Below are 57,671 nucleotides of genomic sequence, written 5' to 3'. Positions count from 1 at the left end.
AAATAAGCCGAAGAATCCAAAAATAGTTTCTTCTATCTTTAGATTCTTCGGCCAATATTTTGCTAGAGGTGAATACTTCAACACCTTTTATTCGTTTCTTGAATCAGTTTCAGTTCATCACTAATTCCATTCAAGTTTTGCTGAGTGGCTCTTTTTTTTATTATAAACGATATAGAGAACTGTACAGATCAAAGGAATGATACCAGAAACAATGTATAATCCTCTAAATGACGTATAAGATTTCAATATTCCCATCAAGTAGGGGCCAACACCTAGACCTAGATCTAATCCGATGAAGTAAGTTGAAAGAGCGATACTGATACGGTGTTCTTTGACGATTTTCAAACAAACTGCTTGTCCGTTTGACATGAAAGTCCCGTAACCTAAACCAACGAGTGCGCCTGAAATAAGTAAGGTGATGCTGTTCGTTGTCGCACTTAGTAGAAACAAGCCAGCAGTCAAGAACAAATAGCTAGGATACATGACATACTGTTCGCCTTTAGCATCAAAAATACGTCCCGTCAATGGGCGAGTGAAGGTGATGACTAACGCATAGACCACAAAGAAAAAGGAGCCTGCAGCGACTAAATGAATGACTTTCGTATAAGAAGACAAGAAGGACAAAACACTTGAATAAGAAAGACCCATTAAAAAGGTGATTCCTGTAATGAACAATGCTTTTTTCTCAATGAATCCATGGATACTCCAAGATTGTAGTGATTTTCTTTGAGTATCAGATAAATCAATGTTTTTGACTGGGAACATCAGACAGGCAATCGTTACAAGAAAAACTAAAACGATAGAAAACCAAATAATAAAATGAAAATCAGTCAGATTAAGCAAGATCATTCCTAAAAAGGGTCCGATAGCAGCAGCTAAACTAGTACTTAAACCATAATAATTGATCCCTTCTCCTTTTTTTGATTCAGGAATATAGGCAGTGACGATCGCATTGGTTGCTGTCGAAACGGTCCCGTAGCCAAACCCATTTAAAAAACGTACCAGATATAATACGCCGATCGTTGGGGTGAAAAGATAGGCTAAAGTAGAGAGTAAATAAAAAATCGCTCCACCACGCAAAGTAAACTTGCGCCCAAATAATTCAAGTTGTTTACCCATAAATAAACGAGCCAATAGTGTACCTATGATGTAGATACCAGAAGCAAAACCTGCTTGGCTCATACTAGCATGTAAATCATCTTGAGCAATAACGGCAATAATGACCATCAGTAAATAATAAATTAAATAGACAATGAAATTAATAAGAGTGATTCCGATAAAATGTTTATTGAATAATTTTTTTTCCATTTGCTTTGTGTTTACCCCTTAATCTGAATAAGCTTTTAATTTTTGGATTTGTACTTCAACATCGTGGTAATTTGATGGGTAGCGATCGACCAATTGACGAATGAACAAGTCTCGAGTCGTCATAAATAATTCTAAAAATTCTTCTAATTCATTCGATGGTTTTTCATCGACTGCTTTGATCAATTCAATCGAATTTTGGTAAGCATCATTTAAGAAAACCAAAGAAGCTTTCATGTCAAATCTTGTTTGATAAGCTGTTTCAAGTCGATTAATAATTGTTTTCATCCAGTAGTTCATATTTTTTTCCTCAATTCTTTCATTTTTTTTTACATTCGCAGTATAACGAAACGAAAAGAAGAAAAAAATCACAGACATAATTTAAAATGGTACTTAACAAATGTTAATATCATTAGTAAAATACCTTTGGGCTTTAAAATACTTAGAAATCTTGTATTATTTTTTTAGATAAATGTTTGGATGGGGGAGCATGATTGGACAGCAGAGTGCTAAAGGAATATTTAGAGAAAAATCAATTTCCAATTGTACGAAAAAGATATCATAAGTATCTAACTTTTGAAGGAGTGGAGGATTGTTACACGTATATTTTAAAAGAAGGCACGGTCAAAGCAAGTGTCATCTCAAATGATGGTCGTGAGTTCAACTTGAGGTATATTAAAGATCTAGAGATTGTTTCACTTTTAAAAGATGAATATTCGCAGTTTATTGATTCGCCGTACAATATTCGGATTGAATCTGAATATGCAGAATTTTATCGAATCAATCGAGTGAAATTTTGGGAACATATCAATGAAGATCCAAAGATGCAACATTATGTAAAAGAGTACTATCGTTATCGTTTACTGTATTCCATGAAAAAAATGCAACAAATGCTTTTAAATGGGAAATTAGGTGCCGTATGTACGCAACTTTACGAGTTATATGATTTATTTGGGGTTCGGACAGAGGAAGGCATGATGATCGATTTTGTGATCACTAATGAAGAAATCGCCAAGTTTTGCGGAATCTCTACCGCTAGTAGTGTGAGTAGGATCTTAAAACAACTGAAGGAAAATGGGATAATCACCGTTAAAGATCATCGGATCATTATCACCAATATGGATTTATTGGAAGACAATATTATCTTTTAAACAGGATCAGTGGAAAACATAAGATGCTTCCTTCATGTAGTTGTATCAGCTTTAGCTGACGACAATGCATGAAGGAAGCATCTTAATTTATGGATGATTGTTCCTATTGTGGTGCTTTAAAAGCTTCGACCACCACCACCGAAAGTCCCGCCACCGCTGGAATGAGTCGTACTTCCGCCACCGCCGCTGCCAGGAGGTGGGCTTTTTGGAATCCTGCGTGTAGTGACAAAGGAGTTGGTTAAGCGATCTGTTTTATCCGTTAATTTTACGTTTGATTTTTCTCTAAATGGGTATTTATAAGTTCCTGATTTCAACTGATACCTCGAAACTGTTACAAAGTAGAATACGAGGCTCAATGCCAGGGCTAAGATGATAGAAATCACTATTTCAGTCGTCGTCAACACTTTATACCGCGTGATCTTACCAGTCTCTTCATCAATTTGATAATGTCCTCCAGGAACTCCAGCTTCTACATATTCTGAAGTTTTAGTCAAATAGGCTTGAGCTGCTGCAAAATAAGCCGAATTCGTCATTTGGTCGTAGACATCATCTAACGTGTCATTGATCCGAGCATCATCAAGATAATCGATCATATTACCAGAAGTTGAAATGTAAATCTCACGTTGTCCCATATCTAACAACAGAACAGCCCCATTTTGATCATTACCGATCGCATTTCTTAAGTAATCATCTGCAAACGTTCGAGGTTCTTCTGAGTTGGAAGTCGTCGTTACGATAAAGATTTGTCCTTTGATCTTCTCATTGATAGGCTGGATTTGTTGCTCTAAAGATTGGATCTGCTCTTGCGTAAACAAACCAGCTTCATCGTTCACTGCGGGTGTAGCAGCGTCAACGGAAGAACTCCAAAAGAAACCGAATAGGACTAGAAAGAAAAGTAAAATTCTTTTTTTCATATCAAGTATCCTCCAATCATAAAGAGGATCGCCAATACAGCAAAGATTCCAAAAGCCGTCAAGCCCAGTTTTTTATGACTGATGGGTAAAACACCGCTGACTTTACCTGTTTGACCATTCATGGCGTAATAATAGACTTTCTTATTGGCATCACTACTGCGATAAGTGACTAACCATACCGGTAAAAGAACATATTCATTATTCTCACTAGTGATATCTGTCGAAGTCCGAACATTGGTCAATGTGGTATAACCATTTGCGGTGTCACGTAACAATTTCTCGGAGTAATCTTGCAGTTCATCTTGCACTTGTGATTTGATTGCTTCATATTCGATATCTCGTTTTTCTGCTTGAAACCCTGCCAGATACTGACTTTTGAAGTCAATTGCCTTGTTCAAAGGAAACGGTTGGACTGCTTCCACCATTTTTTGTTGGGTATTCTTGGACAACGCATTTTTTACTAGTTCTTTAAAGGAAAGTGAGCCTTCTCGATGAACAGCAAACTGTTTGGTTTCTGTATACTCGATGTCACCCACTCGCCAAATACGAATCACTGTTCCGGTCGCTTGCATAGAGCCGTCAACGGTTGCATCCGTTGTCCAATAAGGAAAATAAACGCCAGTTAGTTTGTCGATTTGGTCTTTGTTGAAAAATTCTTTGGGTACAAACCATTTTTTCTTTGTCCAAGCTAAGAATTTTTCGACCGCCTCTTCTTTTTCGACTGCAAATGGTAAGACTTTATTTGGCAGTAATTTTCCACTTAACCGTCCGGATAAAACAACTGGATTGTGACAATAGTAGCAGTAAGTAGCAGCCGTTGTTGCATCGGTCACGATCTCTGCCCCACAGCTTGGACAAAGAAATAGTTCCATCGTTGCTTCTGTTTCTTCTTCCACTGATTCAGTTGGTGTTGCTTGATCGCTAGGATCAGAAAAACCACCAGCTTCTTCAAACGCTTTTCGTTCTGCTTCATCCATCTGCTCCAACTGTTCATCTGCAGTAAAAGTAAAATCTTTTTCAGAATCTTGTTGGGAAGGCGGTTGATCTTCTGAGTGAATCCCTCGGGCTGCTTTTTGTTCTTGTTCGTACTGACTGACTTCTTCCTCAGTGTAAACATTTAAACAATAGTCACAGTGGAATTTTTGATCTTTTGGATCAAACGTGAGAGGACCCCCACAGTTTGGGCATTTATGTGTAAGAACGTCCATTCTATCCACACCTTTCTAAAACTTAGTCGAGTGGGATTCCTTTGAATGGTTTTCCACAATTTGGACAAAACTTAGGGATACCATTTGAAAGATCGACCACTTCGTTACATTCACTACATTTCATTTGTAACTTTGGTTGGACATTTGCAACTGGCTTGGCTGCCCCACAGTTAGAACAGAATTTTCCCGTATTTTCAGTTCCGCAGACTGGACATGTCCAAGTATCATTGCTCCCTTGAGCGGTTTGTTGGTTTTGTTTTTCAGCTTGTTGTTTGATTTGTTCCTGGTTATTTTGTGCTGCTTGTGAAAGGTAAGAACCATTAGCATTCATTCCCATTCCCATGCCCATGCCCATAAAGCCAGTCATCGCACCGGCATCATTTTTACCAGCAGCTTCCATCCCACGAGCAATCGAACCTTGAACATAGCCTTCACGAACACTTGGATCTCCCAACATCGCACCTTCATTACGCATATTGATCAATTTCACTGAATCATCTGTGTAAGAAATACTTGCTACTGCGACAGAAACGATTTCCATACCACGTAATTCATTCCAAGATTCATCTAAAACATTGCCCATGTATTTACTTAATTCTAAGCTTTTTGATGGAACATAAGAAATGCGCTGACCATCAGCAGACATTTGGTTGATTGCAGCTTGAAGAGCTGTTAAAAATTCTGCCAGATACTGCTCATTAATATCTGAGATTTCTACTTGCGTTTTGTTTTTAGGAATAGCGTTGGTATAAAACAAAATTGGATCAGTAATATGGATCGAATAAGTACCATGAGCTCGTAAGAACAATTCAGCATTGTAAAAATTGTCAAAATAGTTCAGTGGCGCACTGGTACCAAACTTGATTCCTTTGATTTCTTGAAGATTGATATAAAAGACTTGTTGCTTTTGAGGTGTCACGCCACCGAATTTAAAACGTTCAAAAGTTTCTGCGATCGCACCTTTCAATGAACCATTGAACATGGAAGGAGCAGAGTCATTTTTGATCGTGTAGTAGCCTTCTTCAGCAGTATAATCAATGATTTTACCACCATCTACAAGGAGCATCATCATATTCGGATAGACATGGACAACGGTTCCGTCAGTTAGAACATCCTCTGTTCCTTTACGATTGGAGCCACGTTTATCATCTTTACGTACTTTCACACCTTTTGTCATAACTGTTGTATCGCTCATATCCGCTGGTTCGATTACTTCGATCCATTGATCTGCTAATCCACCGCCGATCATGCTTGTTGCTGCTTTGATAAGACCCATAAAAAATTCCTCCCTTTATGAATGTTGATTGTTAAATGAATGACTCTATTATACCATAGGAGCAATGAAAAACTCTCAGGCGGAAGATGGATATTAGCTGTTTAGCTGATTTTCTTTCAGTTGCAAAAAACAAGGAAGATCGAGAAAGCTGTTTGTGAGTATTTATTTGAAAGAATCGGGGAATACACAAGTAACTACAAACGACAAATCATGATTCTTCTCATAACTATAGTAGTTTTTTTTAGTAAAATCACGTATAATAAAAGATAGTGAATTTTTCAAAAAAGGGGGATCTTCATGGCATATCAAGCACTCTATCGTGTCTGGCGTTCACAGCGTTTCGAAGACATTGTCGGGCAAAAAGCGGTGACACAGACGTTGAAAAATGCTATCGTTTCCCATAAAACTTCTCATGCTTATCTATTTACAGGACCACGAGGAACTGGTAAAACGAGTGCAGCTAAAATTTTTGCAAAAGCTATCAACTGTCCGAATAGTCAAGATGGAGAACCTTGTAATCATTGTGAAATGTGTCAGTCGATTACAGCGGGAACACAAGAAGACGTGATTGAAATCGACGCAGCAAGTAATAACGGAGTCGAAGAAATACGTTTTATTCGAGATCGAGCGAACTACGCACCGACAAAAGCAACTTATAAAATCTATATCATAGATGAAGTGCATATGCTTTCTACCGGAGCGTTCAATGCATTGTTGAAAACTTTAGAAGAACCTAAAGAAAATGTTATTTTTATTTTAGCAACAACCGAGCCACATAAGATACCAGCAACGATCATTTCCAGAACACAACGCTTTGATTTCAAACGAATCAATGCAGCAGATATCGTTGAGCATTTGGCATACATTTTAAAGCAATCAGACGTACAATATGAAGAACCAGCACTAGGGGTTATTGCTCGAGCAGCAGAAGGCGGGATGCGTGATGCGCTAAGTATCATGGACCAAGCGATTTCTTTTAGTAATGGGATCGTAACTGTGGATGATGCGATGCAAGTTACCGGTAGTCTAACCAACGAGATGATGGATGAATTTTTAGGCGCTTGTGTGAATAATGAAGTGCCCAAAGCGTTAGAATCATTAACAGATATCTTAGCTGCTGGTAAGGAAGCACGGCGCTTTTTAGAAGATCTTTTACAGTATTGTCGTGACTTACTGATGTACCAACAAGCACCAAATCTCGTAGCAGAACGAACAACTTCACTTCGAGAACCATTTGTCGAACTAGCAAAAGAAGTACCTGCACCTCGACTTTTTCAGATGATCCATATTTTGAGTGAAACACAAAATGAGATTCGTTTTACTAATAGTGCTACGATCTATCTGGAAGTAGCAACCGTCAAGCTAGCTCAAGCTTCTGGTTCAGCTGCTCCTTCAAGTAGTAACCAAGCAAGTGAAGTAGACAGTCAGTTAATTAATCAGCTACAAGCAGAGATCAAAGAGCTGAAAAAAGCGATCAACGAGATCAAAACGAATGGGGGAACCCCTTCAACTACTGCCAAGCAAACACAAGCGCCTGTTCAAAAGAAACAAGCAAGTACGTATCGGATACCAACTGAACGAGTGTATCAGGTTCTAAGAGAAGCGACCAGAAAGCATTTGAATGAAGTCAAAGAAGTCTGGGACGATTTGTTGATGAGTTTGTCTGTGACACAACGAGCGATGCTTAAAGCAAGTGAACCAGTTGCAGCTAGTCCTACTGGGTTAGTCATTGCGTTTGATTACGAGATCGTTTGTCAACGAGCTGCTAACGACGAAGAATTACAGTTGGCGATCCATAATAATTTAAGTCGAATGATCAAAGACTATGCACCAGATTCAGTCTATATCACGAGAGAAAGCTGGCCAACGATCCGCAAAGACTATTTAGTCCAAGCAAAAGACGGGAGTAATGATGATTCTTTTGCTCCGGAAGATTCAGATGAAGAGATCGAACTGATCCCTCAACAAGCACCAAGTGAAGAAACGATCGTCACGAAAGCCGAAGAAATCTTTGGCACAGATGTTGTGACAATCATTGATGATTAAATAAAAAAAGGAGAATGATCAATTATGATGCGCGGAATGGGAAACATGCAAGGGATGATGAAACAAGTCCAAAAAATGCAAAAAGAGATGGTTCAAGCACAAGAACAATTGAACGAAACAGAATTTACTGGTGTAGCAACCAATGAGTTAGTGAAAGTTATTTTTACAGGTGATCGTCGGATGAAAGACATCCAAATCAGTGAAGGTGTCGTGGATCCTGAAGATACAGAAATGTTGCAAGACCTGTTGATGATGGCTGTCAATGATGCTTTGACAAAAATCGATGCAGAATCTGAAAAAACAATGGGAAAATACACTAAGGGGTTACCCTTCTAATTTTTCCTAAAGGGGTAATGAAAATGCAATATCCAGAACCAATTGCTAAATTGATCGATAGTTACATGAGACTGCCAGGGATCGGTCAGAAAACAGCCACAAGATTAGCTTTCTACACGATCGATATGAAAGATGAAATCGTGAATGAATTTGCTAAATCGTTGTTAAGTGTCAAACGAGATCTTCATTTTTGTAGTGTTTGCGGCAACATCACAGAAGAAGACCCATGTGAGATTTGTAAAGATCCTTCAAGAGATCGGGGGGTTATCTTAGTTGTCGAAGAACCAAAAGACGTGATGGCGTTAGAAAAAATGCGGGAATATCGTGGGCTTTATCATGTTCTACATGGGGTTCTTTCTCCAATGGAAGGGACTGGACCTGAAGATATCAACATTTCTTCGTTACTTGAACGCCTACATGATGATCAAGTGAAAGAAGTGATCATTGCAACAAATGCAACCACTGAAGGAGAAGCTACTGCCATGTATCTTTCACGATTGATCAAACCGGCTGGTATCAAAGTCACTCGATTGGCCCACGGCTTATCCGTTGGTTCGGATATCGAATACGCTGATGAAGTGACCCTGTTAAAAGCGGTAGAAGGCAGACGCGAGTTATAAATTTTCTATAAAAAAGAATTTCGGCTACAATAAAGAAGTAACGCAAGAGATGGGGGCAAAAATGTGAACGGACTATTTATTACGATCGAGGGACCAGATGGAGCTGGGAAAACCAGTATTCTAAATGAGTTATTCCCTCTTTTGAAAAAAGTAGCAAAAACAAAGATCATTCAAACAAGAGAACCAGGTGGGATCCCGATTGCCGAAGAGATTCGGGCAGTTATCCTTGATCCTAAAAATGATCGGATGGATGAACGGACAGAAGCTTTGCTATATGCTGCGGCTAGAAGACAGCATTTGGTCGAGAAAGTCCTACCTGCTTTATCAGAAGGAAGCATTGTTTTATGTGATCGATTTGTAGACAGCTCATTGGCTTATCAAGGGGCGGGACGTAGAATTGGTGTTTCTGAGATTGCCCGCTTGAATGAATTTGCTACAGAAGGTACGACACCTGACTTTACCCTTTATCTCGATATTGATTCAGATACTGGATTGCATCGCATTAAAGAGAACCGAAGAGGTCAAATCGATCGATTAGATTCAGAAGGATTGGAATTTCATCAACGAGTACGTCATGCGTATTTAAAAATAGCTGAAGAGAATCCTGAACGTATTTATAAAATTGATGCAAGAAAGAGCTTTGAAGAGGTACTTCAAATAAGTTACAGAGCCATTGTTGAACAATACCCACAATTTTTTGAAAACTAGGAAGGTGACTGTATATGAAAATTATTTTAGCAATTATTCAAGACAAAGACAGTAATCGTTTATCCAATGAATTGATTGATGCCAATATCCGTGCAACAAAATTATCTTCAACTGGTGGCTTTTTGAAAGCTGGCAACAGTACATTTATTGTTGGGATTGAAGACGAACGTGTAGAAGAAGCATTAGAAATCATCAAAAAAACTTGTGAATCAAGAAAACAATTTGTTTCAACACCTGTCACGTTGGATATCTCTATGGACGGTGGAGTTCCTTATCCAGTAGAAGTTGAAGTCGGTGGAGCAACCGTCTTTGTGTTACCAGTTGAAGGATTTCATCAATTTTAGGAGGCGCCATGGATCAAGAATTTACGCTGGATCAAATGCAACCTATCGTGTATCAACAGCTTCAACGAAGTTTTGAGCATGGGCGCCTCGCTCATGCTTATCTTTTTGAAGGCGAAAAAGGAACGGGAAAACACGAAATGGGGATTTGGTTAGCACAACACCTGTTTTGTACGAATCTGCAGGAACAACTTCCTTGTGGAGTATGCAATAATTGTCAACGAATCCAAAACCAAGAACATCCAGACGTTTTAACGATCGTACCAGAAGGGCAAACGATCAAAGTCGATCAAATTAGACGTTTGCAAACCGAATTTAGTCGTAGTGGTTATGAATCTCGGAAGAAAGTCTTCCTTATTCAAGAAGCAGAAAAGATGAATGCAAGTGCAGCAAATAGTTTGCTTAAGTTTTTAGAAGAACCACCAGGCGATTTTCTAGCGATCTTAGAAACAGATTCGATTGGGCGAATCCTACCAACGATTCAATCACGCTGCCAAATCTTGCATTTTCAGGAGCTGGCTAAAGATGCGTTGATTTATAAATTACAACAAGCACAGATTCCTTTAGAAAAAGCGAAACTTTTGACTTTCTTGACGAACAGTTTCACAAAAGCAGTTGAAATATCGCAAAATGAATGGTTTAATGATGCTAAGGATTCGATTCAACAGTGGTTTGTGTATTTGCAAAAAAATGATACACAAGCATTCATTTATGTTCAAAAAAAGTTAATAAAGACTTTTAAAGAAAAATCGCAACAATTTACTGGTTTATCAATCTTAATGTTTTATTATCAAGAAGCTTTACAACAAGCTTTAATAGCAGAAAATCTTAGAAAAGTAACACGTATTAATCAGACGATTGAGCGTATTTTATTAGCGGAACAGAAATTAAGAAGCAATGTCAGCTTCCAAGCAGTAGCGGAACAGTTTGTTTTACAAACAATTACTGGCTGAGACAGCAGGAAAAATGAGGGTCAAGGGGGATGGAAATGGTCGAAGTAGTAGGTGTCCGTTATAAAGAAGCAGGTCCTATCTATTATTTTAAACCTGGTCAATTAACGTATGAATACAACGAGAAAGTAATCGTTGAAACTCAAAAAAACTTACATATTGCAACTGTCGCCATTCCTAAAGCAGAACTTGATCCGGAAGAATTGCCTGAGCAAATCAGTTCAATTTTGCATAAAGCGACACAAGCAGAACTCGAAAAAGAACAAAAAAATAAAGAAGATGCAGAACAAGCCAGGCTGATTGCGAAAGAAAAAGTCAAAAAACATGGGTTAGAAATGAAGATCATTCATGTAGAATATACGTTAGATCGTAGTAAACTCATTTTTTCATTCACAGCAGATGGACGAATTGATTTTCGGGAATTAGTCAAAGACTTAGCTGCCGTGTTTCGCACTAGGATTGAACTTCAACAAATCGGAGTACGAGATGAAGCAAAATTGCTAGGTGGGATTGGTCCATGTGGACGGCCTTTATGCTGTGCTTCTTTTTTAGGAGATTTTGTTCCAGTTTCAATCAAAATGGCAAAAAATCAAAATTTGTCCTTAAACCCGACTAAGATATCTGGGTTGTGTGGACGTTTGATGTGTTGCTTGCAATATGAAAATGAAGAATATGAATTAGCAAAAAAAGCACTTCCAGATTTTGGAACAGTGGTTAACACTCCTGATGGTAAAGGGAAAGTTGTCGGCTTGAACTTACTTAATCGACTAGTAAATGTTCGATTAACAGGTCGGGAAAATCCAATCGAATATGAATGGGATGAATTGAAAAACTTCATCCAGGTAGGTGAGATAAATGGATAAGAGATCATTATATGATGGCTTGAACCAATTAGAATCAGAGCTAAGAAATACATTAACTGAATTGGTGGAAATGAAGCAAGCATTACATGAGATCGTTGAAAAAAATACAACGTTGGAAATGGAAAATCAACGTTTAAGAGAGCATTTACGGGAATTAAATCAAGTACAAACACCAGCAGATAATGTGAAACAAGAACTTTCAAAATCTCGTATGAACTTAGAAAAGATTTATGAAGAAGGCTTTCATGTTTGTTATGATCTCTATGGCTCAAGACGTGAGAATGACGAACCTTGTGCCTTTTGTTTAGAAGTCATCTATCGAGAAAGCGGACGGTAAACAAAGAGATTTGAAACAAGCCTGATATTGCTTATTTTTAGCGATTAATAAACGGCACTCACAGTATCACTTCTACGGAATTAAGTCCGAAAATAAAAAATAAGAAATGCTATTTTTCAATGTTTCGCCCTTAATTCTTAAAGGAGGCCGTGTTGTTCACGACCTCTTATATGGCGTTCAAAGCATTGCTTCTGCGGAATTAAGCTCAAAAAATTAAAAATATGAAAAGCTATTTTCAATTTTTCGTTCTTAATTCTTGAAGCAGCCCATGCTTTTCACGACCTCTTACACAGGAGAATAAATCATGCTTAATCAAAAAAGTTTTAAAGGACATCATGAAACTGGCTCGCTTTATTTAGTACCGACTCCGATTGGCAATTTAGAAGATATGACTTATCGTAGTGTACGGATATTACAAGAAGTAGACTTGATCGCCAGTGAGGATACACGAAATACCCAAAAATTACTGAATCATTTTGAGATTCAGACACCGCAAAAAAGTTTACATGAACACAACTATAAGGAACGAATTCCGCAATTGATCGCTGAGTTGATGTCTGGTCGCTCGATTGCACAGGTAAGTGATGCTGGGATGCCTTCTATTAGCGATCCAGGACATGAGCTGGTACTTGCTTGCATCCAAGCGGGGATTCCGGTAATCGCTATTCCAGGACCAACTGCTGGGATGACTGCGTTGATTGCTTCAGGCTTGTTACCTCAGCCATTTTTATTTTATGGTTTTTTAGGAAGAAAGAAAAAAGAACAACAAACAACGTTAGAAACATTGAAAGAATACTCAGCTACATTGATTTTTTACGAATCTCCTTATCGGATCAGTGCAACTTTAACGAATATGTTGACTGTTTTTGGTAACCGTCAAGTTGTTTTGTGTCGAGAATTAACAAAAATCCATGAAGAATATTTACGTGGAAGTATTGAAGAGTTATTAGACTACATTGAAGAACACCCTGTAAAGGGAGAATGCTGTTTATTGGTTGAAGGAAATACTGGAAGTGAAGAGCCACAAACACAAATTGAAGGATCATTGAAAGAACAAGTCGAACAGTTGATTGCTCTTGGGGAAAAAACAAATGCAGCTATTAAAGCTGTTGCTGTAAAAAACGGACTCAAAAAGCAAGAAGTATATCGACAATTTCACGACTTGGACTAGTTGTATCGAAAAAGATATTTTTTGAAGGAAAGTTATGTCCGAATTGCATAGGAAAGAACGTTTCTTTCTTGGTAATGACCATTTGATTTCAATGAAAATTTAACTGATTTGAGACTTTTTCTAACGATTATCGAGGTGATCAATGTGAAAACATATGTAGGTTTACTTGATAAGATCAGAGTGATAAAGACGCAACCATTGCTTGTTCGGTTTACATTGGAAACCATTCATCAGCCACTTAATTGTATTGTTGCAAATGTCGAGATTGCGGATAAGTTGATGATGATGGAAGAAAGAAAATATAACATTGCTGTTACAGGACACTTGAATCGACGTAATCAGCTAGTTGTTGAGAGTTTGCAAGTGAGAAATCCAGATCAATATACACGAAATCTCAAAATCTAGAGCGAGTGCGAGAAGTACTATGAAATTAGTGCGGTGCAATGTTACCCGCAGATTTCAAATATTAAAACACCATAGAGATTGAATGAAGTTCAACCTCTATGGTGTTTTTACGTAATGTCAACTACATAGCTAAATAAACCATAGTGAAAAAAATACTAGAACGAATTTCCAAAATTTCGCCCATAGTAAGATGAAGGGAACTTAAGCAAACCTAAGTAAACCTAAGAGGTATTTTATCCTATCTAAAGGTTAGCGCGCATTAATTGTCTTCATATGGCTATAGTATAGGTTAAGACAACGATTACTGAAACAATTCTTCATAGCTGATCGTTTCATCAGAGTTATTTAACTGATCCAGCAACGTTTCTAGTTTCGCAAAATTGATAAAGCGTGCTTGTCGTTCGACTTCTTTATTTTTATGGTAGATCAAAATAACAGGAGCAGTCAATATTTGAAAGGCGCTAGCTACTTCAGGTGTTTCCACAGCATCTAAATGAAAACTAGGAAAATCATACTGATCCAATAATTTCTTCAAACGAGGAAGAACAGCATGACATACGCTGCAATTTGGCATAGATAAGTAAAGAACTACCGTTTCATCTTGTGCTAATGACTGATGTACTTCTGATAGATTCGTGGTTTTTTTCATATAAAAAACGTCCTTCCTAATCAAAACAGCCTTTCACAATAAACGTTGTGAAAGATTTCGTGAACCCATTTAATCACAATAAGAAAAAAAGTCAATTAACTTGTCTTATTTTTATCAAATAAAAGATAAGAGTTAGGTAAGAAATAGAAGTAACCTTGTTTTTTTTTAGCGAAAAGCGTATATTATTCTGGCAAATGATGTTTATAGTAAGGAGCGAAAAAATGTTTTCTTTTATACCAAATTCGGTATTGCAGATGAGTACGATTTTTCTATCAATCGTTATTGAAGCTTTACCATTTGTTCTATTAGGCTGTCTCATCTCTGGGGCACTACAAGTCTTTTTAACACCTGAGCGAGTCAAACGCTGGTTACCAGATAATCGCTTTTTATCCATTTTGACTGGTTCTGTTTTAGGATTTTTCTTTCCATCCTGTGAATGTGGGATCGTACCGATCGTTCATCAGTTTGTCAAAAAAGGAGTTCCTGTGCATACCGCTTTTGCATTTATGTTAACAGCACCTATTATCAATCCAATCGTCATTTTTTCTACTTTTATTGCATTTGGGAACTCTTGGGAAATGGCCGGTTGGCGAATGGTTGGAAGCTTTGTGGTAGCGTTGATCATTGGTATCTGGCTCGCTTATTTTCAAAAAGAAAGTGTATTGAAAACGAAGATCCAACAAACAATCGATCATAACCATCCTCACACCCATCATCATGACCACACCCATGGTACCAATGAACACGAGGAGGTCAAAATTGGGAGAATCAAGCAACTTAGTCAGCAAACAGCGCACGTCCTTACACATTCGATCGATGAATTTTTTGATACGGGTCGGTATCTGATTGTCGGTGGTCTGATTGCCGCTAGTATGCAAACTTACTTGCCAACTCGTGTCATGTTGACACTGGGCTCAACCAAACTACTAGCAATTATTATCATGCTTCTTCTAGCTTTTACGATGTCCCTATGCTCGGAAGCAGATGCGTTCATCGGGTCCTCCTTACTCAGCCTTTTTGGTACAGCTCCTGTGGTGGCATTCTTAGTATTTGGACCAATGGTGGATATCAAAAACCTTTTGATGATGAAACGCTATTTTAATGGTCGCTTTATTTTGATGCTCATTGGTTTGATAGCCGTTAGTGTGATTGGTTTTACATTATTTATCTAGGAGGAGCAGTATGATACGATTTTTGATATTATCTGGTTATTTTGAGCTAATGATGTATTTACAAGTATCTGGGAAATTAGATCAGTACATCAATGTTCATTATCGTTATTTGGCTATTTTATCGATGATTTTATCTGCTTTACTTGCATTGGTCCAATTGTATATTTGGGTCAAGAGTGATTCAGTAAAAGGGAAAAAACAGGTAGATGAAGAAGTACACCATCACCACGATCATGATCACGATCACGGGTTAACCAAACCCTCACAACGAGTGATCGCTTATGTTCTGTTGGCTTTACCTGTTATTGTCGGTACTTTATTTCCGACAGTCAGTTTAGATACGACGATTGTGGAAGCAAAAGGATTCAATTTTCCAATAAGTAAGGAGTCGGTTGGAGACCCTGAAATGCAGACACAATATTTAAAGCCTGATACGAGCATTTATTTTAACAAGTCTGACTATTTGGATCAGATGAAAAAATTAAAAGAAAAATATGATGACAAACAACTTATTAAGATCACTGATGAGAATTACTTGGAAGTCATGGAATTGATTTATAATTACCCAAGTGAATTTATTGGGAAAAAAATCTCTTATGAAGGCTTTGTGTATAAAACGCCAGATGGGGAAAAAGAAGATAATTTCTTATTCCGTTTTGGAATCATCCATTGCGTTGCTGATTCAGGTGTATTCGGTCTATTGACACATATGCCGGAAGGAACGAATGTCAAAAACGATGAGTGGTATAAAGTAGAAGGCACCATCCAATCTGACTACTATGAACCCTTCAAACGGGACATTCCAGTTGTAGAGGTCAATACTCTAACCAAAATCGAGGCGCCCAAAAATCAATATGTGTATCGGTCATTTTAAAGCAAAGACTAAAATTATTAATGACAAAAACAACTGATGTGACAATAAGAAAACCAAAGTACTTGAAAATAGCTTGTAGCTTGCCTATTTTCTAGATACTTTGGTTTTTTATTCATAGCATGATTATTTTTGCCGTTACTTTTTCATTTATGAACGTTTTTCGTTGTTCTTTTTTTTCGTTTCAAAAAAATGGCTTCTCGTTTTAATTTGAAGTTTCGGATATTGTGGTTGAAGACCTCTGATAAAACGAGTCCTAAAGCAATAGCACCAGCAATCATGATCGCTTGAACTGTATAACTCGCAGCTGCCTGATAAGAGCCAGTTACTAGATTCCTCACTGCTTGATAAGCCAGACCTCCAGGAACTAGTGGTACCATGCCAGGGATATTAAAGATGGTTACAGGCATTTTTAATCGTTTAGAAAAAAGATCACTGATAAATGCAACACCTAAAGAACCCAGTAATGAACCAAAGGCCGGCGTGCCACCCAAATCCACACATATCCAATAGATCATCCAGCCAAAGGCACCAGAGAGCCCGCAACAAATCAAGGCACGTCTAGGAACGTTGGTGATGATTGCAAAAGCTGCTGTGGCTAAAAAGCTAAAAGAAAATTGAATAAATAGATTCCACATCATCATGTTCCTTTCTCAATAAAAAAGTTGGAAGATAAAGGCAATCGCAAATCCGATCATTGTGGCAGTCATCATGGCTTCTGTACCACGAGAAACTCCAGAAACATAGTGTCCAGCTAGTAAATCCCGAATAGCATTTGTAATCTGTACTCCAGGAACAAGGGGCATGACGCAACCGATGATGATCAAATCCTGATTGGCACCTAATCCGACACGAACACTGAGAATAGCTGTAAGACCAATTAACAAGGAAGATAAGAACTCTGACAAAAATTTGATCCGAAAAAATTTTAAACTATATAAGTAAATCGCATAGCCGATACCGCCGATCATCAAAGTGATTGGTAGATCACTCATTTCTCCACCAAATAAGACCATGATCGTTCCGCTAATCACCGCAGCACTTAAAATTTGAAGCCATACTGGGAAAAATGACCGATCTTTTTCAATGGCTTGTAAGGCAATGTAGAGATCATTCAAAGTTAACTCACCAGCAACATATTTTCTAGAAAGATTATTGACATTGACAACTTTTTCCAGATTAATGGAGCGATTGGTGATTTGTTCCATTCTAATGGTTGACGTACGGTCAAGACCAATAAACAAACCCGTTTGAGTAACATAGCTGACTAGGCGATAATTGCCAGAAGCAAGAGCGATTCGGCTCATTGTGTCTTCTACTCGGTACATCTCAGCATTGCTTTCCATCATGATTTTGCCAGCTAATAAACAAGTATCAAGTAATAAATCCAACTCTTTTTCTGTCATAATATTTTCTCCAATAGTTCATTTGTTGCTTTTATTTTACTACAAATGACTAAATAAAAGAGAAATAAATAAATACTTGAGTATGAAAAGAAAGAGGCGTATACTGATTTTTGTAAGATGCGGGTGTAGTTTAGTGGTAAAATCCCAGCTTCCCAAGCTGATGTCGCGGGTTCGATTCCCGTCACCCGCTTAAACGAACGATAAGAATGAAGAGAAACAGTATTGATCACATGTTGTTTGATCAATACTGTTTTTTGTTTTTGAGTCACAAGGCATTTTTTGCTTGATTAAGTGAAAACATACTGTTTTAAGATCAATGATTTTTTATGACGTATTCTTTTTAAGAAGAGATCAATTTTTACTTAGTATAGAGAATTAAAGGTAGAAATAAATGGAATAAAATAAGTTTAAATATTTTAAAAAAGGGGAACGTATGTTAAAGTTTAGAATAGTTGTTTAGAAAAGGAGTAAAGAAATGCAGAAAAAATCAACAAAAGCCATTATGGGTGTGGTTGTTGCTGTTTTAGCAGGGGCACTAGGACTATCAACACAAAAAAATTCAGATATCGTTCAACAAATTACTGGGTTATTTGACTCAACCCCACAAGCGTCAAAAGTAGCAGACGTACCAGAATATGATGGGAAGCATCAAGAAATTGAGATCAATCAGAATCGCCCAGATTTCACTGAAGAAGATTTGAGCTTAGCTAAAGGAACATGGCAAAGCTATTCAAATATTGATCGATTGAACCGTGTAGGTGCGGCCAATGCGTTATTGGGAAAAGACCTTTTTCCAAAAGAAAAACGCGAGCCGTTGTATATTGATCCAACTGGTTGGAAACAAAAAAAATTAAGCGATGGCCAATGGCTTTATAATCGTAGCCATTTGATTGGTTATCAATTGACTGGACAAAACAACAACATCAAAAATTTGATGACAGGTACTCGTTCATTAAATGCGCCGTATATGCTAGTCCATGAAAATGATATTGCCGCTTATATCAAAGAAACCAATCATCACGTTCGTTATCGTGTCACTCCACATTTTAAGGGGAATGAATTAGTTGCCAGAGGAGTGCAATTAGAAGCAGAAAGTATTGAAGATAAAAAAATAAAATTTAATGTGTTTATTTATAACGTTCAAGAGGGTTATGAAATCAACTATGATACCGGACAGGCGAGAAAAAAATAGCTAATGACATTTGATAGTATACGAAAAAAGTATGAACTTTTTGAAGAATTATCGAAAAAGCTTATATTTATTTAAATATAGCGTATACTTTGGTTAAGATACGATCAAGTAACTGAACATTTGATCACAAATATGTTAAAGTAATGAGAAGTCTGTTTATTAATTTAACCGGAAGTTTTTTAAGATTTATTTGTAGTTTTAAGGTAATTCGAGTAAAATAAAAGTGTAGAAGGTAAATGAATACCTTGCGGGAAAGAGGTGTAGAATCATGGGTTTTACAGATGAAACCGTACGTTTTGGTTTTGACGATAGTCGTAAAAAAGAAGTAAGTGAGACATTAGCGATCGTTTATCGGGCTTTAGAAGAAAAAGGCTACAATCCAATTAATCAGATTGTTGGCTACTTGCTTTCTGGAGACCCGGCCTACATTCCTCGTTATCGTGATGCAAGAAACTTGATACGTCGTCACGAACGCGATGAAATCATGGAAGTAATTGTTAAAGATTATCTAACAAACCATGGGGTAAGTATATGAGAGTAATGGGCTTAGATGTGGGCTCAAAAACAGTTGGTATTGCTGTTAGCGATCCATTTGGTTGGACCGCTCAAGGAGTAGAGATCATTCGTATTGATGAAGAGGCGGAAGAGTTTGGCTTTGACCGTTTGAAAGAACTAGTCGATCAATATGAAGTAGACCGATTTGTCGTAGGCTTACCTAAAAATATGAATAATACAATTGGACCAAGAGCAGAAAGCTCAATGGCTTATGGAGAAAAAATTAAAGAATTATTCTCGTTACCAGTTGAATATCAAGATGAACGACTAACCACAGTTCAAGCTGAACGAATGTTAGTTGAGCAAGCCAATACATCAAGAGCTAAAAGAAAAAAAGTGATTGATAAATTAGCTGCTGTCATGATTTTACAAAATTATTTAGACGGTTCAGGAAAAAAATTATTTTAATTTCAATGAAAAGAGGGAGACTTATGACAGAACATAACCACACACATGACCACGATCACGAAGGGCACGAGCATATCACCTTAGTAGATGATCAAGGAAACGAAACATTATATGAAATCTTATTAACAGTTGATGGACAAGAAGAATTTGGCCGTAACTACGTATTGCTTTATCCAGCTGGTGTACCAGAAGATGAAGATGTTGAGTTGCAAGCCTATGCTTATGTCGAAAATGAAGATGGTACAGAAGGCGAACTAGAACAAATCGAAACTGATGCAGAATGGGACATGATTGAAGAAGTATTCAACACGTTCATGGCTGAAGAAGAAGAATAGTCTTAAAATGACGGCTGAACCCTTGATAGATAAGGGTTCAGCTTTTTTGTGTTTTGCTTTGGCCAAGGTTATTAAAAATCGGCTCTTTGTCAAGAAGGACTGATGGGTGGAGTAAAATCAAATCTGAGTCTGAACAATCAACTCGGTTTCATCAGCCACATAAATAATAGAGTCAAAATAGTTAAGTGTATTTTGTTTTAAGGAATGATCAAGAATAAAGTATGCAGAAAATATCTGATTTCTAGATAGGAATATAAAACCCTTCGTAGGGTACGATATAATAATAAGAGGTTCTTTGTGATGAAGTATGTGACTTGTCATTGTTTCTAAGAATGAAATGACAGATAAAGTGAATATTCTTGTCCACTTTTTCAGATGTTCAAGCGTTGTATAGATGAAAGGAGAAAATGAAATGAAACAGGAGGGAACATTTGAAGAAGTATTACTTTTATTAGGGCAAGAAGTAATCAGAGTGCTAATAGAAAAGGGGAGTACGTTGGAAGACGCAGAAGATGCTGTTTCTAAAACCTATGATACTATATTTTCTTCTCTTATCTATATGACACAGGATAATTTACGTCCTTGGTTTTTTAGAGTTTCTTTCAATAACTATATTGATCTATTCAGGAAAAAGAAGCGTGAAAAAGAGCTTATTTTTCGCTATGTTGACTCGCAGTCGAATGGAACTAATGAATCAGAAAATTTATGGATGATTATCGACTCGCTAAAAAGGCAAGAACAAGAATTACTGATTTTTAAGTATTATTATCGACTATCGTATGAGGACATCGCGAGTATGTTAAATCAAAAAGTAGAAACCGTGAAAAAGCAATTATACAGAGCACGAAAAAAATTAAAGGCAAACTGGGAGGATGAGTGATGGATTTGAATAGGAGTATCAAAAAAGCCAAAAGAAAGCAGATAATAATGGTCAGTTGTGTTTCAATCATAATTTTTCTTACGATGTCGGGTATCTTGGTTTTTATATTAGATAAAGTCGCTACGAAAAATTATCATGAGCTAGATCAGTCGTTATTTGCTTATCAAACAATTGCGTCACCAAATACACAAATTGACTCACAAGTGATTGCTAACAGCTCAATTTTGGGCGGGGAGGTCGTAACTAACCAATCGAAAAACATTGATGGCTACATTGTACCCTGGAGTAGTTTACATAATAAGTACAATGTTTTTGGCAACGAAGTGGACAATAATGAACGGATGACATCTTGGTATCATTCCCTTAAAAATTCATATGAATATAATCGTCAAACCAAACAAAAAGTCGCCACATTCTACAATCCGACGATTGCAAACTATTATGGTGGGGTGAAAAATGAATTAGCGGATTTAAAAAGCACGGATGATTTACTTGCAGAAGTAGCGATTTCCTTTGATCGGCCCTATCGCTATAGTGAAGTGAAAAAAATGTTTCCGGAAAATGTCAATGTTGTCTGGTTGTATTTATTTTCTGAAGAGAGAGACGAAAGCAAAGGACGTTCCGGTATGCCAACGTATGGTTTTCAGTTAAATTTTGATGAAAAGAATCAGCTGATTGATGCAGAAGCAGATAAAGATTATTTTTTCAGCTCATTTGAATCACACGTTTCTTCTGTGAATAATAAAGCAATGGTAAATTTTCTAAAGGAAAACGAAAATAAGAAAGTAGATGACCTAGAAGTCTTAGGAGTAATGATTACAGGACAAGCAAAGAATTTAGCAGAACTAAAAGACAAACCCTTTGTTAGAGGCAGTTCTGTTGGTGTAACAGTACCGATTGTTCCCTACATTGCACCGGAAAAATAGCAAGCTATCTTAAACAAGGAAATTGAATGAGTCGTTTTAAAATAAGAGCTAAGAAAATCCCCAATTATTTTAAATAGAAATTCAAGGAGACCAGTTATGAAAACTAGAGTGCTTATAAAAACCTGTGAATTTCTGCTCTTAATATTAAGTCTATTTTTAGCTGTAAAACATTACATTTTGCTGTTTCCAAAAAAAGTAAAAATTCTTTTATGTCTCATCAAAAAGGACTATTACTTCCCTTATGGATGGAAAACACTATCGATTTAGTAGTAACAGTGATCGTGTTACTCTTGATAATCGTACTTTCATGATATAGATAAGTACTTACCTTAATTTATAAAACATGCTGACTGATAAAATAGGATCAGCAGACGGGGGCAAAAATCTTGAATTTTTGTCCCTTTTTGTCTTTCCTTTTTAGTGGGTGCCACATTTGTAATGTTGACACGTGGCTCTATGGGAATCATTTCTCTATATAACATTGCGCTACAAAATTTTATTCAAAATTTGGTGTGACAAATACTAAGAAAAATTTTTGCCATGTATAAAGAAAAGTTACAACTAGATTTTTCAATGATTATATAGTGTCTATTTAGGGCACGCTTTAAATAGACGTTTTATTTTATAGATGATTCGGGGGACAACTATAGATAATCTACATTAGGTATAGAAAGAGTAAGTTTTGCTACATATATAGTATTAATTACATATTCATAAGGGAAAATACTATTGGAAAATATTAAAACAAAAAAGGTGTATATTTCGTATAGTTGGTCAAATAAAGAACACAAGGAAGGGGTAATACGATTAGCTGAAGAGTTAGTGAATCTTGGTTCCTTGTCAGATATTATTGAGGGAGAGCCTATAAAAAATGTTGGTGAACTTCACCAACATCAAAACGTATAAAGCCATTCTATATAGAGCATTCCTTAACTGAAAAACTGTTTTATTTCTAGTGATATTTTGGAGTGACAGCTTTCAATATTTAGTCAGTTGGCAAACATAGTAATCAAATGTACTTTTCTTTTCAAAGCCCATGTTTACATATAAATCATATGCAATTTGATTGGTTTCATCGACTTCTAAATAAATTTCTTTTTCTTCTTTGATTAATAATTCTTGGATCAAACGGTTCAAGCAAAGTTTACCTAATCCTTGACCACGAAAATCCGGTGCTACGACTAAGCCGTAGATACCATAGGAAGATAGATCCTCTTCGATTCGGGCACAAGCAATCAGTTGATTTTCTTTATGAAAAACAACTGTTTTCTCTAAATCTTCAGATGACAATGGAGGAACCGTTGCCCCAATTTCTCCTAATTGGAGTTGGGCAATTAGGGAAGATTCCTTTAGAGTAGCTTTTTGTGGTCGATAAGGAGAATCTAGCTGTTTAAATTTGTTTGGCTGAAGAATCAACCGATACTCAGTAAACTGTTTGTTCAATTCTTTTTTCGACTCAAAGTAATTTTTCAAAAAAAGGTCACGTGGATCAGTGATGTAAAGAATCGTTGTTCGACCGATGGTTTGAGCGAATCGCATTATTTCATCAAGTAGTTGTTGTAAACAAGCCAAATTTTCATGCACGATCATTGTCACTTCTAGTTCGCTCTCATCATAAAAACTTAAAAAAGCATAGGCAATAAGTGTCTCTTCTTTAAAACAAAGGACATGGCGGATCTGGTCGTTCGTTTGTTCAGCAAAATCAGGAGCTAGTTTAAACTGGCAGTGACGCTGCTGTTCGATCTGTTCTTTCAATTCACGGATCGTTTGCTTGGTATCAGGTTGTAGCTGTCTTGTGATAGATGCTTTCATTTGTTTTCCCCAATCAAAAGATTTTTCTCATCTTATCTTATTTTTTTAACCAACACAATAAGAAAGTGAATCGCGGTAGTTGGTCGTTCCTTCATTTGGTCATGGAGCCAGAAAGCGAGTCATTGTATTCAACGAGAGTGTCATACAAATGCAATGCTCATAAAAATATAGTTTATAAGGAAAAGTGACATATAAATAAAATTTATGGTAGGTATTAGTTTTGACTATATTCTTTTCTCACGCCTATACTTCCCTTGTTACTAAAACCTAGGAGGAATTAGCTATGTTGACAGGATTAAACTTATTAAATAATCCATTTTTAAATAAAGGAACAGCTTTTACGAAAGAAGAACGTGCGAAATATGGGATTACAGGTATGTTACCAAGCACAGTCCAAACGTTAGAGGAACAATCGATTCAAGCATACGGACAATATTTGAGTAAACAAAGTGATCTTGAAAAACGAATCTTCTTAATGAATTTATTCAATACAAACCGGACACTTTTCTATAAATTAATGGGACAACATTTAGTTGAGTTTATGCCAGTTGTTTATGATCCAGTCGTTGCGGATTCAATCGAACAATACAATGAAATTTTCTTAAAACCGCAAGATGCTGCGTTTCTTTCAATTGATGAACCAGAAAATATCAAAGCAAGTTTACAAAATGCTGCGGACGGTCGAGACATTCGCTTGATCGTGGTGACTGATGCAGAAGGAATCTTAGGTATGGGTGACTGGGGAGTCAATGGTGTAGATATTGCGATCGGTAAATTGATGGTTTATACAGCAGCTGCTGGAATCAACCCTGCCCAAGTATTACCTGTATCAATCGATGCAGGAACAAATAATGAAGAATTACTAAATAATCCATTGTATTTAGGAAATCGCCATCGTCGTGTGACAGGACAAAAATATTATGAATTTATCGATCAATTCGTTGATGCAGCAACGGATCTTTTCCCAGAACTATTACTACATTGGGAAGATTTTGGACGAGGAAATGCTGCAACGATCTTAGAAAAATATGAAGATAAAATCACTACTTTCAATGATGATATCCAAGGAACAGGGATTGTTGTTCTTGCTGGTGTACTAGGTGGACTGAATATTTCTGGAGAATCATTGAAAGACCAAACTATTTTGACTTTTGGAGCCGGTACTGCGGGCGTAGGTATTGCCAATATTCTATTAGACGAAATGATTCGTCAAGGTGTATCAGAAGAAGAAGCTCGAAAACACTTTTATCAAGTAGACAAACAAGGGTTATTATTTGAAGATACAGAAGGTTTAACTCCAGGACAAATTCCTTTTGCTCGAAAACGATCTGAATTTACTAATTCTGCTGAACTAACAACTTTAGAAGCGGTCGTAAAAGAAATTCATCCAACAATCATGATTGGGACATCGACTCAACCAGGTGCGTTTACGGAAGAAATCGTTAAGGAAATGGCAAGCCATACACCACGTCCAATCATCATGCCATTGTCTAATCCAACGAAATTAGCGGAAGCGAAAGCCAAAGATTTAATTGAATGGACTGATGGGAAAGCATTAGTAGGAACTGGGATTCCGGCAGCAGACGTGGAATACCAAGGAGTAACTTATCAAATCGGACAAGCAAACAATGCGTTGATGTATCCAGGGTTAGGACTTGGTTTGATTGCTTCAACGGCTACACGTGTGAATGCTGAGATCATTTCTCAAGCAAGTCGTGCATTAGGTGGAATCGTTGATGTTACACAACCAGGCGCAGCAATTTTACCTCCAGTTGCGAAGATCACTGAATTTTCTCAAACAATTGCAGAAACAGTAGCGAAATCTGTTGTTTCTCAAAAATTGAATCGTGAAGAAATCACTGATATCAAAGCAGCAGTGGAATCTGCTAAATGGGTACCAGAATACCAAGAGTTAGACAAATAAACTTGACTAAATTTTTAAAACAAAGTGAATGAAGGATTAGTTGAGCACAATCATACACAGAGTACGTTAATCGGTGAAAGAAAAGCAGCTGATTAGATGCAACGAGGTGAAAAATGGGAATCACCTGATGGAGAAGCTACAAAAATCAGATATTGAACTATTTTTCAACGTACCTCAGCCTTTCACCGTGCTTTTTTATTCAGAAAGGATCTGTATGAATGACACAAAGAGAAGAATCAACTACAAAAGTTGAAGAAAAAACAAAAGAAGGATTTTGGACAACTAAGATTACTGGAGTAAGTCTTCCTATCTATTTTGTTATGGTATTAGTCCTGATCGTTGCAATGGCACTTGGAAAATTACCAACGAATATGATTGGTCCGATCGCTGTTCTAGTGATATTCGGGAATTTATTTCATTTTATTGGTACAAAAATCCCAATCGTTAGAAGTTATCTAGGTGGAGGTTCCGTATTTGCGATCTTTGCCTCAGCTGCAATTGCGACTTTTGGTATATTACCAGAATACGTGGTGAAAGCTACTGAAAATTTTGTAAGTAACATGGGTTTCTTAGATTTTTATATCGCAGCTTTAATCACTGGGAGTATTTTAGGGATGAACCGTAATTTACTAATGAAAGCATCGGTACGTTTCATTCCAGTAGCACTTATTTCAATGATTGTCTCGTTTTTTGCTGTTGGTCTAGTTGGAATGTTAATTGGTAATGGGTTTGGACGTTCCGTACTGTATATCTCTTTACCAGCAATGGCTGGAGGAGTTGGAGCTGGCGCAGTTCCATTATCTACGATTTATGCGAACGTCTTAGGAACGAATGCTTCCTCTATTATTTCTCAATTACTCCCAGCTACAGCAATGACTAATGTCTTAGCCATCATTGGAGCAGCTTTGGTTGCTCGTGCAGGAAAATCAATGCCTAAATTGAATGGTGAAGGCAAACTTATGGCAAAAGGCGATCTTGGTGACGGTAAACCACGGAATGTGAAACCATCGATCCCTCAATTAGGTGTAGGTCTAATGGTGTCATTGACATTCTTTATTTTAGGACAAATCGGCAACTACTTTGTGCCAAAAATCCATGCGTATGCGTTCATGATTATCATTGTCGTGATTTGTAAAATTACAAATCTCTTACCTGATTATTATGAGGATGCAGCAATTATGTTCAATAATCTGATCGTTAAGAATTTAACAGCAGCTGTCCTTGCAGGAATAGGGATTGCGCTATTGAATCTAAATGTCTTAGCTTCAGCGTTAACTTGGCAATTCGTTGTTTTATGTTTGACAAGTGTTGTAGCAATCTCGCTCACTTCAGGATTCGTGGGACGTTTATTCGGTTTGTACCCAGTTGAATCAACCATTACAGCTGGATTGTGTAACAACTCAATGGGTGGTACAGGGAACGTAGCAGTATTATCTGCGGCTAATCGAATGGAACTAATTGCTTTTGCGCAAATGGGAAATCGTTTAGGCGGTGCAATCGTCTTGATCATTTCAGGATTTTTGATGCAACTATTTTCTTAAGGAACGAAGACAATAATTTTTTCCTTACTTTAATCGATAAGAAAAACATAGATCTGGAACAACGTTTGTTCCAAATCTATGTTTTTTTGTTTACATTCTTCTAATTGAGCAGGAACTACCCATGATGAAAGTCACGAGTGTACTCGGCTAATTCATCAAACCAAAAGCATGAATCGTAAAAGAAACCAGATCAACAAAAAAATTGGGTTTATCTGACAAAAATCTTCAAGTACTTGCGTATCTCTATTATGAAAAGAGAATGACGAACGTGTTGGTCAAATAGATAGAAAACAGGAAGAGGATTTATGAAAAAACAAAACATGTTGTATCGTTTAATGAAAATTTTAGGGATAGCAGTAATCATAATCGGAGGGATTGTGTACATGAAACAAAAGCAGCTTAATGAAGAAATGGTCAATATGATTAAGAGTGACCGAGTAGCGCAACTGATCGAATCTGAGTTAAAACGGTTAGATCCCAAAGCATTAGCAGCTGAAGGAATCGTCCATTCGTATGAAATTGATTACGAAAGTATTGAACCTAATCGTTTAGGAGGAATCAACGTTGAATTGATCATTAATCAAGATGAAGAGTTAACATTAGGATTGGTAGTCAATGAGCGCAGGAACCAATTAGTGAATGATGGATTAGTTCTCTCAGAAAAACTAGATAGGCTGATTGAGAGAGCGGATCAGTTATGAGTATGACTGATGAAGAGAGAATAAAAATGATAAGCCAAAGCTATATGAATCTCGAAGTGAACAAAAAAATTTCAGTGAATCGTCAAACATATGGTTATGTATCAAAGATAATAGATAACAAAAAAAGTGGAGAAAAAAGTTTTATCATTACCGACGGAAATCCAAAAGTGCAAAAGCCAAAAGAAGTGAAACAGATAACTATCCTTTATCAAGGCTCGATAGGGATCAATAAAATACTGGTAAATCCTGGAGATGTATGGCGAGATTGGGGAGTAAATAATCTTCCTACGGCTGTCCAAGTGATCAATGCAGGAGGAGCAACTGCGATGCCGCAATTAAAGTCTGCTGCTCATACATTACAAGAAACCATGCAAATGTATCCCAATGCCAAAGTTTCAGTATACGGCCATTCTTTAGGTTCAATGAATGGACAATATGCTATTTCAGATTTGCCGACTGCTTTTCATGATCGGCTAGAGGGGGTATATCTCTACCAAGGCCCCAACATTTACAGTATTTTAAATCCCAGACAACAAGCAGCGGCAGATAAATTAACGAATGAAGCAAAGATTTTCAACTTTATTGACACAAGAGATTTAGTACCAATCGGGTATTCACTGACAAAAAAACAAGTGGGCACAGTAATTGAAGTAACATCTAAAAAAGTGAAGTTGGGCAAACAGCATATGTTGGGCGGTTATTTATTTGATCAAGATGGGAATCTAGTGACACAGTCTAAAGGGATTATCCAATTAGCAAAACATCAAACAAGCAAAGAGTTGGATCGGCTCGCTGAGATTCATCATCAAATTCGTCACAGCGATAAAGGAATTTCTTCTTCACAAGAGATTTTTTTAGATGCGATGCAAGCGAGAACGATTACCTTGGGATACAAACAAGCGATTCAATCTGAGATAGACACAGTGGTCAAGTGGCTAAACAAGGAGATTGAACAGGCTAATCTTCTTTGGAGCCAAACGAAACGGGATACGAACCGCTGGGGTGAACATTTGAATGATACCGAAAAAATGACTATTCTGGCAGAAAATCAGGTGACAGAGTACACACTAGTCCGTCAACCAGTGGCTACCTATGAACAACAACTAACCCTATTGCAAAAGGTCCAATATGAATTAGATACGCTGCTGAAACAGATAGTAACCACCGTTGAAGAACAGGTGAGGACAGATAAAACATTGTCCCAATATCTTTCATAAAATGGAGGGGTTATGGAAAAAAAGGTGAAGGACAGTCTCAACCTATGGAAAAACAGTTATATTCAGAAAAAAAACAATTAGAAAATCAACTCGACCAACTAAAGAAAGAAAAAAGTAAATTTGATTATTACTTAGATCAAGTAGCAAACCAATTCCATGATTTTTCGTTTTTTGATGTTTCCCCCCACAGAAAACAGTTCTATCGTTTGTTAAATGATAGCAAAGAAGAGGCAGAAGTGATTTTTCGCAGAGAGAAAAGAATGATCGAATGTCGCATTAAATGTCCATTAGTAGAGAAGTATTCCACTTTAGAGAAAGAATCTAACAACTAATAAAAACGAAACGGGAGAAAAACATGTTTGAAGAATTACAAAAAACATTGGAAAAACAACTCATTCGGCTTATTGTTGCAACACCAAGTCATGCCACATCGCAAAATAGAAAAAAGTTAACTAAGCTAACGCTTCAACAGAAGAAACAAACGTTGAAACAGCTGACTACAAGTTATGCAAGTCATTTAAGTCACGTTTCTAAAGGAACATGGGTCAAGACAGCTATCCAAGTGATCGAAAGAACGGCGAATCAATTCGAATGGCTTACTTAAGGAAGTAAAAAAGTTGAGCATGAAGTTGTGCTAAACTTTTTTACTACGAGTAAATGATCGATTCAATGATGAACCGCAATAGCAAGAGAAGACGTTCTAAATCAAGGGAGTGATGGATCTTCTTTTGTTTGCCAGTGATTGAATGATTTTTTGAGTATACCTAAGAATAGAAACTAAAAAATCATAAATAAGCATCGATTTCTTCTTTAATGATCCGTAATCCTTTCTTTAAAATTTCCAAATGATTGGATGATAAGGCGATTCGGATAAAAGGATCAGCTTGTTGTTGACTAGTGAAGCGATTCGAGTGATAGATTCTTATCCCTTTGTTCAAAAAATGTTGTTCTACATCTAAGGGAGAAATATCGGCTCGGATCGGAATATTTCGATAATAAGGATAAGGATTCGAAGGACGAGGTAAATCAAAATACGCATCAAAGCAGTCATTTGCTTCGGCTGTTCGTTTTAATTTTGTTGTTAAGATTTTCTGAACTGTTTCTGGTGAGTGCAAGATTTGAGTGATGATTTCTGCATCTAAACCAGATGTTTTGACGTTTATATTAAAGATTGCACGTTCAATTCGTTCTCTTAAACGTTCTGGGAATACAAGATAGGCTACACGAAGACCTGAACAAATGAATTTGGTCATTCCTGACAAGTAAATGGTTTGGTCAGGTAGCAGCTGTTGAAACGGTGGCAAAACTTGTTGTTGAAAATGGGTTGTTAAGAAAGAATGAATATCGTCTTCAATAACTAATAACTTTTCTTTGGAAATAATAGCTTTCAATTCATTACGCCGTTGGAGAGACAGTTGAAAACCAATGGGGTTATTACAAGAAGGCATCAGATAAATCCCTTTTATTTTCTTTTTATGACACTCTTGTAGCAATAATTCAGGTTTCATTCCTTCTTGGTCGAAATCGATCGGAACTACTTCTAAGTGATACAAATGCGCTAACTCAATAAAATTGGAATAGGTATATCGATCAATAGCGATTCGATCTCCAGGAGAAAAAAAGGCGGCAAGTGTCACAGCAAGACCATTTTGAACACCAGAAACGATTGCGGTATGATGAATCGTTGTTTGAACCCCTTGAGTCTGTAACCACTCGACTGCCGTCTTTAATTGAAAATTGGTTCCCATAGGGTCACGATAATTCAATAAACCCACGATATTGGGGTTGAGACTGACTGAATGGATAAAAGGCAGGACAAGATGGTTGCAGTCTTCAAAAGAACTAACTAATCCAAAATCAATCACATGCTCAGCTACTTGATTAGTTGAAATCGTGATTGAAGTAAAAGCATTAGGGGAAACGAACGTACCACTTCCAATATTGGTGTACAAGAGACCTTTCTCAATACCATATTTATAGGCCTGACCGACAGTTGTAAAATTGATATCTAAATAGTCGGCTAATTCTCTCTGAGAAGGAAGTTGGGTATTTTTTTGTAACTTACTTGTAAGAATATCTTCTTCTAGCTGTTGGATCAGAGATTTATAGATGGGGCGTGTTAATTTTGTTTTATCAGGTCGCCAAGTGATCGGATAATCTTCATAAGAATTTATGGGCATTTTATTCACCTCTAAAATTGTATTCCATACAATTATACTATTGAATGTATATAATTCAATGATAATATATGGACGTGAGGGGGGGATTTTTATGAGAAAAACCGATTTTGAAGAAGCAGTATCACGATTAGATTTTCAAGAGGCAATTGAAGTAATGCGTCAGTGTTTTAGCGATTATGGCGAAGGAAAAATTAGTCAAAATACACGTATGGTAGAGATTTTGCCAGATGGTAAAAACAAAAATGTTTTTGCGATGATGCCTGCTTATCTTGGTAAAGATCGTTATTTTGGTGCAAAAATCATTACTGCATTTCCTGATAATCATTTACAAGGACTATCTTCACATTTGGGGGAAATTCTATTATTTGATTCTAAAAACGGTGTACCTGTAGCGCTAATCAACGCGAATGCAGTCACTTGGATTCGTACCGCTGCAGTTTCCGCTTTAGCCACTGATATATTGGCGAAAAAAGAAGCGGCATCATTAGCTTTAATCGGGGCTGGACAACAAGCAAGCTCGCATTTGAATGCGATCTGTGCTATACGTTCAATCAATAAAGTATCTGTCTATGACTTGAGTAAAGAAAGAAGTCAACAATTTATTGAGGAAATGCAAACAGCATACCCGGAAATTGAATTTTCAAGTGGAGAAACACTCGCAGAAACAGTGGAACAAGCTGAGATCATTTGTACACTAACACCTAGTAAAGAGGCGTTTTTGAAAAAAGAATGGCTTACTCCTGGTGCGCATATCAATGCTATTGGTACGTTTACACCAGATACACGTGAAATCACTAGTGAGTTGATGAAAAGCAGTGCCATCTATGTCGATGATTATGAAGCTGCAATGAAAGAAAGTGGCGATCTACTGATTCCGATTGCTGAAGGAGAATTATCAGAATCAGCGATCTCAGGCTCGTTAAGTGAATTGGTTTCAGGAAAAAGATTATTAAAAGACCAACAAGAAACAATCACGATTTTTGATGCCGTTGGCTTAGCGATTGAAGATCTATGTTGTGCAGAATATATTTATCAAAAAGTTAAGGAGTCTGAATAAAATGAAGTTAAGTTATTATGTTGTTGATGCATTCACACAAGAAGTGTTTAAAGGGAATCCAGCAGCAGTCTACGTTTTAGAGAAGTGGTTACCAGATACGGTGATGCAAAAAATTGCTATTGAGAATAACTTATCTGAAACAGCATTTACTGTCAAAAAGGAGGAACACTATGAGTTACGTTGGTTTACTCCGGATCGTGAAATCGACTTATGTGGACATGCTACTTTAGCAACAGCGTTTGTTTTGTTCAATTATTATGGGGTAGAGGAAGAAACAATCAAATTTACTAGTCAAAGTGGCGAACTTCTTGTGACAAAACAACAAGAAACTTACTATATGGATTTTCCAAGTATCATGCCTAAAAAAGTAGCAATTTTACCTGAATACGAAAAAGCGATCGGTGCAAAAATCAAAGCTGCTTATTTAGCGCGAGATTTATTTTTTGAACTGACAGATGAAGAAACCGTAAAACAGTTGCAACCAAACTTTTCAGCTATTAAAAATTTTGATTTGGGCGTTGGCGTGATCGTAACCGCACGTGGTCAGAAGGAAGATTTTGTTTCTCGTACATTTTTCCCGAAATTAACGATCAATGAAGATCCCGTTTGCGGTTCTGCTCATTCCAATCTTATTCCTTATTGGGCAAATAAATTAAGTAAGAAAAAAATGATTGCCCATCAGCTTTCACCAAGAGGTGGCTACCTTGATTGTGAGTTACGAGGGGAGAGGATCATGATTGGTGGAGAAGCAGTGCTATTCGCTCAAGGAGAAGCTTATATTCCAGAAAAATAAGCATCGCAAATGAAGCAGGAGTTCCCTCTGACAATCTATACCTTTTTCTTCTAGGGCGATTTCCAGAGGATAGAAGTAAGCCTGTTTTTAGAGATACTAGAAGAGGCTGAGGCAGGTTTTGGCTTAGTCTCTTCTTTTCAACCATAATATTGAAGCTTTTCTAGAAAATCTCTCTATTATTTTACTACTACTTTACTGCTAGAGTTCAAACAGATTATTTGCCTGTATCATTTTTGAGAGGTACGATAATAATGCAAACGCTATCATAAAATTCATGGTTCTTAATTCGAGAGAAAGAAGGCTTTATTATGGAAAAAGTTTATCAAGCTGGTACACATGAAGGGATGATTGATTTCATCAATATGGAAGATCTGGAATTAGCAGCTACTCAAGTAATCCCTAGTGGTGGATATGGCTATATCAGTAGTGGTGCAGGGGATTTGTTTACTTATCGAGAAAATCAAAAAGCCTTTAATCATCAATTGGTTATCCCTCATGTTTTGAAAGATGTGGAATTACCTGATACAACGACCTATTTTTCTGATGAAACATTAGCCGCACCAATCATTATGGCACCAGTAGCAGCGCATGGATTAGCCCATGAACAAGCTGAAAAAGCTTCGGCTAAAGGAGTATCAGAATTTGGAACGATCTATACAGCTAGTTCTTACGCTTCTTGTACCTTGGAAGAAATTAGAGCAGCTGGTGGTCCTGAAGCTCCTCAATGGTTTCAGTTTTATATGAGTAAGGACGATGGGATCAACTTGGATATCTTGGAGATGGCAAAAAGAAACGGAGCAAAGGCGGTTGTTTTAACAGCTGATGCAACAGTTGGCGGAAATCGTGAAACAGATCGGCGAAATGGTTTTACTTTTCCGTTGCCTATGCCAATCGTTCAAGCTTACCAATCGGGAGTCGGTCAAACGATGGATGCAGTCTATAAATCGTCTAAACAAAAATTAAGTCCAAAAGATATCGAATTTATTACGACCCATTCAGAGTTGCCAGTTTATGTCAAAGGGGTGCAATCAGAAGATGATGTGTATCGTTCTCTTGATGCTGGTGCACAAGGGATTTGGGTCTCCAATCATGGTGGTAGACAGTTAGATGGGGGTCCAGCTTCTTTTGATTCATTACGCTATGTAGCTGAAGCTGTGGATAAACGTGTACCGATCGTATTTGATAGCGGTGTTAGACGAGGGCAACATGTCTTTAAAGCGATTGCTTCAGGAGCTGATTTAGTTGCCATTGGTAGACCAGCCATTTATGGACTTTCTTTAGGTGGAAGTACAGGAATCAAACAAGTATTTGATTTTTTCAAAACAGAACTTGAAATGGTCATGCAATTAGCTGGAACTCAAACTGTTGAAGACATCAAAAACGCAAAATTGAGAGAAAATCGTTTCATGTGTTAAGACAAAAAATCGGTTTATCAATAGGGATTAAGTAGCAAAACAGCAGGAACAGATAGTGATTTTGGATAGCATTTTTGAACGACTGTGCTTGTTTTAGGAAAGAATATTTCAACAAGATATTAACCAGTTTTATAGCGATAATCAAACGGTAAGGCAAACTTATTTAGCCTTACCGTTTTTTTGTGAGCAGATTATTCCTCTAAAAATTTATCAAGTGATAAACTTGTATTATTGTTTGATAAACTTTTAAAGGAGGAGTTAGATGTTTTTAGCATTAAATGAAATCATACATTCAAAATTACGCTATGCGTTGGTTGCTGGGGTGATGTTTTTAATTGCATATTTGGTCTTTTTTTTAACCGGTTTAGCGTATGGACTGGCACAAGATAACCGAACGGCTGTCGATAAGTGGGAGGCAGACTATATTGTACTGTCAAAAGATGCCAATACGAACCTAGGGATGTCAATGATCACGAAAAAGACAGCGCAAGAAGTAAAAGGGGATAAGGTGGCTTACTTAGCACAAACACCAGGGGTCGTAACCAGTAAAGACAACGATGAGGCAGGAAAAATCAATGTGAGTTTTTTTGGTATTGATCCAGATCAATTTATCATGCCTAATATTGTTGAAGGTAAGGCCTTTGTTGGGAACGATGAAGCAGTGGGTGATATTAGCTTAAAAGAAGAGTATGGTCTAGGAATTGGCGATACAGTTAAACTTTCTGGTAGTGACAAAACCTTTCGATTAACTGGATTTACCGAAAATGCGAAGTTCAATGTATCGCCAGTTTTATATACAACTCTTGATGCTTACCAAGAAATTCGTTTTGAAAAAACAGATACAAGTGAGAATGCTCGAATCAACGCGGTGGTTGTTAGAGGACAGATAGATGATTTACCAAATGATCTTGAAAAAATCAGCATTTCTAAATTTATCAATGAATTACCTGGCTATAGTGCGCAAGTACTCACTTTTGGTTTTATGATCGGCTTTTTGATCGTGATTGCAGCGATTGTAATCGGAATTTTCATTTATGTGTTGACCATGCAAAAAATCAATATTTTTGGTGTTTTGAAGGCGCAAGGAATGACAGGAGGGTTTATCGCTCGCTCAGTAGTGGCCCAAACTTTCTTACTCTCATTCTTTGGGATCGGTCTTGGTTTGTTGGGAACAGTGGGGACCTCGTTCCTATTACCAGATACCGTACCTTTTCAAAGTAATTGGTTATTTTTCGTAGTTATCAGTGTTTTGATGTTAGTGGTCGCCATTTTAGGTGCGCTGTTTTCGGTACGAGCAATTGTAAAAATCGATCCGTTGAAGGCAATTGGTTAGGAGATGAAAAAAATGAAAGCAATCGAATTTAAAGATGTCGAAAAGAATTTCAAAGATGGTGATCAAATCGTCCACGCACTGAAAAAAACCAATGTCAGTGTAGATAAAGGCGAATTTGTTGCGATTATCGGTCCTTCTGGTTCAGGAAAAAGTACTTTCTTGACCATTGCAGGTGGCTTACAAACACCTAGTAAAGGGTCTGTTTTGATCAATGGGCAAGAATTTAGTGCTCAACCTGAGAATCAGCGGGTAAAATTACGTTTTAAGGAAATCGGATTTATTTTACAAGCGTCTAATTTGGTTCCATTTTTATCGGTCAAAAAGCAATTGATATTAGTGGATAAAGTCAAACATGAGAATCGTCAGAAAGAAGCGAATGAACTATTTGAGCAGTTAGGTGTTGCCGAATTGGTCAATAAATATCCAGAAGAATTATCAGGAGGAGAACGGCAAAGAGTCGCCATTGCTAGAGCGCTTTACAACGATCCGTCCATTATTTTAGCAGATGAACCAACAGCCAGTTTAGATTCAGAAAAAGCAAGAGAAGTCGTAGATATTTTAGCGAAAGAATCGAAAGAAAAAAATAAAGCCATCATTATGGTCACCCATGATACACGCCTGATTGACAAATGTGATAAAGTGTTTATGATGGAAGACGGTGTTTTTCAAGAAAAAAAAGAATAAGCATAAAAAGAAGGTGTGTATGTGGTTCATCGCTATAATAAAGACACGCAAAAAAAGATTTTACATGAAGCCAATCATTTGTTTATGTCAAAAGGCTATCTCGGCACTTCTACTCGTGAAATTGCTAAGAACGCCGGGATTACTCAACCCAATCTTTATCATTACTTTAGTGACAAAGAAAAACTTTACCAGGCAGTTCTGGAACAACATTTGAAAACAGTAGGGGACGATTTGAGGAAGATCGCCGCAACGGGTGCCGATGATTTTCAACAAACGTTGACTAAGATGGCTGAATATCTTATCGAAACCCATCTCATTGATTTGTTTATGATGCTGCATGATTTGAAGCTCAATCTTTCAGCTGAAACAAGAAATCATTTGTTTTGTTTATGGAAAAAGAATTATCGGGAACCTTTTGAAAAGATTTTTGCCAATCATCAACAACTATTACGAAAAAACGTCACACAGGAACTGGCAGCGAAACATTTTTTCCTTTTGCTAGCCCCTTATATTACTGAATCTGGTCATTCAGAGGAACAGCCTTTTGATGTGGCGACTTTGATCGATCTTTACTTAAATGGGGTTATTGTTTAGCTTGTGACAATAACGGTAGTGTAAGCTCTGTTCGATTGGATGGATCTGATGCTTTTGAGACACCATTTGTCTCCAAAACATCAGATCCATTTCAAAGAACGAACACTTGCACGCCGTTTTTTTGTGTTGATGTTGCGGATGGGATTCATTCGTTAGTTGAAGCGGCTTTTCTATTAGGGGATTTCAATAAATTTTTTTTTTGAAAAAAAAGGAACGTTTCTCCCTATTTTCCACTTTATACTTAAGCTCAATGAATAAACGAGAAGGGAAAGAGAAATGAAAAGAACTTTGTTCTATTTGGATAGGGATAGTTATGTTTACTATTTATTAGAGAAAATCAAAGAGATAGATGAAAAACGAAGTATCGAACACCATTTATTAGTGGAAGGGGCAAATCGAAAGTCTATAGAGACAGTCAGTCAAATCAAGAAGGTGGATTTCTTACCAATAGTTAAGAATAAAACCCAGCAAGAGATAGTTAACGAAGCCACTCAATACTGTCAATCGCTACTAAATGTTTTTAATAGTGCGATAGGAAAAAAAGCTATTACAAATTATCTTGTGTTACATGACCTGAGTCCAGAATTGACTAAAGAAATTGTTGAAGGACTAGTTTTTAAGGGAACTGTGAACAAACATGGATTTTTTAAAAAGATAGAAAAGAAAAAACAATTACATAAAAAGTTCAATGAAACATTGGTCAAATATGGCACAAATGAAGGGATAAAAGCAATTGAAAATCAACTCATTTTAAATGAACTTCCTCGATCTGAATACAACAAAATAAGTGCAACAATTGGAGAATTTTTGTTTCCTACATGGGAGAATTCCAGATACTCTAAACAAATTACTTTGACGGCCAAAAGATGTAATGTATTTTTAGAGGATTTCGGTGAGACAGAAGGATTACTAGCTGTTCAATATTATTTATTGTTGCAAAATACATCAGCAGACAGAGCAAAGGATATACTTAATGAAGTTCAATTACCCAAGACAATCAATCAAAAAGAGTATAAAGATCTTCTCGTTGAAACGCTCTATTGTAATAATATGGGGGCAACAGAAGTAGAAAATCGGCTAGTTCTACAAGGAGTAGATCGTAAATTTTTCAATCGGATAGGAGAAATTTTAAACATCAATTTATTGCCTTCCTTGAAAGATGAACCTTTATCAAAGGAGGAGAAAATAACTAAAGCAGTCAAATATTGCCAAAGTTTTTTAAATTACTGGTATCCAAACAAAGTAAATGGAGTTAAATCAGTCAATAATTACCTTATGTTGGAAGATTTCCCTCCTGCAATCAATATCGAAGTCATAGAGCGAATAAAAGATTCTATGAATGATGAGGATCGAAAAAATTTCCATTTTTGTTTAACTAGATATAGAAAATATAGCCAATTTGTTCGAGAATCGGGATCAGAAATGGGCAGAAAAAAATTCGAGAATTATTTTATTTTAACTTATCCTAGTTTACAACAGCTTCATCAAATGAATGAATACATCGATCAATCAATATTCCCAATGATAGATATGACTAAAAGAGGGGCAATTAGCACATTAGTTGATCGGTGCAATTCTTTTTTAGAAGACTTAGGACCAAAAAGAGGCTTTGTAGCGATTCAAAAATACTTATTGTTACAAAATATAGCGCCCAAGTATGTTGATAAAATTTTTAGAGATCTAAGGTTTCCTAAAACTATCAATAAATTTTATTTACAGAAACAATTCGAGGAAGTGTACAAGTGCCAATCGATGTTGATAGGATCTGAGGGAACTGTTGGAAAGAAAGAATGTGAGGAATATCTTGTTTTACGAGGAATGAATCGAACGCAGATCGATCAATTGAGTAAGATACTAAATGTCACCTTGCTTCCTTCTTTGAAGATGAAGTCGTCTCAAAAACTCATTGACGAAGTAGTCCAACGTTGTGAACGTTTTGAGCCATTGGCAACACGGAATTATCTCGTGCTTCAAGAGCTGCCTCCAGATATTCTTGAGGAAATTTTTACAAAAATCCCTTCAAAAGTAAATGTTGTTCTTGATAATAGTTATTTGACTATCAAAGAAGAAGTAAGACTTGTTAAGGAGTGCCAAGCATCTTTTAATAAATTAGGGCTCATTGAGTGGAAAAAATCAAGTGAAAATGCCCTTGCCTTAAGGGGGGCGAATCAAGAATTAGTTACATTGATCAATAACCATGTAAATGAAGAGTTATTCCCCAAAACTGGACGTTTATCTGGACAGTTGAATCGTTGTCACTCGTTTTTAAAGGATTTAGGTAATGAAAAAGGAATGAAGGCTATTGTTCATTTTCTATTATTTACAGAGAGACCACTAAAGGAAACACTTCATGTGATTGATGCGTTTGATTTTTCTTTGCCGGTTTCTTCAGATGCATTAAAGGTGAGCATCATTGAGAAGTATTGTGATCATATCGTACAAAAAAAGGATGATTGGCTCTGGCAAAGGAAAGAAATAGAAAATACATTGATTTCCATAGGTGCAAGTAGAAGAATCAGTAATCGATTAAGTGATCGTTATGAGATTCCATTATTTCCACCGATTTTTGATGGTAAACTCTCAGCAGATGAGATCAACAAAGGGAAAAGGGACATAAGGAAACGTTGTGATGAGTTAATCAAAGAGAACCGATCCAAGGGGGGACATATACATGCGCTGGTCAATTACTTTTTCTTACAAAAAATGCCAGTTAAAATTGCAAAAGAAACCATCAAAAAGCTAAAATTAGAGACCATCACTAAAGACGAGGTAAAAAGAGTCGTGTTAGCTAATTATTATACTTATCTTGGAGAAAAAAACCACTAGCTGAATATTTAAAATCGGCTAAACGATACTTACGTACATTAAATTGTTTTAGAGAGCAGGAATCGCAGATTAAATATGATCGTCAATTTCGTTGAAAAAGTTTTCAGTTAAATGTTAATGATGAAACGAAAAGAATCAGGAAGATCCAACTCTAAGAGGATACATTCAAAAATGAACAAATCATACATAAAAAGATTCGCAGCATTTTGTCCAATTTATTTTGGCGAAATGCTTTTTTTGTTCTTTTATAAATATAAAAATAAAAAATAATAGTTATTTTAAATAAAGCAGTAAAAAAAGATGAAAAAGAGAAAAGAGAATAGGGATATTTATTAGTTATTTTAGATAACTATAAATATATAAATGTTAATATGCAATACAAAAATATCAAATCATTTGATGCTTTGATAAGATAATGTTAACCTTGTTTTGTAAGGGTTATCATTTTTTGTTTTTTAGGAGGTTTGTTTATTAAAAATAACTGATTTATTTTATGGGTAATAAGTTTTATTAGGGGAGTTCGTATAGAAAAAGAGGGGAAGGGTTAAAAATGAAAAAGTTGAAAAAAATTAGTTTGGCAGCAATGTTATTTTCTTCTGTTATTTCTCTGACAACGCCATTATTCAGCCACAAAGAACATGTGCATGCTGAAGAAGCACAGGAAATTACAAAAAAAGCGTCTTATCGTAATGTGATGTATTATGGTGATTGGTCGATTTGGGGAGGAGAACAAGAATTTTATCCTAAAGATATTGCCGCAGACCAATTGACGCATTTAAATTATGCCTTTTTGGATTTTGATAGTAATGGTGAGTTGAAATTTACAGATAAAGAAGCCGCTGTAGGCGTGCCAGCAGGTGAAGCAGAAGTCGGATGGGGAAATGCTGCTTCTGGTTTGTTGAATGCGCTTCAAAATTTGCGTGGACAAAATAAAAACTTAAAAATTGGCGTGTCATTAGGTGGATGGTCAAAATCGGGTGATTTTTCTGAAGTTGCAGCTAGTCCTGCGAAACGAAAAAAATTAGTGGAAAACATTACTAAATTCTTAAAATATACCAACATGGATTTTGTTGATATTGATTGGGAATATCCAGCAGATGTTCGTGAGCCTGATCGTGTCGACAACAAAAATGATGAAGGAACACCTAACGCAAAACCAGAGGATAAAGAAAATTATATTTTACTATTAAAAGATATTCGAGCGGCGATCGATAAACAAGGAGTGGAATTAGGTAAGACTTATGAACTTTCTGTAGCATTACCTGCGTCCCAAGGAATGTTGGACAAGGGAATTGACATCAAACAACTATTTGAAGTAGTTGACTTTGCGAATATGATGACTTATGACATGAATGGTGCTTGGAGTGCAACAAGTGGTCATCATACTGCACTTTATGGTAATCCTAACGACCCGAACTATGCAAATGGATTATCCGTTGATCAGACCGTTCGCTTTTTGAAAGAACATGGGGCTCCTTCAGAAAAAATCGTTATTGGTGCAGCTTTCTATACTCGTGGGTGGAATGAAGTAGCTAAAGGGACAGACCCAAATACTCCTGGATTATTCCAACCTGCTGAAAAAAGCAATAAAGATGCAGATCAAACGCCGACATATGGTGCGGACAATGAACATTCTCTGGCACTTGGGGATGGTGGCCGAGCAGGTGGAGTTTGGTCCTACCGAAACATTGATGAATTAAAAACTAAAATCCCGACTCTAAAAGAATATTGGGATGATACAGCCAAAGCACCATTTTTATACAGCGAAGTTTCAAAAGAGTTCTTTACCTATGACAATGTAAAATCAATTAATTACAAAACGCAATATGTGAAAGAGCATGAATTAGGTGGTGTAATCTCTTGGATGCAATCGCAAGATAAGCCAACAACGAGTACGAAAAGAGATGAACTGACCAAAGCAATCAAAAATGGGTTGTTTGGTACAGAAAAACTTCCAGAGCATAAAATTGTATCAAGTGATCTAAATGTCGAGGTAGGGATTTCTACTTATTCTGAAAACAGTTCAAAAGGGTATGAATTAGTCATCAAAAATAAAGAAACACTAAATGAAAATTCGGACGTTTTATCAGCTATTGAATCTTCTCACAAGACAATTAAATTACCACGATACACTTTAGCGTTGAATTCAAATGAAATTCTTAGTAGTGGTGATTACAAAGCAGGCGAGGTTTCAACCTCAAATGGAACGGTGACGATCGATTTAAGTGGGGTTTATGAAGGAAAAGAGCTTAAACCAGGGGAGACATATACGTTTAGATTAAAATCAAATGCAACTGATGTATCCGTTGATCATATTGCTTCTATAAATCTAGCACAAAGAATTACAAAAGCCGGTATAGATATCTCGCAACAAACGATTTATGGAGAGGATTCAACTAATCCAACACCAACGCCAACACCAGATCCAGAAGATAAAGAAGCACCATCTATTCCGACTGATCTGACAGCTTCAAATGTGACAGAGACAAGCGTGACATTGAACTGGACCGCTTCGACGGATAATAAAGGAGTAGCAGGATATTATGTTTATCGTGACGGACAACAAGTTGGTCAAACAGCTACTACCAATTATATTGACAAATATTTAATGGCTGGTTCAACGTACATTTATACTGTAAAAGCGTTTGATCATTCTGGTAATGTTTCAGAACACAGTCAACCTTTGAGTATAACAACACTAGATAGCACATCTTCATCAAAATATGAAGCATGGAGTGCTACAAATATTTACAAAGCTGGTGATAAGGTGTCTCATAAAGGGCAAAACTATCAAGCGAAATGGTGGACAAGCGGGGAAGAACCAGGTACTGAACAATGGGGACCTTGGGAGTTGATTGATTAAATTGCTGGTTATTAATGGGTAAAACATACTAAGTTTTAACGTTTGGGACTAATTAATTGGCTCCCATCGCAGTGGAAAAAAGTTCTATTCTACTGTGATGGGAGTTTTTATGCTATCTAAAAGATCAGGCTATGCTCTTAAGGTCAAATGACCAATTGGATAGCCTGTTTTAAGAGGTCTTATGACCGTTGCTTCAACGCTTCATTCCTATAGAATGATTTCTGAAACAACGTTTATTATTTTTAGAATAAAGCGTTAAAGGGATATCATAAACTCATTTTTTTTGCTTTTTCAGTATTCGCAAAATGTAATTTTGCATAATTTGCTAACAAATCAACGCCACCTTGTTCAATGATTTTTGCAGCTATTCGATCCGACTTTGTTCCAGCGCCAGAAGGTAACTCTAGACCGATCTCTGCTGATTCTTTAGCTAATTCTTCTAGAAAACTTGCTCGGCTGATGATCGATGCCGCAGCTACCGCTAAGTGGTATTGTTCTCCTTTAGTCACAAAATAGAGTTTTTCTTGCACTTGATTTTTTTCCAAACGGACATACTTTTTATAATTGCTTTCTGGTGTAAACTGATCGATCAAGATTGCCTCTGGTTTGACAGGAGCAATTTTTTTCAGCAGTAGATGGATCGCTTGATTATGCAAAGCAACTTTCATACGCACAGCATTGTATTTCGGTTGGATCTCGTTATATTTTTTAGGCTCGAGTACTAAAAGTTGATAAGGGATCGTCTTTTTTAAGATACTAGCCAATTGAATGATTTGAGGATCTTTTAATTCTTTTGAATCACGAACGCCTAGTTTTTTTAGTTGTGTTAGTTGCTCCTTGGCCACGTAAGCAGCACAAACTGTCAATGGACCGAAGTAACTCCCATTTCCCACTTCATCACTTCCTAATACAGATAAAGATTCGATGTTCTTAGGCAAAGATGCAGCTGTTTTTCCAGATTTGGGTTTTGCTGAAGCTGCTTCGCCCCATTGACTTGCTTCTTTTTCGGCATTTGCACCTTGGAACATGACTTTTCCTGAGGTGTATGCAGTGATGGTCGTGCCATTTTTTTTAGCGGCAAATACGGTATAAGGAATTTTTTTAGGTAAAAGATAAGAAAGATAAGCTTGTTTCATTTTTTCCATTTGGGCAGTCGTTACTTTGATGATAATATTACTCATTATGTACCTCCAGTTTAGTTAAATTAATAAATTTAGATGCTTGTTAGATGAAAGATCCCTCAATAGTTCCTTGTCGTTCAGTTGGGGACGAGACATAGCATTTTTTCAAAGTTTATCATATAATGATAAGGTAAATATAAGAAAATTTGTGTACAACTGTTAAATCATTAATTTCATGGTACACTAGATAATAATTTTATCAATAGGGGGAAATGATTCGGATGGCGCACGAAAAAACACGCTATAAAGCAGTGATTGCCGACCAAACTTACACGATTATTGGACGTGAAACAAAGCACCATATGGATATCGTGACAAATTTGATCAATGAACAACTAAAAGAATTGAAGGATTTGTCTCCGCAAATCGATAATGAACAAGCAGCGATCTTAATGGCTGTCAATGCGCTCTCGGATCAATTGAAGAAGCAAGAAAGAAATCTCGAACTTGAAAAAGAAGTAGCAGATTTAAAGAAAAAAATGATCAAATTTGTGGAAATGGAAAATCGAATCAAAAGAATTGAAGCGATTGAAAACGAAGCACGAGAAGTGTTGAAAGAAAACGGACAAGCAGATCGAGAAATCAAGAATCATGTGGAAGCCCAACAAATTTTAAATGAAAAAAGAAAAGGTCAAATCAAACAAAAATCTTCAAATTGATGAAAGAGAAAGGAATAAGACATGTTAAGTCTTTTGATTTTATTTATCTTGCTGCTTGCATTTTTTTCAGGTGCGAGACGAGGATTCTCTATGCAGGTCGTTTATACGATCGGTTATATCTTGTCTTTTATGGCAGCACAGCACTTTTATAAGGATCTAGCAAGTCGTCTGGAATTATATATTCCTTATCCTGCGGTAACATCTAATTCCCAAATGGTCTTTTTTGATCAGACATTTTCTTTCAGATTAGATGAAGCTTTTTATGCAGGAGTCGCCTTTTTGCTGATTTTATTTATCGGAGGATTGCTTACTCGTTTTATCGGGATTTTTGTTCATAGCTTGACCTATATTCCGATCCTAAAACAAGTCGATTGGCTTGCGGGAGGCATCTTATCTTTAATCGTTGCCTATGTCACGATATTTTTGCTCTTGAGTTTATTGACTTTTGTGCCAGTAGATATCGTTCAAAAACAATTTAGTGGAAATAGTCTTGCCCGCTTTATCGTAGAGCAGACACCATTTCTAACCAATAAAATCCATGATTTATGGATAACGAATGTGATAAACTAATCAAAAATTTTTTGTAAAAGTGTAACAGTAAGTAGTGAAAGAAAAAAACGAAGTTGTGACAGGACAGCAAAGACCAATGAGTCAATGCGAAATGTGACAACTTCTTTTAGTGAAAGTTAGGGTGATAACGTGAATAATCGAATCCTAGAAACATTAGAATTTGAAAAAGTGAAACAGCTTGTTCGTCAGTTTGTGGTAACCGCGCAAGGAACAGAAGAACTCGCAAAGTTAGTGCCGATCAACCAACAAGAGAAATTAACAGATTGGTTAGCAGAAACAGAAGATGGCTTAAAAGTTCAAAGGTTACGTGGGGGAATCCCTATTCCTAAGTTAGAAAACATTCGGCCGCATATGAAACGAATTGAGATCGGTGCTGATTTAAATGGACTCGAATTAGCGCAAGTTGCACGTGTTTTATCGACTACAAGTGAATTAAAACGATTCTTTGCTGATTTAGCAGATAGCGAAATTGAATTTTTACGTCTTTATTTCTGGGCAGAACAATTGGTGACGATCCCCGAATTGAATCGACGTTTAAAAGAGTCGATCGATGAAGATGGGCGAGTAACAGATGATGCTTCCCCTGAATTAAAAATCATTCGTCAAAATATTCGTCGAAGTGAACAAACGGTAAGAGAACAACTAGATGGCATTGTTCGGGGGAAAAACGCCAAATACTTAAGTGATACGATCATTACCATGCGAAATGATCGCTATGTGATTCCTGTCAAGCAAGAATACCGGGGTGTCTTTGGTGGGGTAGTCCATGATCAAAGTGCTTCTGGTCAAACATTATTCGTTGAACCAAAGCAGATCGTTGAATTAAATAATCGCTTGAGACAGTATCAAATTGCAGAGCGTAATGAGATCCAACGTATTTTAAGTGAACTTTCTGCTGAACTGGTTCCTCATCGACATGAAATCATTCATAACGCATACGTGATCGGTAAACTAGATTTGATGAACGCCAAAGCACGTTTTGGGAAAGAACTGAAAGCCATCGTTCCTGCAATCAGTGTAGAAAATCATGTCATTTTAAAACAAGCAAGACATCCGTTGATTGATCAAGAAAAAGTGGTGGCTAATGATATCAGTATTGGGAAAGAGTACCAAGCGATCGTGATTACTGGTCCAAATACTGGAGGAAAGACGATCACTTTAAAAACTTTAGGATTGTTACAATTGATGGGGCAATCGGGTTTACCGATCCCTGTAGATGAAGAAAGTCAAATCGGTATTTTTGAGGAAGTATTTGCTGACATTGGTGATGAACAATCCATCGAGCAAAGTCTCTCAACATTTTCTTCCCATATGACAAACACCGTTGATATCTTAGCACATGTGAATGAAAAAAGTTTAGTCTTGTTTGATGAATTAGGTGCAGGAACAGATCCCCAAGAAGGGGCAGCTTTAGCGATTGCTATTTTAGACGATCTTGGGAAAAAATCGGCTTATGTGATGGCTACGACACACTATCCAGAACTAAAAGTTTATGGATACAATCGGGCGAATACAATCAATGCAAGTATGGAATTTGACGTTGATACACTTAGTCCAACGTATCGTCTGTTGATTGGTGTACCAGGGCGAAGTAACGCATTTGAAATCTCTAGCCGCTTAGGATTAGATCAATCAGTCATCAATGAAGCCAAACAATTGATGAATGACGAAAGCCAAGATTTAAATGAAATGATCGCTGATTTAGAAAATCGACGAAAAATGGCTGAAACGGAGTATTTAGAAATGCGCCACTACGTTGATGAAGCACAAGAGTTATATGAAAACTTAAAAGAGGCGTATCGCTATTTCTTTGAAGAACGAGAAAAAGAAATCGAAAAAGCCAAGAAAAAAGCTAATGAATTAGTTTCTGAAGCACAAGAAAATGCGGAAAAAATCATTGCAGATATTCGTAAAATGCAACAACAAGTAGGACAAGGAAATGTAAAAGAGCACCAATTGATTGATGCGAAAACCAAATTGGCAAACTTACATCAAGAAGAACAACTGAAAAAAAATAAAGTGTTGAAAAAAGCCAAAGAACAAAAAACATTGAAACCAGGCGACGAAGTTTTAGTGACAACTTATGGTCAAAGAGGAACCTTGTTACGTAAAAACGGGGAGCAATGGCAAGTGGAAATCGGGATTTTAAAAATGAATGTTTCTGAAAGTGAATTAACGCCCGTTGCTCCACAAAAGGAACCAAAACAGCGGGTCATTCATGCTGTACGTTCTGAATCAGCTAGTCACGTGTCGAACCAACTAGATCTTCGTGGCAAACGCTATGAAGAAGCGTTGAGTGAGGTTGACCAATACCTTGATTCAGCGATCCTTGCTGGCTATCCCCAAGTAACGATCGTACATGGAAAAGGGACCGGAGCTTTGCGTCAAGGAATCACCGACTACTTGAAAAATCATCGAAGTGTCAAAAGTTTTGAATTTGCTCCTGCTAACCAAGGCGGTAATGGGGCGACGATCGTTAAATTTAAATAAAACTTACTAAATGTAAGCAGAAGGCTCGTCTCGAATCAAGAAAGGTGCTATAATGACTCTAGACTAAAAAATGGAGGTCTTTGATATGTCACAAGTAGTTACAGATACGACATTTAACGAAGAAACAGATAAAGGCTTAGTATTAATCGACTTTTGGGCAACTTGGTGTGGACCTTGTCGCATGCAAGCACCAATTTTAGATCAGCTGTCAGAAGAATACGATGAAGATGAATTCCGAATCGTAAAAATGGATGTAGATGAAAACCCACAAACACCTCAACAATTTGGGATTATGAGTATTCCAACATTATTGTTGAAAAAAGATGGGCAAGTCGTTGAAAAAGCGGTTGGTGTACACTCGAAAGAGCAATTACGTCAAATGATCGATCAATATTTATAAACATCTGGAATGTTACTGAGATATCAATCAATGGATTGATATCTCGGTTTTTTTGTCCTTAGCATAAATTTCAGTAAAATCTTTCTCTAGTTTATCTAAACCCTCAAACAAGTCTAGGAAACAAATGAGCCGATTACGATTCTTTTTGACAGACATGTTATAATTAATTCAATGAAATTTGAAAGGAAGTATTTCATGAACGAACGTATCAAAAATAAATTAGCCTTACTTCCTGATCAACCTGGCTGCTACTTGATGAAAGATAAAAATGGTACCATCATCTATGTTGGGAAAGCAAAGATTCTCAAAAATAGAGTCCGTTCCTACTTTACAGGTAGTCATAATACCAAAACCGAACGATTAGTTAGTGAGATCGAAGACTTTGAATATATCGTTACAGAATCCAATATCGAAGCTTTACTTTTAGAAATCAATTTGATCAAGAAAAATGATCCTAAATACAATATCATGTTGAAAGATGATAAAACGTATCCTTTTTTGAAAATCACAAACGAAAAGTACCCACGCTTAGTCATTACACGTAAAGTGTTAAAAGACAAAGCAGTTTATTTTGGACCATATCCAGATGTTGGCGCAGCCAACGAAACCAAAAAAATCCTTGATCGGTTGTTTCCGTTACGCAAGTGTAAACCTAGCCAAACGAAAGAACCGTGTTTGTATTATCACTTAGGACAATGCCTTTGTCCTTATTATTTTGATGTTGATCCACAAGTTTACACGAAAATCGTTGATGAAGTTAAAAGCTTTTTAAATGGTGGCTATGAAAAAGTTGAATCAGAAATCCACCAAAAAATGGTCCAAGCTGCTGAAAAGATGGAATTTGAAAAAGCGGCAGAATACCGCGATCAGATACGAGCCATTGAAACGATTATGACTCGTCAAAAAATGACCAATACAGATCTGGTGGATCGAGATGTTTTTGGTTATGCCATTGACAAAGGCTGGATGTGTGTCCAAGTATTCTTTGTCAGACAGGGGAAATTGATTGAACGGGATGTGTCGATGTTTCCTTTTTATAATGAAGCAGAAGAGGATTTTCTGACTTATATCGGGCAGTTTTATCAAGAAAATGAACATTTTATTCCTAAAGAAGTCTTGATTCCTAACACGATCGATCAACCGAGTGTGGAGGCATTGTTGTCCACAAAAGTTTTACAACCCAAACGTGGTGAAAAGAAAAAATTAGTAGAACTTGCGAATAAAAATGCTACGGTTGCATTGAATGAACGATTTGATTTGATTGCTAGAAAGCAAGAACGAACGATTGGGGCAGTGGAACGTTTAGGGAATGCCATGAATATTCCTACACCTGTTCGGATTGAATCCTTCGATAATTCGAATATCATGGGAACCAATCCAGTAGCGGCAATGGTGGTATTCATCGATGGAAAGCCAGCAAAAAAAGAATACCGCAAATATAAAATCAAAACGGTCACAGGACCAGATGATTATGCTTCGATGCGAGAAGTGATCTATCGAAGATATTCTCGTGTCATTCGAGAAGGGCTTCCTTTACCTGATTTGATTTTGATCGATGGTGGGAAAGGGCAAGTAGATGTCGCCAAAGATGTTTTAGAAAATCAACTTGGGATCGACATACCAGTGGCTGGTATGGCTAAAAATGATAAGCATAAAACGAATGAACTCCTTTTTGGAAATGAACTTTCGGTGGTTCCATTGGAAAGAAATTCGCCCGAGTTCTTTTTACTTCAACGGGTCCAAGATGAGGTCCATCGGTTTGCGATCACCTTCCATAGACAACTACGAAGTAAAAATAGTTTTGCTTCTAAGCTGGATGAAATCGAAGGATTAGGACCGAAAAGAAAAAAATTACTTCTAAAAGAATTTAAATCGTTGAAAAATGTTACGGCAGCGACGATGGAAGAACTCCAACAAATTGGGCTACCAAAAAATGTTGCTCAAAATGTTTTTGATAAATTGCATGAGAACTAGCATAGGACACTTTACAAACCACGTAAAGTGTCCTATGATTTTTTGTATAACAAATGATGTAGAATTCGTTTTAGTTCGACGAGGCGGGAAGCGCTATGATGACTATTGGAAATGATTATAGCCAACCTAGACTGAATAAATGTCAAAAATGGTCGTTGTTTCAATGAAAAAGTGGGAAAGAATGGTTTTCTTTTTAAACTAATCATTTTTCAATAAACTTTGGACCTTTAATTGATAAAGAATCTCTGGACTATTTCATTTTTTGCATTTGTATGCGATTTAAGTTGTCTGAACTATCTGAATATGGTAGAAGAAATGGAGACGAAGGAGTGAGACGATGTTAGAAGTGAAAGATTTGGTTAAGACGTTTGGAGACTATACCGCTGTTGATCATGTGTCTTTTCAAATACCTGATGGAAAGATTATGGGGCTGATCGGACAAAACGGGGCAGGAAAAACCACAACTTTTCGATTGATCTTAGATTTTTTGACACAGGATCAAGGAGAAGTTTTATGGAATGGACAACCTTTGGGAGAAAAAGACTATGACATTATTGGCTATCTTCCTGAAGAACGTGGGTTGTATCCGAAAGTAACGATTCAAGAGCAATTGTTGTATTTTGCTGAATTGAGAGGCAAAAAAAGAAAAGAGATCGAACCAAAAATCGATTTTTGGATGGAAAAGTTCCAAGTAAAAGGAAAGAAAACTGATAAAGTAAAATCATTGTCTAAAGGAAATCAACAAAAAGTCCAATTGATTGCTACGTTGATCCATGAACCTAAATTGATCATATTGGATGAGCCGTTTAGTGGGCTTGACCCAGTCAATGCAGAATTGCTGAAAGACGGGATCATTGAGTTAAAAGAACATGGCTCATGTGTTATTTTCTCCAGTCACAATATGGATAATGTTGAAAAAATCTGTGATCATTTAATTATGTTACGTAATGGAAAAATGGTGTTAAGCGGGAAAGTCCATGAAATCAGAAATTCTTTTGGACGTACAAAGCTATTCTTAGAATCTGGCTTGTCCCAGCAGGAAGTTGCAATGATCGAAGGAGTCGAAAAAGTCGTCACTCATGAAGATCAAACGCTTGAAATCACTTTAAACGATCCTGATGTAGGAAAAGAAATCTTTACCCGAGCAACACAATTTGGCTATATTCCAATGTTCAATCAACAACCGCCTACCTTAGAAGAGATATTCAAAATGAAAGCAGGTGAGATTGATGCGTAAATTTTGGATCATTACAAAAGATGTTTATTTAAAAAATGTCAAATCTATCTCTTTCTTGATTATGATCTTAGTGCCATTCATTATGATAGGAATCGTTTATTTAGCAGGCAATTTTGCTCAGCAAAACAGTGAGATCAATAAAATTGGTGTATTGTCCGAAAATCAACAAGTAACGCAACAGCTTGAACAAGTAAAAACCGATGAGTTCAGCTTTCAAGCGGTTGATTCGCAAACACAAGCTCAAAAAGAATTAGCCGATGAAAAAATTGATGCCTATTTAGTCGTCACGGTCGAAAACGATCAGCTAAAAGGTCAACTTTACAGTGAAAATTCGTTAGGACAAAGTACACAATTGTTGATCCAACAGCAATTAACTGGGTTGCAATCACTATTGCGAGCTAGCCAACTGGGACTTTCTCCTGAAGAAGTAGCTAGTCTTAGTCAACCAGCAAGTTTGACTAGACAAAAAGTAAGTTTTGATAGTAATAACAAAATGAAAGTTGGAGAAGATAATTCTGGTGTACAATATGCGATTAGTTATGCAGCAACCATTATCTTATTTATCATTATCCTGACTTATTCACAAATCATCGCGCAAGAAATTGCTTCTGAAAAGGGAACTCGAATCATGGAAGTCATTTTATCAAGTACGACAGCTCAAAAACATTTTTATGGTAAATTGACTGGTGTCTTGTTAGTTGCTTTAACGCAGATGGCTCTATACGGTGTGATCTTGACTGTGGGATTCCAACAATTTAAACATATGGATTTTGTAAAAAGTATCATAGAGAATATTTCACTAGATAAGATCATCGGACCATTTTTATGGTACGCATTGTTGTTTATGTTCTTTGGTATCTTGATCTTCTCCGTTTTAGCGGCTTTATGTGGATCATTAGTCAACAAAGCAGAAGATACAGCAAAAGCGATTTTACCAGTTACTTATCTTTCTTTAGGTGGCTATATGCTTGGGTTGATCTTAGGCGCATCTGATCCAAACAATATCGTGATTCGGATCACGTCCTATATTCCGTTCCTTTCTTCTTATATTATGCCGATTCGTTTGGCGAATGAGACAGTTGGAATGACTAGTGTATTGATTTCACTTGTAGTGTTAATCATTGTCACATTCCTGCTAATGTTCTTCTCAGCGAATATGTATAAATCGAATGTTCTTGTTTATAGTGAAGGTGGCTTATGGAGTTCATTGAAACAGTCACTTTCAATTATGAGAAATGAACGTAAAAAATCCTAACCGACTGACTATTAAAAGCAGTATCGGCACAAGAAAACGGTAAATGAAAAACTAAATGCTGGCGTTATTTCGGTTGATCTACGAAATAACGCCAGCATTTTTTAGGATATTCTAAAGGAAAAAAATCGTTGCCCAATCCCTTAAGGACTAAAATTCTTGAACAAAAAAATCAAATAATCCTTGGTCAGTGGGATTGCTTGAATGTGTCAGCTCTGGATGCCATTGTACACCAAACAATCGAACATCCTTATCGAGACTTTCAATCCCTTCCACTAGACCATCAGGAGAAAAGGCTGTGGCTTTTAATGAAGGTGCCAGCTCTTTCAATGCCTGATGATGATAAGAGTTTACCAAATAAATATCAGGTAGTAGCTGATGTAATAGAGTGTCGGGTAAAATCTTTACTTCATGAGTAGCAAATTGTGGGGCGGTTGGATGCTGTTCATGTTTGACTGACCACTTAGGATAAGTGGTTAAATCTTGATACAAACTCCCCCCAAGCACGACATTTAAGAGTTGCATTCCACGACAGACAGCAAAAATTGGTTTGTTTTGCTTGAGTGCCTCGCTGATAAGTGCTGCTTCAAAGAGATCTCTTTGAAGGTTGGTTTCTAAAAGTTTTGGATGGGGAGGTTCATGATACAGTTGTGGGGAAATATCCTGTCCACCGGCTAAAATCAGTTTATCGATTTGGTCAATATAAGCAGAAGCAGTCTTAGGGGATGAGATCGGTAAAACGATCGGTAAACCATTCGCCTGCTGCACAGCATTGACAAAGCCTTGGGGAGTATAGGTTACTTGATTTCCTTGAAAAGTATCTGTCGCTCGGATCAACTGATTTCCAGCAATTCCAATAATGGGTAACATAAACATTCCTCCAAATCGTCTATTCGTTCTATTCTATCAAGAATAAAAAAAATTTAAAACTATTTGAAATAGATCTAGTTTGGGAATACATATGAAGAAAAAATTTTTTTCATGAGAATTTCTTATAAAAAAACAGAGTTACCGAGGAAAAATATGGTGTTCTTATTGAATTTTTTCGTCATTTTGGTACAATAGAATTAAATCACGAATAAAATGGTTGGGCATAATGCTTCAAGGATCGCGTTCTTCAAGGGGTGAGAAGAACATATTGAAGGGCTCAGCATCATTAGTCAACTAAAGGGCACATACTTTCAATGTAACGAGAGCATGTGTCCTTTTTTAATCGAAAGGGGGAAGTGATTGTGACAGAAATGGCACGAATTTTGACAAGAATCAAAGAAGCAGAAGAGAATAATCAGAAAAAAGAAGAGCAGGTCAAAGCAGAACTTGCTCAATATGAACAATTAAAAAATAACGAATTAATCGATTTGAATAAAGAATTCCAAGAACGATTAACCAAGCTAATGAAAGAAAAAAGAAAAAATGAAGAGGAAGTAACTGAAGACGAACAGCACAAACTGGAATTGATTTTAGAACAATTTCGTCAAAAAGTTCTTGAAATAGAAAAAACATATTTAGAAAAAGAAGAAGAGGAAATAGCGAAGAAAAAGAACTTAACGAATGAGATCATTGAAAGGATGAAACAAAAAAATGGCTGTCACTAAAATGGAAAAAGTGACTCTCATTTCAGATAAGAAAAATCGTGAAATCTTGTTGCAAGCAGTTCAAGGACTCCATGCAGTAGAAATCCGTGATCTGTTCCAAGAATCTGAAAACAATCAATGGGTAGAGACGTTTTTTCCTGAACCAGAGATGATCGATAAGGACAAGGAACTTGCGAAATTATCCTATAAATTAACGGATATTCGTACAGCTATCCAATTTATCGAACATCATGGCGAAAAAAGTCAGAAAAAACAACACTTAAAAAGGCGTGAACTTTCGTTAGACACCTTGGAAAAAAATTATTCAGAAGAAGCTTTTTCGAAAAAGCTGGAAGAAGTCTTACTTTTGAAAGAACAATGGGAGCAACTGGTAGACGAACGCCAACAATTGGAAGACCAAGAGAATTGGTTGCTCAATTGGCAAAATCTGGATCTGGCACCTAAAGCATTTGATAGTCAAATGACCAAGCTAGTCATTGGAACGGTCAATGCTAAAAATGCTGAATCTTTTAAAGCTGAAGTTGCTGAGATAAACGAAGCCTATTTAGAAGAAATCAACTCTTCACCAACAACGACTTACTTTGCCTACATTGTTTTACGAGCTGACGAGTCACGCATGGAAGAAATCGCCAGTCGTTATGGATTTGTTAAAGAAGACTATCTGTATGAGGGGACACCACAGCAACAGTTAGTTGCTGCAAAACAAAGTTTACAGGAAATCAAGGACCAACAAAAGAAACTCTCTTCAGCCATTGGAGCTTGTAGTGGGTATATCAAAGATTTCGAATGGACGGAAGAAATCTTCTTGGCTCGCTCTGAACGAGAAGCAATCAAGGACCGGATCATTCATACTCCTTATCTGATTCTGATTCAAGGCTGGGTGGATCATGAAGAAAAACAAGAATTAATCCACATGCTACAAAATGTCTTAGCAAGTGAAGAAGTCTATTTGACCTTTGACAAGCCAACGGACAATGAAATTGCTGAAGAAGTACCGACCAAACTAAAGAATCATCCGATCGTTGCTCCTTTTGAAATGTTAACGGAGATGTATAGTTTACCAAAGTATGAAGAAGTTGATCCAACGCCGTGGATGATGCCGTTTTACCTCGTCTTTTTTGGCATGATGGTGGCGGATATCGGGTATGGGTTACTGATGTTTTTAGGGGCATTTTTACTCCAAAAATTAGTGGTATTGCCACGGGGAATGCAACGTTTTGCAAAATTCTTTGAGATTCTAGCAATCCCTTCGATCATCTGGGGATTTATCTACAGCTCATTTTTTGGGGCGGCATTGCCTAAAGAAATTTTTGGTATTCATTTACCATTTCCGATTTTGTCTACTACAGATGATGTCAACACGATCTTGATTTTATCCGTAATTTTTGGTTTGATCCAAATTTTAGTCGGACTATTTATTGCTGCTAAGGAACATATCAAACGAAAAGCATATATCGATGCCGTGAATGATGGGTTTGCTTGGCAAGGGATCTTGATTGGTATCATTCTGATTTTATTGGGAACGATGATCCTTAAAAACAACGCCTTTGTTTATTTAGGTGGTGCATTAGCTGTTCTTTCAGCCGTATGTATTTTGATCATTCCTGTTTTTCAATCTTCTTCAAAAGCCAAGGGGATCGCCAAAGGTGCGTATAATTTATATGGTCTAACTGGCTATATCGGAGACTTAGTCAGCTATACACGGCTAATGGCACTGGGAATCTCTGGAGGAAGTATTGCCGCAGCTTTCAACATGTTAGTTGCTTTTATGCCTCCAGCTGCTCGTTTTAGTGTCGGAATTTTATTGATCATTGTCCTACAGGCTTTGAATATGTTCTTAACACTTTTGAGTGCCTATGTACATGGCGCACGATTACAATATGTAGAATTTTTTGGAAAGTTTTACACTGGAGGAGGGCGTTCCTTCAAACCACTAAAAACGGTGGAGAAATACGTCAACATCAATCATAAGAAAAAATAGAAATATTGGAGGAATTTGATACAATGATGGATTATTTGATTACTCAAAATGGTGGAATGGTATTTGCAGTATTAGCGATGGCAACAGCAACGATTTTTTCAGGAATCGGGTCTGCTAAAGGCGTTGGAATGACTGGGGAAGCGGCAGCAGCATTGACGACCAGTCAACCAGAAAAATTTGGACAAGCGTTAATTTTACAATTACTTCCAGGTACCCAAGGATTATACGGTTTCGTTATCGCCTTCTTGATTTTTATCAACTTAGGCAGTGATATGTCTGTCGTTCAAGGATTGAACTTCTTAGGAGCTTCCTTACCGATTGCCTTTACTGGTTTATTCTCAGGGATCGCTCAAGGGAAGGTTGCAGCTGCTGGTATTCAAATTCTAGCGAAAAAACCTGAGCATGCAACGAAAGGGATCATTTTTGCTGCGATGGTTGAAACATATGCCATCTTAGGTTTCGTTATTTCTTTCTTACTGGTCTTAAATGCGTAATAGCCTAGCTTATAAGGAGGAATGACGGTGGATGCGATTGATAAAATCATCACTCAAATAAATGAAACAGCACAACTCGAACGTGCATCATTCGAAGAAATGAAGCGCAAAGAAATCGATCAAAAATTTGAAGTGAAAAAGTGGCAGATCGAAGCAGATTTTCAGAAAGAAAAAGCAAGTAAACTGGAAGAAATTGAACGAAGTTATCGCCAGTTGAGAAACAAGCAAAAAATGCAAGTGAAACAAGAAATCTTAAATGTGAAACAAGAAGTTTTACAGCGTTTATTCACGGAAGCAACGCTTCAGTTAGAAAATGAACCAAAAGAAGAACAACTTGCGTTGATGAAGCAAATGATCCAAACATTACCGATCAATGGCACAGCTCGCTTGATCCCAGGAGAAAAATCAGCGGATATCTTAACACCTGCGGTCATCGCTGAATGGAATGAAGAACTTCCTTTTGAATTAATCCGGGAAGACTTTACTGAAAAAGCACAAGCAGGGTTGATCATTGATGATGCTGGTATCCAATATAACTTTTTATTTAGTCACTTGATCAAGGAAATTCAAGAGACGATGAGTGCTGAAATTGCCAAAGAATTATTTGACTAAGGAGGGATTGTCAAATGGAGTATCATGAATTAAATCCCTTGATACGTGGTAGAGAATTAGAGTTGATTTCAAAAGACACGTTTGAGCAAATGATCCAAACCGATTCGATCGATTCACTTGGAGAAATCTTACAATCCACGATCTATCAGCCGTATATCTATGACGGCTTTGACAAGGATTTTGAAGCCAATCTCTCTCAGGAACGCAGCAAATTATTCCAGTGGTTGAAAGAATCTGCACCAGAACCAGAAATCGTTTGGA

Annotated in this window: 58 protein-coding genes, 1 tRNA gene and 1 other annotated feature (1 of these 60 running past the window's edge); of the genes, 47 read left to right on the top strand and 12 right to left on the bottom strand. The window is 36.9% G+C overall.

Features of this window, described 5'->3' with window-relative positions; all coding sequences use genetic code 11:
* Positions 1-120 precede the first annotated feature (120 nt).
* A complete protein-coding gene (locus AB3H90_RS07030; RefSeq protein WP_368016445.1) occupies positions 121-1,308 on the bottom strand; it encodes an MFS transporter in 1,188 nt (395 codons plus the stop codon).
* 18 nt (positions 1,309-1,326) lie between these two features.
* Complete coding sequence (locus AB3H90_RS07025) at positions 1,327-1,605, bottom strand: hypothetical protein (RefSeq protein WP_010718697.1); 279 nt, start codon at positions 1,603-1,605, stop codon at positions 1,327-1,329.
* Between the two features lie 194 nt (positions 1,606-1,799).
* Between AB3H90_RS07025 and AB3H90_RS07020 the strand changes: the two genes are divergently transcribed.
* Positions 1,800-2,456 (top strand): Crp/Fnr family transcriptional regulator, encoded by a 657-nt coding sequence (locus AB3H90_RS07020; protein ID WP_010738044.1) that lies wholly within the window; start codon positions 1,800-1,802, stop codon positions 2,454-2,456.
* A gap of 116 nt (positions 2,457-2,572) precedes the next feature.
* Here the strand turns inward: AB3H90_RS07020 and AB3H90_RS07015 are convergent, their stop codons facing one another.
* From AB3H90_RS07015 to AB3H90_RS07005, 3 genes are read right to left on the bottom strand one after another with little or no spacing between them, the layout of a single operon-like run.
* The gene (locus AB3H90_RS07015) at positions 2,573-3,370 is read right to left on the bottom strand and encodes a TPM domain-containing protein (RefSeq protein ID WP_010738043.1); all 798 of its coding nucleotides are present in this window, start codon (positions 3,368-3,370) and stop codon (positions 2,573-2,575) included.
* The gene (locus tag AB3H90_RS07010; protein ID WP_063627447.1) at positions 3,367-4,578 is read right to left on the bottom strand and encodes a hypothetical protein; all 1,212 of its coding nucleotides are present in this window, start codon (positions 4,576-4,578) and stop codon (positions 3,367-3,369) included. The genes AB3H90_RS07015 and AB3H90_RS07010 overlap by 4 nt, the downstream gene beginning before the upstream one ends.
* A 22-nt stretch (positions 4,579-4,600) precedes the next feature.
* Positions 4,601-5,854 carry an SPFH domain-containing protein gene (locus tag AB3H90_RS07005; protein ID WP_368016444.1) on the bottom strand — a complete coding sequence of 418 codons (1,254 nt, stop codon included), beginning with the start codon at positions 5,852-5,854 and terminating at the stop codon, positions 4,601-4,603.
* Positions 5,855-6,151: 297 nt separating this feature from the next.
* On the opposite strand from AB3H90_RS07005, the gene dnaX reads away from it, so the two are divergent.
* From dnaX to AB3H90_RS06955, 10 genes are all read left to right on the top strand, one after another.
* Positions 6,152-7,900, top strand: a complete 1,749-nt coding sequence (dnaX, locus tag AB3H90_RS07000) for a DNA polymerase III subunit gamma/tau (RefSeq protein ID WP_034699015.1) — start codon at positions 6,152-6,154, stop codon at positions 7,898-7,900.
* Between the two features lie 24 nt (positions 7,901-7,924).
* Positions 7,925-8,236: a YbaB/EbfC family nucleoid-associated protein gene (locus AB3H90_RS06995; RefSeq protein ID WP_010718691.1), complete on the top strand. Its 312-nt coding sequence runs from the start codon at positions 7,925-7,927 to the stop codon at positions 8,234-8,236.
* A gap of 23 nt (positions 8,237-8,259) precedes the next feature.
* Entirely contained in the window at positions 8,260-8,856 is a 597-nt protein-coding gene (recR, locus tag AB3H90_RS06990; RefSeq protein WP_010718690.1) for a recombination mediator RecR, read from the top strand.
* A gap of 63 nt (positions 8,857-8,919) precedes the next feature.
* On the top strand, positions 8,920-9,564 hold the full coding sequence (tmk, locus tag AB3H90_RS06985; RefSeq protein WP_096708825.1) for a dTMP kinase: 645 nt from the start codon (positions 8,920-8,922) through the stop codon (positions 9,562-9,564).
* 14 nt (positions 9,565-9,578) lie between these two features.
* Positions 9,579-9,908, top strand: coding sequence for a cyclic-di-AMP receptor (locus AB3H90_RS06980; protein ID WP_010718688.1), 330 nt, complete (start codon positions 9,579-9,581; stop codon positions 9,906-9,908).
* Positions 9,909-9,916: 8 nt separating this feature from the next.
* Positions 9,917-10,858 (top strand): DNA polymerase III subunit delta', encoded by a 942-nt coding sequence (holB, locus tag AB3H90_RS06975; RefSeq protein ID WP_010718687.1) that lies wholly within the window; start codon positions 9,917-9,919, stop codon positions 10,856-10,858.
* A gap of 35 nt (positions 10,859-10,893) precedes the next feature.
* Positions 10,894-11,718: a stage 0 sporulation family protein gene (locus AB3H90_RS06970; RefSeq protein WP_010738041.1), complete on the top strand. Its 825-nt coding sequence runs from the start codon at positions 10,894-10,896 to the stop codon at positions 11,716-11,718.
* The gene (locus AB3H90_RS06965) at positions 11,711-12,055 is read left to right on the top strand and encodes a DNA replication initiation control protein YabA (protein WP_010718685.1); all 345 of its coding nucleotides are present in this window, start codon (positions 11,711-11,713) and stop codon (positions 12,053-12,055) included. The genes AB3H90_RS06970 and AB3H90_RS06965 overlap by 8 nt, the downstream gene beginning before the upstream one ends.
* Before the next feature lie 304 nt (positions 12,056-12,359).
* Positions 12,360-13,226 (top strand): 16S rRNA (cytidine(1402)-2'-O)-methyltransferase, encoded by an 867-nt coding sequence (rsmI, locus tag AB3H90_RS06960; protein ID WP_368016443.1) that lies wholly within the window; start codon positions 12,360-12,362, stop codon positions 13,224-13,226.
* Between the two features lie 144 nt (positions 13,227-13,370).
* Positions 13,371-13,631 (top strand): hypothetical protein, encoded by a 261-nt coding sequence (locus tag AB3H90_RS06955; protein ID WP_002328071.1) that lies wholly within the window; start codon positions 13,371-13,373, stop codon positions 13,629-13,631.
* A gap of 301 nt (positions 13,632-13,932) precedes the next feature.
* Here AB3H90_RS06955 and AB3H90_RS06950 read toward each other — a convergent pair whose 3' ends face one another.
* A complete protein-coding gene (locus AB3H90_RS06950; protein ID WP_002328072.1) occupies positions 13,933-14,280 on the bottom strand; it encodes a thioredoxin family protein in 348 nt (115 codons plus the stop codon).
* Positions 14,281-14,501: 221 nt separating this feature from the next.
* Here AB3H90_RS06950 and AB3H90_RS06945 point away from each other — a divergent pair, with 221 nt between their 5' ends.
* On the top strand, positions 14,502-15,452 hold the full coding sequence (locus AB3H90_RS06945; RefSeq protein ID WP_368016442.1) for a permease: 951 nt from the start codon (positions 14,502-14,504) through the stop codon (positions 15,450-15,452).
* Positions 15,453-15,462: 10 nt separating this feature from the next.
* The gene (locus AB3H90_RS06940) at positions 15,463-16,326 is read left to right on the top strand and encodes a TIGR03943 family protein (RefSeq protein WP_010718682.1); all 864 of its coding nucleotides are present in this window, start codon (positions 15,463-15,465) and stop codon (positions 16,324-16,326) included.
* Between the two features lie 143 nt (positions 16,327-16,469).
* Here AB3H90_RS06940 and AB3H90_RS06935 read toward each other — a convergent pair whose 3' ends face one another.
* Positions 16,470-16,961 (bottom strand): threonine/serine exporter family protein, encoded by a 492-nt coding sequence (locus tag AB3H90_RS06935; RefSeq protein ID WP_353874970.1) that lies wholly within the window; start codon positions 16,959-16,961, stop codon positions 16,470-16,472.
* 15 nt (positions 16,962-16,976) lie between these two features.
* On the bottom strand, positions 16,977-17,729 hold the full coding sequence (locus AB3H90_RS06930) for a threonine/serine exporter family protein (protein WP_010718680.1): 753 nt from the start codon (positions 17,727-17,729) through the stop codon (positions 16,977-16,979).
* 119 nt (positions 17,730-17,848) lie between these two features.
* Between AB3H90_RS06930 and AB3H90_RS06925 the strand changes: the two genes are divergently transcribed.
* The 8 genes from AB3H90_RS06925 to AB3H90_RS06890 all read left to right on the top strand — a co-directional run bounded on the left by AB3H90_RS06925 (position 17,849) and on the right by AB3H90_RS06890 (position 22,931).
* Positions 17,849-17,919 (top strand) — tRNA-Gly (locus tag AB3H90_RS06925).
* 285 nt (positions 17,920-18,204) lie between these two features.
* Complete coding sequence (locus tag AB3H90_RS06920) at positions 18,205-18,921, top strand: DNA/RNA non-specific endonuclease (RefSeq protein WP_010718679.1); 717 nt, start codon at positions 18,205-18,207, stop codon at positions 18,919-18,921.
* Positions 18,922-19,189: 268 nt separating this feature from the next.
* Positions 19,190-19,456, top strand: coding sequence for an IreB family regulatory phosphoprotein (locus AB3H90_RS06915; protein WP_010718678.1), 267 nt, complete (start codon positions 19,190-19,192; stop codon positions 19,454-19,456).
* On the top strand, positions 19,453-19,884 hold the full coding sequence (gene ruvX, locus AB3H90_RS06910; RefSeq protein WP_010718677.1) for a Holliday junction resolvase RuvX: 432 nt from the start codon (positions 19,453-19,455) through the stop codon (positions 19,882-19,884). Before AB3H90_RS06915 ends, ruvX begins: the two co-directional genes overlap by 4 nt.
* Before the next feature lie 23 nt (positions 19,885-19,907).
* Positions 19,908-20,219, top strand: a complete 312-nt coding sequence (locus AB3H90_RS06905) for a DUF1292 domain-containing protein (protein WP_010718676.1) — start codon at positions 19,908-19,910, stop codon at positions 20,217-20,219.
* Positions 20,220-20,631: 412 nt separating this feature from the next.
* The gene (locus tag AB3H90_RS06900; protein ID WP_010738038.1) at positions 20,632-21,099 is read left to right on the top strand and encodes an RNA polymerase sigma factor; all 468 of its coding nucleotides are present in this window, start codon (positions 20,632-20,634) and stop codon (positions 21,097-21,099) included.
* Positions 21,099-22,025 (top strand): anti sigma factor C-terminal domain-containing protein, encoded by a 927-nt coding sequence (locus AB3H90_RS06895; protein ID WP_368016441.1) that lies wholly within the window; start codon positions 21,099-21,101, stop codon positions 22,023-22,025. The genes AB3H90_RS06900 and AB3H90_RS06895 overlap by 1 nt, the downstream gene beginning before the upstream one ends.
* Positions 22,026-22,754: 729 nt before the next feature.
* Positions 22,755-22,931, top strand: a complete 177-nt coding sequence (locus tag AB3H90_RS06890) for a hypothetical protein (RefSeq protein ID WP_368016440.1) — start codon at positions 22,755-22,757, stop codon at positions 22,929-22,931.
* Positions 22,932-23,003: 72 nt separating this feature from the next.
* Here AB3H90_RS06890 and AB3H90_RS06885 read toward each other — a convergent pair whose 3' ends face one another.
* The gene (locus tag AB3H90_RS06885; protein ID WP_368016439.1) at positions 23,004-23,837 is read right to left on the bottom strand and encodes a GNAT family N-acetyltransferase; all 834 of its coding nucleotides are present in this window, start codon (positions 23,835-23,837) and stop codon (positions 23,004-23,006) included.
* A gap of 283 nt (positions 23,838-24,120) precedes the next feature.
* Here AB3H90_RS06885 and AB3H90_RS06880 point away from each other — a divergent pair, with 283 nt between their 5' ends.
* The 6 genes from AB3H90_RS06880 to AB3H90_RS06855 all read left to right on the top strand — a co-directional run bounded on the left by AB3H90_RS06880 (position 24,121) and on the right by AB3H90_RS06855 (position 29,824).
* The gene (locus AB3H90_RS06880; protein WP_010718666.1) at positions 24,121-25,761 is read left to right on the top strand and encodes a malolactic enzyme; all 1,641 of its coding nucleotides are present in this window, start codon (positions 24,121-24,123) and stop codon (positions 25,759-25,761) included.
* A 218-nt stretch (positions 25,762-25,979) separates the two neighbouring features.
* Positions 25,980-27,302 carry a 2-hydroxycarboxylate transporter family protein gene (locus AB3H90_RS06875; protein WP_010718665.1) on the top strand — a complete coding sequence of 441 codons (1,323 nt, stop codon included), beginning with the start codon at positions 25,980-25,982 and terminating at the stop codon, positions 27,300-27,302.
* Between the two features lie 305 nt (positions 27,303-27,607).
* Positions 27,608-28,003 carry a DUF1310 family protein gene (locus AB3H90_RS06870; protein ID WP_010738034.1) on the top strand — a complete coding sequence of 132 codons (396 nt, stop codon included), beginning with the start codon at positions 27,608-27,610 and terminating at the stop codon, positions 28,001-28,003.
* On the top strand, positions 28,000-29,220 hold the full coding sequence (locus AB3H90_RS06865; RefSeq protein WP_368016438.1) for a hypothetical protein: 1,221 nt from the start codon (positions 28,000-28,002) through the stop codon (positions 29,218-29,220). The genes AB3H90_RS06870 and AB3H90_RS06865 overlap by 4 nt, the downstream gene beginning before the upstream one ends.
* A 44-nt stretch (positions 29,221-29,264) precedes the next feature.
* Positions 29,265-29,552, top strand: a complete 288-nt coding sequence (locus AB3H90_RS06860) for a hypothetical protein (RefSeq protein ID WP_342081869.1) — start codon at positions 29,265-29,267, stop codon at positions 29,550-29,552.
* Positions 29,553-29,575: 23 nt separating this feature from the next.
* Positions 29,576-29,824, top strand: coding sequence for a hypothetical protein (locus AB3H90_RS06855; protein WP_010718662.1), 249 nt, complete (start codon positions 29,576-29,578; stop codon positions 29,822-29,824).
* 181 nt (positions 29,825-30,005) lie between these two features.
* Here AB3H90_RS06855 and AB3H90_RS06850 read toward each other — a convergent pair whose 3' ends face one another.
* On the bottom strand, positions 30,006-31,400 hold the full coding sequence (locus tag AB3H90_RS06850) for a PLP-dependent aminotransferase family protein (RefSeq protein WP_010738030.1): 1,395 nt from the start codon (positions 31,398-31,400) through the stop codon (positions 30,006-30,008).
* A gap of 91 nt (positions 31,401-31,491) precedes the next feature.
* On the opposite strand from AB3H90_RS06850, the gene AB3H90_RS06845 reads away from it, so the two are divergent.
* The 8 genes from AB3H90_RS06845 (at position 31,492) to AB3H90_RS06810 (ending at position 42,965) form a co-directional block, all read left to right on the top strand.
* Positions 31,492-32,457, top strand: coding sequence for an ornithine cyclodeaminase family protein (locus tag AB3H90_RS06845; protein ID WP_368016437.1), 966 nt, complete (start codon positions 31,492-31,494; stop codon positions 32,455-32,457).
* 1 nt (position 32,458) lies between these two features.
* Positions 32,459-33,250 carry a PhzF family phenazine biosynthesis protein gene (locus AB3H90_RS06840; protein WP_010738028.1) on the top strand — a complete coding sequence of 264 codons (792 nt, stop codon included), beginning with the start codon at positions 32,459-32,461 and terminating at the stop codon, positions 33,248-33,250.
* A 308-nt stretch (positions 33,251-33,558) separates the two neighbouring features.
* Positions 33,559-34,665: an alpha-hydroxy-acid oxidizing protein gene (locus AB3H90_RS06835; protein ID WP_034699072.1), complete on the top strand. Its 1,107-nt coding sequence runs from the start codon at positions 33,559-33,561 to the stop codon at positions 34,663-34,665.
* A 262-nt stretch (positions 34,666-34,927) separates the two neighbouring features.
* A complete protein-coding gene (locus tag AB3H90_RS06830; protein WP_368016436.1) occupies positions 34,928-35,998 on the top strand; it encodes an ABC transporter permease in 1,071 nt (356 codons plus the stop codon).
* A gap of 12 nt (positions 35,999-36,010) precedes the next feature.
* The gene (locus AB3H90_RS06825) at positions 36,011-36,682 is read left to right on the top strand and encodes an ABC transporter ATP-binding protein (RefSeq protein WP_160231516.1); all 672 of its coding nucleotides are present in this window, start codon (positions 36,011-36,013) and stop codon (positions 36,680-36,682) included.
* A 21-nt stretch (positions 36,683-36,703) separates the two neighbouring features.
* The gene (locus AB3H90_RS06820) at positions 36,704-37,276 is read left to right on the top strand and encodes a TetR/AcrR family transcriptional regulator (RefSeq protein WP_010738025.1); all 573 of its coding nucleotides are present in this window, start codon (positions 36,704-36,706) and stop codon (positions 37,274-37,276) included.
* A gap of 276 nt (positions 37,277-37,552) precedes the next feature.
* Complete coding sequence (locus tag AB3H90_RS06815; protein ID WP_368016435.1) at positions 37,553-40,102, top strand: hypothetical protein; 2,550 nt, start codon at positions 37,553-37,555, stop codon at positions 40,100-40,102.
* Between the two features lie 550 nt (positions 40,103-40,652).
* Complete coding sequence (locus AB3H90_RS06810) at positions 40,653-42,965, top strand: glycosyl hydrolase family 18 protein (protein WP_368016434.1); 2,313 nt, start codon at positions 40,653-40,655, stop codon at positions 42,963-42,965.
* A gap of 266 nt (positions 42,966-43,231) precedes the next feature.
* On the opposite strand, the gene rnhC is transcribed toward AB3H90_RS06810, so the two are convergent.
* Positions 43,232-44,146 (bottom strand): ribonuclease HIII, encoded by a 915-nt coding sequence (rnhC, locus tag AB3H90_RS06805; RefSeq protein WP_368016433.1) that lies wholly within the window; start codon positions 44,144-44,146, stop codon positions 43,232-43,234.
* A gap of 221 nt (positions 44,147-44,367) precedes the next feature.
* Here rnhC and zapA point away from each other — a divergent pair, with 221 nt between their 5' ends.
* The 7 genes from zapA to AB3H90_RS06770 all read left to right on the top strand — a co-directional run bounded on the left by zapA (position 44,368) and on the right by AB3H90_RS06770 (position 52,731).
* Complete coding sequence (gene zapA / locus AB3H90_RS06800) at positions 44,368-44,805, top strand: cell division protein ZapA (RefSeq protein ID WP_010718651.1); 438 nt, start codon at positions 44,368-44,370, stop codon at positions 44,803-44,805.
* 21 nt (positions 44,806-44,826) lie between these two features.
* The gene (locus AB3H90_RS06795) at positions 44,827-45,375 is read left to right on the top strand and encodes a CvpA family protein (protein WP_010718650.1); all 549 of its coding nucleotides are present in this window, start codon (positions 44,827-44,829) and stop codon (positions 45,373-45,375) included.
* Between the two features lie 129 nt (positions 45,376-45,504).
* Positions 45,505-47,865: an endonuclease MutS2 gene (locus AB3H90_RS06790; RefSeq protein WP_010718649.1), complete on the top strand. Its 2,361-nt coding sequence runs from the start codon at positions 45,505-45,507 to the stop codon at positions 47,863-47,865.
* An 85-nt stretch (positions 47,866-47,950) separates the two neighbouring features.
* A complete protein-coding gene (gene trxA / locus AB3H90_RS06785) occupies positions 47,951-48,265 on the top strand; it encodes a thioredoxin (protein ID WP_010718648.1) in 315 nt (104 codons plus the stop codon).
* A gap of 195 nt (positions 48,266-48,460) precedes the next feature.
* Entirely contained in the window at positions 48,461-50,239 is a 1,779-nt protein-coding gene (uvrC, locus tag AB3H90_RS06780; protein ID WP_053765715.1) for an excinuclease ABC subunit UvrC, read from the top strand.
* Between the two features lie 337 nt (positions 50,240-50,576).
* On the top strand, positions 50,577-51,476 hold the full coding sequence (locus AB3H90_RS06775; protein WP_010718646.1) for an ABC transporter ATP-binding protein: 900 nt from the start codon (positions 50,577-50,579) through the stop codon (positions 51,474-51,476).
* The gene (locus AB3H90_RS06770) at positions 51,469-52,731 is read left to right on the top strand and encodes an ABC transporter permease (RefSeq protein ID WP_010738019.1); all 1,263 of its coding nucleotides are present in this window, start codon (positions 51,469-51,471) and stop codon (positions 52,729-52,731) included. Before AB3H90_RS06775 ends, AB3H90_RS06770 begins: the two co-directional genes overlap by 8 nt.
* Positions 52,732-52,878: 147 nt before the next feature.
* Here AB3H90_RS06770 and AB3H90_RS06765 read toward each other — a convergent pair whose 3' ends face one another.
* On the bottom strand, positions 52,879-53,598 hold the full coding sequence (locus AB3H90_RS06765; RefSeq protein ID WP_368016432.1) for a gamma-glutamyl-gamma-aminobutyrate hydrolase family protein: 720 nt from the start codon (positions 53,596-53,598) through the stop codon (positions 52,879-52,881).
* 215 nt (positions 53,599-53,813) lie between these two features.
* Positions 53,814-53,862: a sequence feature (sodium ion sensor (DUF1646 type); this cis-regulatory element may regulate processes involved in with the transportation of sodium ions), on the top strand.
* Between the two features lie 107 nt (positions 53,863-53,969).
* On the opposite strand from AB3H90_RS06765, the gene AB3H90_RS06760 reads away from it, so the two are divergent.
* The 5 genes in view from AB3H90_RS06760 to AB3H90_RS06740 are tightly spaced (at most 27 nt apart) and all read left to right on the top strand, a layout consistent with a single transcriptional unit that may run on beyond the window.
* Entirely contained in the window at positions 53,970-54,323 is a 354-nt protein-coding gene (locus AB3H90_RS06760) for an ATPase V (RefSeq protein ID WP_192924300.1), read from the top strand.
* Positions 54,310-56,304: a V-type ATP synthase subunit I gene (locus tag AB3H90_RS06755; protein WP_368016431.1), complete on the top strand. Its 1,995-nt coding sequence runs from the start codon at positions 54,310-54,312 to the stop codon at positions 56,302-56,304. Before AB3H90_RS06760 ends, AB3H90_RS06755 begins: the two co-directional genes overlap by 14 nt.
* Positions 56,305-56,327: 23 nt before the next feature.
* Positions 56,328-56,798 carry a V-type ATP synthase subunit K gene (locus AB3H90_RS06750; protein ID WP_010738015.1) on the top strand — a complete coding sequence of 157 codons (471 nt, stop codon included), beginning with the start codon at positions 56,328-56,330 and terminating at the stop codon, positions 56,796-56,798.
* A 27-nt stretch (positions 56,799-56,825) separates the two neighbouring features.
* Positions 56,826-57,410 carry a V-type sodium ATPase subunit E gene (gene ntpE / locus AB3H90_RS06745; protein ID WP_063627423.1) on the top strand — a complete coding sequence of 195 codons (585 nt, stop codon included), beginning with the start codon at positions 56,826-56,828 and terminating at the stop codon, positions 57,408-57,410.
* Positions 57,411-57,424: 14 nt separating this feature from the next.
* Positions 57,425-57,671 carry the 5' portion of a V-type ATPase subunit gene (locus AB3H90_RS06740; protein ID WP_368016430.1) on the top strand. Its footprint extends 740 nt past the window's final position, so 247 of the gene's 987 nt are visible here — the first part of the coding sequence; its start codon is at positions 57,425-57,427; its stop codon lies off the right edge, out of view.

This window comes from Enterococcus sp. C63 (assembly GCF_040887215.1).
Taxonomy (GTDB): Bacteria; Bacillota; Bacilli; order Lactobacillales; family Enterococcaceae; genus Enterococcus_B; species Enterococcus_B hirae.
The sequence above is the reverse complement of the archived record's forward strand: the minus strand, read 5'-3'. Positions and strand labels throughout refer to the sequence as shown.

What these genes read in the sequence shown, in the direction of transcription:
- AB3H90_RS07030 (WP_368016445.1), bottom strand. Translation starts at nt 1,308, where the DNA reads ATGGAAAAAAAATTATTCAATAAACATTTTATCGGAATCACTCTTATT.
- AB3H90_RS07025 (WP_010718697.1), bottom strand. Translation starts at nt 1,605, where the DNA reads ATGAACTACTGGATGAAAACAATTATTAATCGACTTGAAACAGCTTAT.
- AB3H90_RS07015 (WP_010738043.1), bottom strand. Translation starts at nt 3,370, where the DNA reads ATGAAAAAAAGAATTTTACTTTTCTTTCTAGTCCTATTCGGTTTCTTT.
- AB3H90_RS07010 (WP_063627447.1), bottom strand. Translation starts at nt 4,578, where the DNA reads ATGGACGTTCTTACACATAAATGCCCAAACTGTGGGGGTCCTCTCACG.
- AB3H90_RS07005 (WP_368016444.1), bottom strand. Translation starts at nt 5,854, where the DNA reads ATGGGTCTTATCAAAGCAGCAACAAGCATGATCGGCGGTGGATTAGCA.
- dnaX (WP_034699015.1), top strand. Translation starts at nt 6,152, where the DNA reads ATGGCATATCAAGCACTCTATCGTGTCTGGCGTTCACAGCGTTTCGAA.
- AB3H90_RS06995 (WP_010718691.1), top strand. Translation starts at nt 7,925, where the DNA reads ATGATGCGCGGAATGGGAAACATGCAAGGGATGATGAAACAAGTCCAA.
- recR (WP_010718690.1), top strand. Translation starts at nt 8,260, where the DNA reads ATGCAATATCCAGAACCAATTGCTAAATTGATCGATAGTTACATGAGA.
- AB3H90_RS06980 (WP_010718688.1), top strand. Translation starts at nt 9,579, where the DNA reads ATGAAAATTATTTTAGCAATTATTCAAGACAAAGACAGTAATCGTTTA.
- holB (WP_010718687.1), top strand. Translation starts at nt 9,917, where the DNA reads ATGGATCAAGAATTTACGCTGGATCAAATGCAACCTATCGTGTATCAA.
- AB3H90_RS06970 (WP_010738041.1), top strand. Translation starts at nt 10,894, where the DNA reads ATGGTCGAAGTAGTAGGTGTCCGTTATAAAGAAGCAGGTCCTATCTAT.
- AB3H90_RS06965 (WP_010718685.1), top strand. Translation starts at nt 11,711, where the DNA reads ATGGATAAGAGATCATTATATGATGGCTTGAACCAATTAGAATCAGAG.
- rsmI (WP_368016443.1), top strand. Translation starts at nt 12,360, where the DNA reads ATGCTTAATCAAAAAAGTTTTAAAGGACATCATGAAACTGGCTCGCTT.
- AB3H90_RS06950 (WP_002328072.1), bottom strand. Translation starts at nt 14,280, where the DNA reads ATGAAAAAAACCACGAATCTATCAGAAGTACATCAGTCATTAGCACAA.
- AB3H90_RS06945 (WP_368016442.1), top strand. Translation starts at nt 14,502, where the DNA reads ATGTTTTCTTTTATACCAAATTCGGTATTGCAGATGAGTACGATTTTT.
- AB3H90_RS06940 (WP_010718682.1), top strand. Translation starts at nt 15,463, where the DNA reads ATGATACGATTTTTGATATTATCTGGTTATTTTGAGCTAATGATGTAT.
- AB3H90_RS06935 (WP_353874970.1), bottom strand. Translation starts at nt 16,961, where the DNA reads ATGTGGAATCTATTTATTCAATTTTCTTTTAGCTTTTTAGCCACAGCA.
- AB3H90_RS06930 (WP_010718680.1), bottom strand. Translation starts at nt 17,729, where the DNA reads ATGACAGAAAAAGAGTTGGATTTATTACTTGATACTTGTTTATTAGCT.
- AB3H90_RS06920 (WP_010718679.1), top strand. Translation starts at nt 18,205, where the DNA reads ATGCAGAAAAAATCAACAAAAGCCATTATGGGTGTGGTTGTTGCTGTT.
- AB3H90_RS06915 (WP_010718678.1), top strand. Translation starts at nt 19,190, where the DNA reads ATGGGTTTTACAGATGAAACCGTACGTTTTGGTTTTGACGATAGTCGT.
- ruvX (WP_010718677.1), top strand. Translation starts at nt 19,453, where the DNA reads ATGAGAGTAATGGGCTTAGATGTGGGCTCAAAAACAGTTGGTATTGCT.
- AB3H90_RS06905 (WP_010718676.1), top strand. Translation starts at nt 19,908, where the DNA reads ATGACAGAACATAACCACACACATGACCACGATCACGAAGGGCACGAG.
- AB3H90_RS06900 (WP_010738038.1), top strand. Translation starts at nt 20,632, where the DNA reads ATGAAACAGGAGGGAACATTTGAAGAAGTATTACTTTTATTAGGGCAA.
- AB3H90_RS06895 (WP_368016441.1), top strand. Translation starts at nt 21,099, where the DNA reads ATGGATTTGAATAGGAGTATCAAAAAAGCCAAAAGAAAGCAGATAATA.
- AB3H90_RS06885 (WP_368016439.1), bottom strand. Translation starts at nt 23,837, where the DNA reads ATGAAAGCATCTATCACAAGACAGCTACAACCTGATACCAAGCAAACG.
- AB3H90_RS06880 (WP_010718666.1), top strand. Translation starts at nt 24,121, where the DNA reads ATGTTGACAGGATTAAACTTATTAAATAATCCATTTTTAAATAAAGGA.
- AB3H90_RS06875 (WP_010718665.1), top strand. Translation starts at nt 25,980, where the DNA reads ATGACACAAAGAGAAGAATCAACTACAAAAGTTGAAGAAAAAACAAAA.
- AB3H90_RS06870 (WP_010738034.1), top strand. Translation starts at nt 27,608, where the DNA reads ATGAAAAAACAAAACATGTTGTATCGTTTAATGAAAATTTTAGGGATA.
- AB3H90_RS06865 (WP_368016438.1), top strand. Translation starts at nt 28,000, where the DNA reads ATGAGTATGACTGATGAAGAGAGAATAAAAATGATAAGCCAAAGCTAT.
- AB3H90_RS06860 (WP_342081869.1), top strand. Translation starts at nt 29,265, where the DNA reads ATGGAAAAACAGTTATATTCAGAAAAAAAACAATTAGAAAATCAACTC.
- AB3H90_RS06855 (WP_010718662.1), top strand. Translation starts at nt 29,576, where the DNA reads ATGTTTGAAGAATTACAAAAAACATTGGAAAAACAACTCATTCGGCTT.
- AB3H90_RS06850 (WP_010738030.1), bottom strand. Translation starts at nt 31,400, where the DNA reads ATGCCCATAAATTCTTATGAAGATTATCCGATCACTTGGCGACCTGAT.
- AB3H90_RS06845 (WP_368016437.1), top strand. Translation starts at nt 31,492, where the DNA reads ATGAGAAAAACCGATTTTGAAGAAGCAGTATCACGATTAGATTTTCAA.
- AB3H90_RS06840 (WP_010738028.1), top strand. Translation starts at nt 32,459, where the DNA reads ATGAAGTTAAGTTATTATGTTGTTGATGCATTCACACAAGAAGTGTTT.
- AB3H90_RS06835 (WP_034699072.1), top strand. Translation starts at nt 33,559, where the DNA reads ATGGAAAAAGTTTATCAAGCTGGTACACATGAAGGGATGATTGATTTC.
- AB3H90_RS06830 (WP_368016436.1), top strand. Translation starts at nt 34,928, where the DNA reads ATGTTTTTAGCATTAAATGAAATCATACATTCAAAATTACGCTATGCG.
- AB3H90_RS06825 (WP_160231516.1), top strand. Translation starts at nt 36,011, where the DNA reads ATGAAAGCAATCGAATTTAAAGATGTCGAAAAGAATTTCAAAGATGGT.
- AB3H90_RS06815 (WP_368016435.1), top strand. Translation starts at nt 37,553, where the DNA reads ATGAAAAGAACTTTGTTCTATTTGGATAGGGATAGTTATGTTTACTAT.
- AB3H90_RS06810 (WP_368016434.1), top strand. Translation starts at nt 40,653, where the DNA reads ATGAAAAAGTTGAAAAAAATTAGTTTGGCAGCAATGTTATTTTCTTCT.
- rnhC (WP_368016433.1), bottom strand. Translation starts at nt 44,146, where the DNA reads ATGAGTAATATTATCATCAAAGTAACGACTGCCCAAATGGAAAAAATG.
- zapA (WP_010718651.1), top strand. Translation starts at nt 44,368, where the DNA reads ATGGCGCACGAAAAAACACGCTATAAAGCAGTGATTGCCGACCAAACT.
- AB3H90_RS06795 (WP_010718650.1), top strand. Translation starts at nt 44,827, where the DNA reads ATGTTAAGTCTTTTGATTTTATTTATCTTGCTGCTTGCATTTTTTTCA.
- trxA (WP_010718648.1), top strand. Translation starts at nt 47,951, where the DNA reads ATGTCACAAGTAGTTACAGATACGACATTTAACGAAGAAACAGATAAA.
- uvrC (WP_053765715.1), top strand. Translation starts at nt 48,461, where the DNA reads ATGAACGAACGTATCAAAAATAAATTAGCCTTACTTCCTGATCAACCT.
- AB3H90_RS06775 (WP_010718646.1), top strand. Translation starts at nt 50,577, where the DNA reads ATGTTAGAAGTGAAAGATTTGGTTAAGACGTTTGGAGACTATACCGCT.
- AB3H90_RS06770 (WP_010738019.1), top strand. Translation starts at nt 51,469, where the DNA reads ATGCGTAAATTTTGGATCATTACAAAAGATGTTTATTTAAAAAATGTC.
- AB3H90_RS06765 (WP_368016432.1), bottom strand. Translation starts at nt 53,598, where the DNA reads ATGTTACCCATTATTGGAATTGCTGGAAATCAGTTGATCCGAGCGACA.
- AB3H90_RS06760 (WP_192924300.1), top strand. Translation starts at nt 53,970, where the DNA reads ATGGCACGAATTTTGACAAGAATCAAAGAAGCAGAAGAGAATAATCAG.
- AB3H90_RS06755 (WP_368016431.1), top strand. Translation starts at nt 54,310, where the DNA reads ATGGCTGTCACTAAAATGGAAAAAGTGACTCTCATTTCAGATAAGAAA.
- AB3H90_RS06750 (WP_010738015.1), top strand. Translation starts at nt 56,328, where the DNA reads ATGATGGATTATTTGATTACTCAAAATGGTGGAATGGTATTTGCAGTA.